The 41055-nt window shown below is 39.7% G+C and carries 40 protein-coding genes and 1 other annotated feature; of the genes, 5 read left to right on the top strand and 35 right to left on the bottom strand.

The window, feature by feature from the left end; all coding sequences use genetic code 11:
- The 5 genes from ADI76_RS03860 to xerS form a co-directional block, all read left to right on the top strand.
- On the top strand, positions 1-1125 hold a 1125-nt coding region (locus ADI76_RS03860; protein ID WP_049514832.1), incomplete at its 5' end, for a hypothetical protein.
- Positions 1118-1831 (top strand): hypothetical protein, encoded by a 714-nt coding sequence (locus tag ADI76_RS03855; protein ID WP_006151858.1) that lies wholly within the window; start codon positions 1118-1120, stop codon positions 1829-1831. The genes ADI76_RS03860 and ADI76_RS03855, both read left to right, overlap by 8 nt.
- A gap of 8 nt (positions 1832-1839) precedes the next feature.
- Positions 1840-2229 (top strand): zinc-ribbon domain-containing protein, encoded by a 390-nt coding sequence (locus ADI76_RS11670; protein ID WP_239683617.1) that lies wholly within the window; start codon positions 1840-1842, stop codon positions 2227-2229.
- Between the two features lie 107 nt (positions 2230-2336).
- Positions 2337-3557, top strand: coding sequence for a zinc-ribbon domain-containing protein (locus ADI76_RS03850; protein ID WP_239683616.1), 1221 nt, complete (start codon positions 2337-2339; stop codon positions 3555-3557).
- A 275-nt stretch (positions 3558-3832) separates the two neighbouring features.
- Positions 3833-4903 (top strand): tyrosine recombinase XerS, encoded by a 1071-nt coding sequence (gene xerS, locus ADI76_RS03845; protein ID WP_049514831.1) that lies wholly within the window; start codon positions 3833-3835, stop codon positions 4901-4903.
- A gap of 84 nt (positions 4904-4987) precedes the next feature.
- On the opposite strand, the gene ADI76_RS03840 is transcribed toward xerS, so the two are convergent.
- The 35 genes from ADI76_RS03840 to ADI76_RS03670 form a co-directional block, all read right to left on the bottom strand.
- A complete protein-coding gene (locus tag ADI76_RS03840; RefSeq protein WP_049514830.1) occupies positions 4988-5629 on the bottom strand; it encodes a hypothetical protein in 642 nt (213 codons plus the stop codon).
- Positions 5630-5842: 213 nt separating this feature from the next.
- Positions 5843-6469 (bottom strand): putative bacteriocin export ABC transporter, encoded by a 627-nt coding sequence (locus ADI76_RS03835; protein WP_049514829.1) that lies wholly within the window; start codon positions 6467-6469, stop codon positions 5843-5845.
- Position 6470: 1 nt separating this feature from the next.
- Positions 6471-8480: a DUF1430 domain-containing protein gene (locus tag ADI76_RS03830; protein ID WP_049514828.1), complete on the bottom strand. Its 2010-nt coding sequence runs from the start codon at positions 8478-8480 to the stop codon at positions 6471-6473.
- A gap of 218 nt (positions 8481-8698) precedes the next feature.
- On the bottom strand, positions 8699-9688 hold the full coding sequence (locus tag ADI76_RS03825) for a lipoate--protein ligase (protein ID WP_049514827.1): 990 nt from the start codon (positions 9686-9688) through the stop codon (positions 8699-8701).
- A gap of 229 nt (positions 9689-9917) precedes the next feature.
- Positions 9918-11624: a dihydrolipoyl dehydrogenase gene (gene lpdA, locus ADI76_RS03820; RefSeq protein WP_049514826.1), complete on the bottom strand. Its 1707-nt coding sequence runs from the start codon at positions 11622-11624 to the stop codon at positions 9918-9920.
- Positions 11625-11665: 41 nt separating this feature from the next.
- Positions 11666-12709: a dihydrolipoamide acetyltransferase gene (locus ADI76_RS03815; protein ID WP_049514825.1), complete on the bottom strand. Its 1044-nt coding sequence runs from the start codon at positions 12707-12709 to the stop codon at positions 11666-11668.
- 333 nt (positions 12710-13042) lie between these two features.
- A complete protein-coding gene (locus ADI76_RS03810) occupies positions 13043-14035 on the bottom strand; it encodes an alpha-ketoacid dehydrogenase subunit beta (RefSeq protein WP_003011072.1) in 993 nt (330 codons plus the stop codon).
- 16 nt (positions 14036-14051) lie between these two features.
- Positions 14052-15020, bottom strand: a complete 969-nt coding sequence (locus ADI76_RS03805; protein ID WP_049514824.1) for a thiamine pyrophosphate-dependent dehydrogenase E1 component subunit alpha — start codon at positions 15018-15020, stop codon at positions 14052-14054.
- Positions 15021-15239: 219 nt separating this feature from the next.
- On the bottom strand, positions 15240-16406 hold the full coding sequence (locus tag ADI76_RS03800) for an ATP-grasp domain-containing protein (RefSeq protein WP_049514823.1): 1167 nt from the start codon (positions 16404-16406) through the stop codon (positions 15240-15242).
- A gap of 21 nt (positions 16407-16427) precedes the next feature.
- Positions 16428-17168, bottom strand: coding sequence for an esterase family protein (locus ADI76_RS03795; RefSeq protein WP_003007387.1), 741 nt, complete (start codon positions 17166-17168; stop codon positions 16428-16430).
- A 39-nt stretch (positions 17169-17207) separates the two neighbouring features.
- Positions 17208-18035: an alpha/beta hydrolase gene (locus ADI76_RS03790; protein WP_049514822.1), complete on the bottom strand. Its 828-nt coding sequence runs from the start codon at positions 18033-18035 to the stop codon at positions 17208-17210.
- Positions 18036-18128: 93 nt separating this feature from the next.
- The gene (trmFO, locus tag ADI76_RS03785; RefSeq protein ID WP_049514821.1) at positions 18129-19463 is read right to left on the bottom strand and encodes a methylenetetrahydrofolate--tRNA-(uracil(54)-C(5))-methyltransferase (FADH(2)-oxidizing) TrmFO; all 1335 of its coding nucleotides are present in this window, start codon (positions 19461-19463) and stop codon (positions 18129-18131) included.
- A 154-nt stretch (positions 19464-19617) separates the two neighbouring features.
- Entirely contained in the window at positions 19618-20571 is a 954-nt protein-coding gene (locus tag ADI76_RS03780) for a hypothetical protein (RefSeq protein ID WP_065428408.1), read from the bottom strand.
- Positions 20572-20713: 142 nt separating this feature from the next.
- Positions 20714-21418 carry a DUF3307 domain-containing protein gene (locus tag ADI76_RS03775; RefSeq protein ID WP_049514820.1) on the bottom strand — a complete coding sequence of 235 codons (705 nt, stop codon included), beginning with the start codon at positions 21416-21418 and terminating at the stop codon, positions 20714-20716.
- Complete coding sequence (locus ADI76_RS03770; protein WP_049514819.1) at positions 21402-22079, bottom strand: SatD family protein; 678 nt, start codon at positions 22077-22079, stop codon at positions 21402-21404. The genes ADI76_RS03775 and ADI76_RS03770 overlap by 17 nt, the downstream gene beginning before the upstream one ends.
- A gap of 106 nt (positions 22080-22185) precedes the next feature.
- Positions 22186-24267: a type I DNA topoisomerase gene (topA, locus tag ADI76_RS03765; protein WP_031573190.1), complete on the bottom strand. Its 2082-nt coding sequence runs from the start codon at positions 24265-24267 to the stop codon at positions 22186-22188.
- A gap of 86 nt (positions 24268-24353) precedes the next feature.
- Complete coding sequence (gene dprA, locus ADI76_RS03760) at positions 24354-25202, bottom strand: DNA-processing protein DprA (RefSeq protein ID WP_049514833.1); 849 nt, start codon at positions 25200-25202, stop codon at positions 24354-24356.
- Between the two features lie 59 nt (positions 25203-25261).
- Positions 25262-26191: an ROK family protein gene (locus tag ADI76_RS03755; protein WP_049514818.1), complete on the bottom strand. Its 930-nt coding sequence runs from the start codon at positions 26189-26191 to the stop codon at positions 25262-25264.
- A gap of 3 nt (positions 26192-26194) precedes the next feature.
- A complete protein-coding gene (locus ADI76_RS03750) occupies positions 26195-26962 on the bottom strand; it encodes a ribonuclease HII (RefSeq protein ID WP_049514817.1) in 768 nt (255 codons plus the stop codon).
- Entirely contained in the window at positions 26949-27800 is an 852-nt protein-coding gene (gene ylqF / locus ADI76_RS03745) for a ribosome biogenesis GTPase YlqF (RefSeq protein ID WP_049514816.1), read from the bottom strand. Before ylqF ends, ADI76_RS03750 begins: the two co-directional genes overlap by 14 nt.
- Positions 27801-27913: 113 nt before the next feature.
- Complete coding sequence (locus tag ADI76_RS03740) at positions 27914-28252, bottom strand: ATP cone domain-containing protein (protein ID WP_049514815.1); 339 nt, start codon at positions 28250-28252, stop codon at positions 27914-27916.
- 146 nt (positions 28253-28398) lie between these two features.
- The gene (locus tag ADI76_RS03735; RefSeq protein WP_049514814.1) at positions 28399-29028 is read right to left on the bottom strand and encodes a hypothetical protein; all 630 of its coding nucleotides are present in this window, start codon (positions 29026-29028) and stop codon (positions 28399-28401) included.
- Positions 29029-29047: 19 nt separating this feature from the next.
- Positions 29048-29983 carry a 4-hydroxy-tetrahydrodipicolinate synthase gene (dapA, locus tag ADI76_RS03730; RefSeq protein WP_037607907.1) on the bottom strand — a complete coding sequence of 312 codons (936 nt, stop codon included), beginning with the start codon at positions 29981-29983 and terminating at the stop codon, positions 29048-29050.
- A gap of 252 nt (positions 29984-30235) precedes the next feature.
- A complete protein-coding gene (locus ADI76_RS03725) occupies positions 30236-31312 on the bottom strand; it encodes an aspartate-semialdehyde dehydrogenase (RefSeq protein ID WP_049514813.1) in 1077 nt (358 codons plus the stop codon).
- A 145-nt stretch (positions 31313-31457) separates the two neighbouring features.
- The gene (locus tag ADI76_RS03720; protein WP_023918183.1) at positions 31458-32009 is read right to left on the bottom strand and encodes a LemA family protein; all 552 of its coding nucleotides are present in this window, start codon (positions 32007-32009) and stop codon (positions 31458-31460) included.
- On the bottom strand, positions 32006-33007 hold the full coding sequence (locus tag ADI76_RS03715; RefSeq protein WP_049514812.1) for a DUF3137 domain-containing protein: 1002 nt from the start codon (positions 33005-33007) through the stop codon (positions 32006-32008). Before ADI76_RS03715 ends, ADI76_RS03720 begins: the two co-directional genes overlap by 4 nt.
- A 329-nt stretch (positions 33008-33336) precedes the next feature.
- Complete coding sequence (locus tag ADI76_RS03710; protein ID WP_049514811.1) at positions 33337-33852, bottom strand: GNAT family N-acetyltransferase; 516 nt, start codon at positions 33850-33852, stop codon at positions 33337-33339.
- Positions 33853-33996: 144 nt separating this feature from the next.
- Positions 33997-35775: an ABC transporter ATP-binding protein gene (locus tag ADI76_RS03705; RefSeq protein WP_049514810.1), complete on the bottom strand. Its 1779-nt coding sequence runs from the start codon at positions 35773-35775 to the stop codon at positions 33997-33999.
- Positions 35776-35788: 13 nt separating this feature from the next.
- A complete protein-coding gene (locus ADI76_RS03700) occupies positions 35789-37525 on the bottom strand; it encodes an ABC transporter ATP-binding protein (protein ID WP_049514809.1) in 1737 nt (578 codons plus the stop codon).
- 177 nt (positions 37526-37702) lie between these two features.
- Positions 37703-38152, bottom strand: coding sequence for a hypothetical protein (locus ADI76_RS03695; protein WP_049514808.1), 450 nt, complete (start codon positions 38150-38152; stop codon positions 37703-37705).
- A gap of 108 nt (positions 38153-38260) precedes the next feature.
- Positions 38261-38713: a hypothetical protein gene (locus tag ADI76_RS03690; protein ID WP_049514807.1), complete on the bottom strand. Its 453-nt coding sequence runs from the start codon at positions 38711-38713 to the stop codon at positions 38261-38263.
- Between the two features lie 147 nt (positions 38714-38860).
- Positions 38861-39304: a hypothetical protein gene (locus ADI76_RS03685; RefSeq protein WP_049514806.1), complete on the bottom strand. Its 444-nt coding sequence runs from the start codon at positions 39302-39304 to the stop codon at positions 38861-38863.
- Positions 39305-39557: 253 nt separating this feature from the next.
- Positions 39558-39926 (bottom strand): 50S ribosomal protein L7/L12, encoded by a 369-nt coding sequence (rplL, locus tag ADI76_RS03680; protein ID WP_003016256.1) that lies wholly within the window; start codon positions 39924-39926, stop codon positions 39558-39560.
- Between the two features lie 75 nt (positions 39927-40001).
- A complete protein-coding gene (gene rplJ, locus ADI76_RS03675) occupies positions 40002-40502 on the bottom strand; it encodes a 50S ribosomal protein L10 (protein WP_003001722.1) in 501 nt (166 codons plus the stop codon).
- Positions 40503-40540: 38 nt separating this feature from the next.
- Positions 40541-40675, bottom strand: a sequence feature (ribosomal protein L10 leader region).
- Between the two features lie 61 nt (positions 40676-40736).
- Positions 40737-41055, bottom strand: a 319-nt coding sequence (locus tag ADI76_RS03670; protein ID WP_049514805.1) for a formate/nitrite transporter family protein, incomplete at its 5' end; no start/stop codon positions are given.

Genomic DNA, 41055 nt, shown 5'->3' with positions numbered 1-41055 from the left:
TCCTATTTTACTTTTAATGACATTTTAAATGATTATTGGTCTCAAACATTATCTAAGAAAGAACGTCTATTTTATTATCCATTGTATCTCTGGTGGCAGATTACAGCAATTTTACCTTTAAGGCCAAGAGAATTTCTTTTAATACAAAGAAACTGTTTAACCGAGAAAGATGGAAAATATTTTCTTACATTAAGGAGAAATATAATCAAAGGAAGGGATCGACTTGTTGCACATAAAATTTCTGAAGATTATACTTTGAATACTTATGAAATTACTAATTCATTAGCTTCTGAAATAAAGACTTACCTCAAACTTACGGAAAATAATAATTCTACTAAATTAGATACATTATTTGTGACTGATCCTCATTATAACCGTTGGGGTCGTCGAACAGGTGTTAATAACCGATTTTTAACTTACACTAATCTCAATACTATTTTGAGGTATTTTTTTAATGAGATTATTTCTCAAAAATACGGTTATCAAGTTAATTATTTTAGTTTTCCAGCTAGATTAGATGAAAACGAGATTAATTTGATTCATATTGGGGATACGAGACACATTGCAATGATCAATTTAATTGCAGAAGGGGCTAGTCCTGTTACAGCTATGCTTTTAGCTGGTCATGAAGATGTGACAACTTCATCTCACTATTTTTCAAATTTAAGCCAATTTATTGAATGTCGTAGTTATCAAATGTATCGTAAACTAACGAGTAAGAATACGAATTACACCATAAGTAAGAGACAGCCATTTTATACAGCACAAGGACAATACATCACTTTAGAAAATAAAGGACGGTGTTACTCACCCCGCTTTGCGAAAGGTGATTATTCAGATTGTCTGAAAGTTATTAGTGAGCATGCAGAACTAGGTGCTTGTACGAGCTGCCCTTTTTACCGTAAAGCAGGTAAAGATTATTTTTCAATGGATAAAACATTTAAAAAGTCAGTTGATGAAAAAGCTATGGTTGTAGATGAAGCGATTAGAAAAGTTAGGCAAGGGAAAGGTCATATTGAAGATATTGGAGAAGCTTTGTTGAAATTAAAAACAGTTAGCAATACCTATCAAGATTACTTAAATGCTAAACAACTATCTTTAGAGGAGAATAAGTCTAATGGCTAGAAAGAAATCAATTTCTGATGATGAATTGATTCATTTGTTTGAACAGTATTTAATTTCCCAGTGTTCCTGTGATTTAAGCTTGGTAAAAATCCCTCGGTTTGGTGACTATGTTAGGAATAATGGCTATCAAAATGTTGCGGATACAACCATTAGACGTAATAAAAGATTCAGGGATTTTTTAAAAGAAAGTGAAATTAAATACCAAGATGAAAATTATGAAGCTGTAATTACTTATAAGACCATAGATCCTGACAATTTTATGGCAAAAAATCGTGCTCCAGGTGCTATGAAAAGAGCATTGGTGGAAATTAGCCAATACTACAAGAAAATAGCAAACATTGCGGCCAGCTATAAACAAGAAGCAGATAAGTTACGTAGTTTAAATTCTGAACTACAGTCAACTAATGAAGATTTAAAACAGAAGCTACAAAGAGAAAATGAGTTAAGTGATGAGAATCAAAAACTATTACAAATAATCAAAACAAGTGTCTATCCAGAAATTGCGAATGAGCTTTTAAAAGAAGAAGGATTGTTAAAATATTCTCAAAAGGTTATCAGTGAGGATTTCCTAGCAGACAATATCATCACCGCTGATTCAGAAATAGATTTTCATTCTGGTGGTCTTATTGAACAAGAAAATCCTCAAAAATCAACTAAAGTGGTTTCTATTAAAAACTTACTAGACAGCAAAACTAATTATAAATGAGGAAAGAAATGAACAAGAAAGTTAAAGATAATCCAGCTATTTACATGTACTGGGATCAAAAACGAAATGTTCTTGACCCCAAAAAATTATCGTCAAATAGTTTAAAATATGCCTATTGGTCTTGCCCTTATTGTCAACACCATTGGGAAGCGAAAATCATTGATGTGCAGCTTGACAGTTATGAATATCTTAGGTGTTGCCCCCATTGTGGATTAGGTGAACGTTCCATTGATGAAAATGAGAGCGTCCTTCAGGTTTATCCCGATTTCAGAAATTATATAAACTACAGCATTGAGCGAGATGAAGAATTAGATGAGAAACTTCTTACCTTGCCGTTCAATAGTAAAAGAAAATTCAATTTTAAATGTCCGACGTGTCAATTAAGAGCGAACATTTAAACAAATTTAAATTTAACGAACTGAAGCTGAGTTACAATATAACAGTACCTATCCATTGGGAATGTGATAAGTGTCATTGCAAATTTGAATTATCTATTGATAGATTATTGAACCGAATTAAAAGAAGTGGTCATTACTGTTTGGAGTGTCATTCTTCATTTGAAGAGTTATTGGATAAAGATTTTGATGTTTCTCCTCTATCTTTTTTAAATTCTTCCATGCTCAAGGAGTGGTCTAAAAGGAACAATAATACACCTAATCAAGTTGATGTATTATCTAATGTTCATGTGTTATGGGAATGTACGAATTGTCACGGAGAGTATTCATGCTCACTATTTGAAAAAACAGATAGGTCTTGTCCATTTTGTTCAAATAGAGAAAAACTTCAGGATTTTAATACACTAAATGAAACACATCCCTATTTGAGGGAATTTTGGGACCTCAGTAATGAAAGGGATTTTTCCGAATATTGGTTTAAGTCAAATAATGTAGTTAGTTGGGTTTGTCCTTGTTGTAAAATCAACTTTCAATGTAGCCCAGCCGAAATGATCAGTCGAACCGATTTAGAAAATCAAAACTTTCAAACATGTCCCAATCAATGTGACTGGAGGACTGAGGTATTTAAAAATAATATTTTCCTTAAAGAACCAAAACTCATCAAAGAATGGAGCGATAAAAATAAAATTCCTATTCATTTATCTCAGACAACAATAGAAACGAAAAAATATTGGTGGGATTGTTCAAAGTGTCATGGGACATATTTATGTTCTATCCCAATTCGAAGAGAAGTTTCTCAGTGTTGTCCTTTCTGTAACAACGATAAGCCTCTGAATGGGTATAATACATTTGATTATTTGTACCCTGAACTAGCAAAATTGTGGGCACCAAATAATAAAGTCTCAATAGATAGTTTTGTTCCATTATTAACTGAAAAAAGGTTTTATTTATGGCGCTGCAAAGAATGTAACTTCGAATTTCATGAGCGCTTCAGCATTATATTAAATAAGTATTTAAATTCCGAGACAAAAGATCTTAAAGAAATGTGTCCATTTTGTGCAGAATTAAAAGAAAGACAAGATAATATCTCATTTGAAGATTTGATGAACGAGTGGGACTATCTTAACAATCTTATTCTAGGGGATCCAGAAAGAATCCCAAATAATACGCAATTAAGATTTTGGTGGATTTGTAAGAATAATCCAGAGCATCGTTATAGAATGGCTATTGTAGATAAGATTGCAAATGTAAAACGATCTATCGAGCCATGCATATTTTGTAAAGGGCGTAGACGAAAAAGAGAACATTTTGTTCCTTATAGGAAAATTTAAAAAACAGGTTCAAATTTGAACTTGTTTTTTATCATAGATTTTTATAAAGTACATTATTTTAAAAGATTGTATTTTTAGTTTTCAAGTAGATAGTGTACAGAATTTTAGTATGCGAAAGATTTAGTTTTCACGGGAATAAAGTACATTATTTCGAGAAAAATTTTTTCCAGTTAACTCAAAGATCCTCTATAACATCTTTCCGAAAAACTATAATTTTCTTGAAAAATATATCTGGCTATGCTATACTACTAGTATAGAAAGATTTGGAGAAAAACATGAAACGCGAGATCTTATTAGAACGCATCGATAAACTCAAACAAGTCATGCCTTGGTACGTCTTAGAATATTACCAATCAAAACTGGCCGTTCCATATAGTTTTACGACCTTATACGAATACTTAAAGGAATACGATCGATTTTTCACCTGGGTCTTAGAATCTGGTATATCAGATGCTGACACCATGGCTAATATCCCTTTAGAGGTTCTGGAGCACATGACCAAAAAAGACATTGAATCCTTTATCCTTTACTTGCGTGAACGTCCTCTGCTCAATGCCAATACGACGAAAAACGGGGTTTCTCAAACAACCATTAACCGTACCCTTTCTGCACTTTCTAGTCTGTATAAGTATTTGACTGAGGAAGTTGAAAACGAGCAAGGGGAACCTTATTTCTACCGTAATGTCATGAAGAAGGTTGCTACCAAGAAAAAGAAAGAAACTTTGGCGGCCCGAGCTGAAAATATCAAACAAAAGCTCTTTTTAGGTGATGAGACAGAAGGTTTCCTGAACTATATCGACCAGGAGTACCCTCAAACACTCTCCAATCGTGCCTTATCCTCCTTTAATAAGAATAAAGAACGAGATTTAGCCATTATCGCACTCCTTCTTGCCTCTGGTGTCCGTCTTTCTGAGGCAGTTAACCTAGATCTTCGAGATCTTAACCTTAAAATGATGGTGATTGATGTTACTCGAAAAGGTGGAAAAAGAGACTCAGTCAATGTGGCTGCCTTTGCTAAACCCTATTTAGAGCAATATCTTGCTATTCGAGACAAACGTTATAAGACAGAAAAGACTGATACAGCTCTCTTTCTAACTATGTATAGAGGTGTTCCAAATCGTATCGATGCTTCTAGTGTTGAAAAAATGGTCGCCAAGTATTCAGAAGACTTTAAAGTCCGCGTAACTCCCCATAAACTGCGCCATACTCTTGCAACCCGTCTCTATGATGCAACCAAATCCCAAGTTTTGGTCAGCCACCAGCTAGGACATGCTAGCACACAAGTTACCGACTTGTATACGCATATCGTTAATGACGAACAGAAAAATGCCTTGGATAGTTTATAAAATACATAACATAAATTATGTAATATTTAGCGTTAATAAAAGAGCGTAGGATTTTTTATGAAATCTTACGCTCTTTTATTCTTTCTATAAAAATTCAATCCAATAATTACGGTGTGGCTCAATAATGACTGGTTTTCCCCAAAATGATTTTAGATAGGCCAAGTTTGCAGGGGTGACCGGTCTTTTTTCATCATTGAATTTCTCTGCACTCTCTTCCGTTAGAAAGCATTTAACAGCTTCATATGGTGTACCATCGCCCGCTATTCGATCAATTCCTAAATAAGCAATTTCATCACCGGCTTTTGGAATATCTGTAAATAGTTTACCAATAAAATAAACCGTCTTATCTTTCATTAATTCATAAGCCTTACTATTTTCCAGTCTGTTATTCGCTGCAGCGTACATAATACAAAAACTATCCACAATATCTTTCAAGGGCATTAATTCTTCTTTGCTGACGATAATTTCGTCGGGAGCAAGTCCACCAATGATTAAGTTTTGATAATGAGGTTGCTGGATGACATTATCTAAAGCCATTCCTAATGGTAGTTTGACAGTTTGATATCCTAATGGTTCGAGCTCTTGCTTTTTCTGGTCAAGGTGTTCTTGTGTAATACTGATATTCAAATCATATGGACTTGAAGGTTGTTGCTTGCTAAAAAAAGCCACTACTATACGATCTAACTGTTCAAATAGACCAAGTTTTTCCACTGGAATTTTCATCATCGAATATGATCCCCTTTTTTGTTCAGATTTCCTCTATATTCTACTCTCATTATTTTTGAATATCAAGAAAAGAGGCCGTTTCATGAACTAACTTTTGATGATAAATCTTAAAAATTTTTGTTTGACATGATCTTTTTTTTCATCAGCCTATACCTCATGAATAGCTACCTATAAAAGATAATGTAGAAAATCAAACCATTCTTCAGCCATGGACTAGTTGAGTTTTACCACTTCGTCAGCTTTTTCCCAAATTACTGGATTATGGGTTGCAATAATGATTATACGATCTTGATTCTTTAACATTAAGAGCAAGTCCATCACCTCTTGTGAGGTTTCTGGATCCAGTGCTGCAGTTAGTTCATCTGCCAAAATTAAAGGTGGATCTTTTAAAATAACTTTAGCTAATGCGACACGTTGCGCCTCTCCCCCCGATAATTCATAAATCTTTTGATCCAGAGCAAGGTAAGCCAATCCTACTTTTTTGAGCACTTCTTCTTCTTGTTGCTTCTTCTCTTTTTTCGTTAATTTTTGCCCAATCAATCCCAAATCTAAATTTGTAGCGATAGTCTCGTTTTCAAGTAGGCCAAAGTTTTGAAAGAGATAGCCTAATTCATGCTTAAAGAAGTGATGCTGTTTGATTTGTTTCAGTTCTTGCCCTTTATAGCTTATACTCCCTTTTTCATAAGGCTCTATCTTCGCCAAGATATTGAGCAAGGTTGTTTTACCACACCCACTATTTCCGATCAGAGCATAGACCTTACCTTCTGTAAATTGCAAGCTCAAATCTTGAAAGACCGTTCGTTGTCCAAATGATTTGGTTAAATGTTCTACGCTAATCATATTAGGCTCCTTTCAGTACAGTGGCTAACAAGTGATCTTCTTTATGAGACCGATACAGGAGAATGAACCAAGCATTAGTAATAAATAGCAAGAGAGTGACAAGAGCAATCCACCATTCCGAAGTGAGAACGAATACCAGGAGGCTTCCTAATAGTAAGAGGCTACTTTCTGAGAGCAAAATCATTTGGTGAATGTTCACAAATCCCAGACCTGCAATCTTCTTCAAGAAGATTTGTTTTCTAAACTCTTCAAAATATAGGAAATTCATAGTGTTAAAAAGAAGAACAGAGGTTGCTATACCAAAGACTCCTCCTGCAATCGCCATGAGATTTTCTATTTGTATGGATTGGGCTATTTGCTGGTAAACGTCCACTGCATAGTCGTACTGACTAACACTTTTTTCAAGATTATACTCAGCGACTAGTTTTTTACTATTCTGAAGTCCATTAAAATAAAGGTAGGGATTTAGATCGGTGAAATATGGATTCACATAGCCTCCAAAACTTTCAGGTTGAATAACCACTAAAACAGGATCTGTAAAGAATTGCTTGTAGCTGATTGGTGTGTTGTTGTAGATAAAGCGTTTTTGATGATTCGGAATATACGTTACCTGCGCCTTCATTGATAAGGTGATATTTCCTTGATCATCTCGAGGAGATAGATAATCTTCATATCGTTTGATCATCCCCTCTTCTTGACCTTTTAATTTTTCTGGAAGTAAGAGACCAAATTCTCCTGCTTGTAAGTGATTTAAGTGATCTTTTACTTCATGAGAAACTGGTACACCTTGGATTTCGAGGTAATTTGGAGTTACATAGAGAGTTCGTGCAAGTGGATCGTAATCTGTGATTGAAAACTCTTTACCTGTACTAGGATCCGTCATAACTCCTTTTGAACTAAAAAATACGAGATGATGATAAGCTAAAAGACCACCATTTTCAATACCAGACTCGATGAGCTTAGACCATTTTGCTCTGTTCTCAATTTGCGTCTCTTTGTTTGTTTTCTGTGAAAAATCCTCCCGATTTTCACCAATTTGGACCCAATTCGACTGTTTTGACCAAGCCTCACTTCCCTCTTGGTAAGTTTGCCAGACCGATCCATAAATACTGATTCGATGAACCGCAAGGCCAATTAGTGCAACAGCGAGAAATTGACAAATAAAGAGGAAAACCAAAATGCGCTTTAATGGAACCTTTCCTTTTAAAAGGGGGACTAAATGAATCGTTTGAATACTATATGCAAAAATGAAGGATAAGATAGCAGATAAAATAAGTAACATCCCATTGTAAATGATACTACTTGAAATGATGACGGAATAGGTAAAAGGTGTTAATTGGAAAGAATAAATCAAAACCGCACCCATTATACTTGCGACAATACATCCAAAAAGCAACTCTATACTATCATCTTTTAAGGAATGTCCAAAAAGTTGCAAGCGTCTCATTCCTGAGATATATCGAATCCCAGCGCTTCTCATTTCAAGTGTTTTTTGTATAATCGTCAAAGCGCTAAAACTAATGATAAAAATAACCAAGGCAAGTGATTGTGAACCTGAGCCAAAAAAGGCAATAAAGGTCTGCAGAGGATTTGGTTTCTCTATAAAAGTTTGTGAGAAACCAAGAGTATGAAGCGTTTGATCCAGCTTTTCAGTTTCTAAATCACCTGTTAATACATAATAATTCACTACCAGGCTTTTATTGGCAGCCAGTTCTTTCTTCTCTCTTTTAATTCCAAGAGGAAGTTTTCCCTCTCCGTAGATATCATAGGTGAAAACAACCTGCCCTTTAGAATCTGTTCTTTGTATCTGACGGGCAATTATACTATGATTTTCCCTTGCCAAACGGTCTAAACTGGAAGATAACTCTTCATATGTGACGCTCTTTTCTCGTCTCAGCACACCTACTACCGGACGACTGCTGTGGACAACCGTATTTGGAGAAATAAAGGCAATCCAAATCAAAAAGCTAGAGATGAAAAGGTTTGATAAAATAATAAAGACACGTTTCATATCATCACACTTTCTAAAGCAGAAAAGGAAAGTAATACCTAGCTAGTCAATTAATTTCGTTGTTTAATAATTACTGAGTTTTATAAATTATAGTTACATTCTTTGTAAACGAATACACTTTTCCACCTTTACTATACTACAAAATCCTTAGTAAAACAATAATTTCTATGTGAAACTAGTTTCAAAAAAAGATCCGCTTCTGCGAATCTCTTATGACTTTATTCCACCACAGCCTCAGCAATTTCTTTTGCAGTGATTCCTGCGAAGTAACGACCTAAGTTAATGGTTTGTAGGGCTTTAAGAACGTCTTCGCGTTCGTATTTGACACCACGAAGGACATCTTCTACTGCTGCAACATCTTCGATACCAAAGAAGTCTCCATAAATCTTGATGTCTTGGATTTTGGATTCAATAACATTCGCGAAGATTTCCACCTTACCGCTAGGGAATTTAGTGCCACGACGGACATTGTATTCAGGGGACTTCCCATAGTTCCAATCCCAGGTACCGAACTTGGTTTCCTTAATACGGTTAATCTCCGCCAATTCTTCATCTGAGAAGACATATTCTGTCATCTCAGGATATTCTTTCTTCATGTAGTCCAAAAGTAGGTCACGGAACTCTTCAACAGTGATCTTTTCTGGCAACTCATCGATAATATTAGTTACTCGAGCACGGACTGATTTAACCCCTTTTGATTCAAACTTATCTTTAGACACTTTAAGTGCGTTAGATAGGACTGACAAATCCACGTCAAAGAGAAGACAACCATGGTGCATGATCCGTCCATTGATATAGGCTTGGGCATTGCCACAGAATTTCTTACCGTCGATTTCCAAGTCGTTACGGCCTGTAAATTCAGCTTTAACACCAAGTTCAGCTAAAGTATTGATAACTGGAGTAGAGAAGCTCTTGAAGTCAAAGGCCTTGTTTTCATCTTCTTTTGAAATGATGGTATAGTTAAGGTTGTTCAAATCATGGTAAACAGCTCCACCACCACTGATCCGACGGACCACTTCAATTCCATGCTCCCGAACGTAGTCACGGTTGATCTCTTCAATGGTATTTTGGTGACGACCTACAATGATAGATGGTTTGTTAATCCAGAGAAGGAAGATTTGATCCTCATCCAATAGATGCTTAAAGGCATACTCTTCTAAAGCAATATTAAAAGCAGTATCATTTGAATAATTAATAATGTATTTCATAGTAATTCCAAAAAATTCGTTTTATAAATCCTACTCATAGCAGGATGAGCATTAGACAGAAATAGTTGAATTTCACTTAATTTTCTGAAGTAGTAAAAAGAAATGTAACGATAACTCGTTACATTTCTCGGAAAAATTGAGACTAGAGGCTCAATTTTTAGGCATGGAACTCTAAGAGAGGTCGTTGCCGTCCGTACTACTTTAAGAAAATCTAATTGAAATAATAATATTATTTCTTCTTAGGTGAGTGAACTGCCAAGCCAAGTACATCCGCAAAGGCTTCGTACATCACTTCTGAGAAGGTTGGGTGCCCATGGATGGTCTTGAGCATTTCTTCTACAGTGATTTCCATCTCAATGATGGTAGAAGCTTCGTTGATCAATTCAGCAGCTGCTGGACCAATGATGTGAACCCCAAGAACTTCACCATATTTCTTGTCTGCAATGACTTTTACAAATCCTTGAGCCGCATCTGATGCAATGGCACGTCCGTTAGCTGCAAAGTTGAATTTACCGATTTGGACATCATATTTCTCACGAGCTTGTTCCTCTGTCAAACCAACAGCCGCAACTTCAGGAAGTGTGTAAATAGCTGCAGGAGTCAAGTTCAATTTAGCAACATGGTGATTTCCTTTAAGAGCATTTTCAGCCGCTACTTCACCCATACGGAAGGCAGCGTGGGCTAACATCTTCGTACCGTTGATATCACCTGGCGCATAGATACCTGGAACAGATGTTTCCATGTATTCATTGACCTTGATACGACCACGATCCAATTCAAACTCCACTTCACCGATTCCTTCAAGATCTGGAACACGACCGATTGAAAGAAGAGCTTTATTTGCAATGATATCGTCTTTTCCTTCAACCTTGATACGGAGTTTGCCATCTTCTTCAATGATTTCTTGCAGTTTCGTATCAGTCAATATGGTCATTCCCTTACGTTCAAGGATCAAGCGAAGGTTCTTAGATACTTCCGCATCCATTGCTGGGACAATGCGATCCATCATTTCGATGACCGTAACCTTAGAACCAAAGGTCATGAAGGCTTGACCAAGTTCGATACCGACAACCCCACCACCAATGATCACAAGGCTTTCTGGGACTTCATTCATATCCAAGATGTCATCACTCGTCATTACAAGGGATGATTCCATGCCAGGAACGTTGATTTTGCTTACTTTTGAACCACCAGCAAGGATAATCTTCTTAGTTTCAAGTAACTCAGAATCATTGACCAAAACATTCTTATCTTTCGTAATGGTACCGATACCCTTATGAACATCAACTCCGTAGCTACGAAGAAGTCCTGCAACACCACCAACCAAAGTATTTACGACCTTGTTCTTAGTTTCAAGAACCTTGTCCATATCCACTGTGAAGCTAGGATTGTCAATGATGATCCCACGATTTGCCGCATGGCCGATATTCTCAATAATTTCAGCGTTGTGGAGGTAAGTCTTAGTTGGGATACATCCGCGGTTCAAGCAAGTTCCACCAAGTTCAGATTTCTCAACAAGAGCAACTTTACCACCCAATTGAGCTGCCTTGATAGCAGATACGTAACCAGCAGGACCACCACCGATCACTACGATATCATAAGCATCATCGCTCTTATTGTCATCATTTGAAGCACTTGCTGCAGCTGGCGCTGGACTTGCTTCTGGTGTTGCTGCTCCAGCTGTTGGGATGTTTTCTCCTTCCTCACCAAGATAACCAATCACTTCTGTTACAGGAACAGTCTCGCCGTCCCCTTTTAAGATAGCAATCAAGTAGCCATCTTCTTCAGCTTCCAATTCCATGCTGACTTTATCTGTCATGATTTCAAGGAGAATTTCTCCTTCTTTTACAAATTCGCCGACTTTTTTATTCCACTGAACGATTTGTCCTTCGGTCATATCTACGCCGGCTTTTGGCATAATTACTTCTAAGGCCATTTTATTTCCCTCTTTTTCTTGTTTCTATTCTCTCTCGTTGATTAGACCAACATTGAAATCGGGTCTTCAATCAAGGCTTTCAAGTCTTTCATGAATTTGGCACCAGCCATACCATCGACAACGCGGTGGTCAATGGTCAAGCCCAAGCTCATGATTGGACGAATGACGATTTCACCATTAACTACAACTGGTTTTTCAACAGTTGCGCTAACCCCAAGAATGGCAGAGTTTGGTTGGTTGATAATCGGTCCAAAAGATTGAACGCCAAACATCCCCAAGTTACTGATAGTAAAGGTTGAATTTTGCAATTCGCTTGGTGCTAATTTACCGTCCAAGGTACGTCCGATAACGTCCTTGAAGGCTACCACCAACTCTGATAAAGTCATCTTTTCTGCGTTATAGACAACCGGTGTCATCAGCCCATTGTCCATCCCAACCGCCATAGCCAAGTTGACATAGTTGTGAGTGATGATGGTTTTGCCATCTTCTGTTAATGACGCATTGATGTATGGATGTTTCATCAAGGTCTTAACAACCGCAAGAGAAAGCAAATCTGTTACAGTGACTTTCTTGCCAGTCGCTTCCATGATTGGATCCAATACTTTCTTACGAAGGGCTAACATTTGAGACATATCAACGTCATAGTTCAAAGTAAAGGTTGGTGCTGTCAAATAAGATTCCACCATCCGTTGAGCAATCACCTTACGCATTGGTGTCATCGGAATTCGCTCGATTTCACCATAAAGTGTTACATTATCAGGAGCCTCTTCTACCTTCTCAATTTGAGCAGGTGACTTAATGGTATCCTTCTCAATATTTTCAGGAAGAAAAGCAAGGACGTCCTTCTTCATGATCTTACCACGATGACCAGTTCCTTGGATTTCTTGCCAAGCAATGTTGTGTTCTAAAGCAATTCGTTTTGCAAGTGGTGAAATGCGAACCACATTTGTGTCTTTATATGTTTCCACGTCTTCTTTGTGGACACGACCGTTTGCGCCTGAACCAGAAACATCATAGAGGTTGATCCCAAGATCATCCGCTAATTTTCTAGCCGCAGGAGTCGCTCTTAGCTTATCATCAGCCATGACCTCTCCTATTCTATTATAAGATACTAAGGGCGTCAAAAGTCAAAGTGAAAATAGGAAACTTGACGAAGAAACTTTAGTTTCTAGGAAAGTTTATCTTTTTCACACAGACTTTAGCCCGAGTTCAATTTTATGATGCAAAGGGCGTTTAAAAGCGACCGAAAAATAGGAAATCGACACAGACTTCGATGAAGTCAAGGAGATTTATCTTTTTTCCGAGCTTTTAGCCCGTGCTCTAATCTAAGATAACAAGGACGCAGAGAACTTTGTACCTAAAAAGATACAAAGTTTCCTCGTCTAATTTAAATGATATTACATAATTTATGTTATGTATTATTCTTTGTTATACGTTTTACGAATGGCATCTTTGATGCTTTCAACTGTTGGAATCATTGCATTTTCAAGGTTTTGTGCGTAAGGCATTGGCACATCTTCCCCCGCACAACGGCGGATCGGTGCATCCAAGTAATCAAATGCTTCTGATTCAGAAATGATAGCTGAAATTTCACCGATATAGCCACTTGTTTTGTGGGCATCATTGACAAGGACTACTTTTCCTGTCTTCTTGACAGAATTAATGATGATCTCTTTATCGAGTGGGACCAAGGTCCGTGGGTCTACTACTTCTACTGAGATGCCTTCTTCTGCCAATTCTTCAGCTGCTTGCATCACGCGACGAAGCATTTTCCCGTAGGTTACGACAGTGACGTCAGTTCCTTCGCGTTTGATTTCTCCGACACCAAGTGGAATCGTGTAGTCTGGATCAACTGGCACTTCCCCTTTTTGGTTGAATTCTGATTTATATTCGAGAATGATAACGGGGTTGTTGTCGCGAATAGAAGACTTAAGCAGTCCCTTCATATCCGCTGGCGTACCAGGAGCAACAACTTTCAAACCAGGAATATGGGTGAACCATGATTCCAAAGATTGGGAGTGTTGAGCTGCAGATCCAACTCCGTTACCGGCAGCACAGCGAATGGTCATCGGTACTTGCCCTTTTCCACCAAACATGTAGCGCGTCTTCGCAGCTTGGTTGACGATAGCATCCATGGCAATCACTGAGAAATCCATGAAGGTCATATCAACGATTGGGCGAAGTCCGGTCATAGCTGCACCTGCCGCTGCACCTGAAATCGCAGCCTCAGAAATCGGACAGTCACGGACACGTTCTGGACCGAATTCCTCAAGCATTCCTACTGAAGTTCCGAAGTCTCCACCGAAAACTCCGACATCTTCTCCCATCAACAATACATTTTCGTCGCGACGCATTTCCTCAGACATAGCAAGGATAATGGTATCGCGGAAAGACATTAATTTAGTTTCCATAATTCTCTACTCCCCCTTAGTCTGCGTAAATATCTTCGAAAGCTGATTCGAGTGGAGGGAATGGGCTTTCTTCCGCAAATTTCACTGAAGCTTCAACGGCTTCTTTCACTTCTTCTTGAATCTGATCCAATTCTTCTGCGCTCGCAATTTCATTTTCAAGGAGATACTTGCGAAGGTTTTCAATTGGATCTTTCTTCTTCCACTCTTCGACTTCTTCACGGGTGCGGTATTTACCAGGGTCAGATGAAGAGTGACCAAGCCAACGATAGGTAACACTTTCAATCAAGACAGGACCTTTACCAGAGCGGACGTGTTCAACAGCTTTTTGGAATCCTTCATAGACATCGATAACATTGTTTCCATCAGGAATAAACATTCCAGGAATGCCGTAAGCAGCACTACGTTCGTGGATATGCTTGACATTAGTCATTTTCTTGATGTCAGCAGAGATTCCATAACCATTATTAATACAGTAGAAAATTACTGGTAGGTTCCAGATGGAAGCCATATTGACCGCTTCGTGAAAGACACCTTCATTGGTTGCACCATCTCCAAAGAAGCAGACAACAATCTTACCAGTCTTATGCATTTGTTGAGTAAGGGCAGCCCCTACAGCAATCCCCATACCACCACCAACGATCCCGTTGGCACCAAGGTTACCAGCATCCAGGTCAGCGATATGCATAGAGCCTCCCTTCCCTTTACAAGTACCAGTATACTTGCCTAGGATTTCAGCCATCATGCCATTCAGGTCGATACCTTTAGCGATCGCTTGACCGTGACCACGGTGGTTAGATGTCAGCAAATCGTCATCATTTAAAGCCAGCATCGCTCCAACGTTAGCCGCTTCTTCCCCAACAGAAAAGTGCGTCATTCCTGGCACTTTCCCTTTTTTTACTAACTGTGCAATTTTTAAGTCCATGCGACGGATTTCTTCCATTTTACGGAACATTTCCAATAAGAGACTTTTATCTAATGTTGCCATCATTTCGCCTTTCTTAGCATTTATTCATTCTCTTTCATTCTAGCCAAAAATGAAAGCACTGTCAAAAATAATGCTCAAATGATTTCACAAACTATATACCTTGGAGGAAGGTTTTATAAGCATTTTCAACTTAAAATAAACTATTTCACAAACTTTTCTTTCATGAGATTGCATTAAAATATAAAAAACCGATAGGATCCTATCCTACCGGTCGTTATCTTATGATTGGCGTTGACCAAAGTCATGAATCATTTGTTCTAATACTTCACGACTAGGCGTTGTTAACATGTAAAGGTAATCACCTTGAAGTTCCGCAAAGGCTGCAGGCATATCTTTCTTGACACGGAATTGATCATGGTATTTAGCCAAAACTTCTTCTTCTGACAGAGCATAGGCTGCATTGGCACGACGAGAAGTTGCCAAGCAATAAAGGGGTTCAAACTCAGAAGCCGGGAAGGGTTCCCCTGCTACGATGGCAGCATAGCCACGGTACAAATCAATCGAGTGAGCGTAGTTGTAGACGTCGATGGTAAAGCCACCTGCAGGGCGATTATTGTACTCGATCGCAATATAGTCATCCCCATCGCGGAAGAACTCAATGTGGAAGAAACGTTCCTTCATACCAAAGGCTTTGACAATCGCTTCCCCGTATTGACGCAATTTTGGATCCATCTCTTTAAGAACATAATAAGAGTTGTCCATCTTGTAGAGCATCAAATCGAGTGGCGTATAAGCATAGTCAAATGTAGTTGAAAAAACAATGTTGCCGTCACGATCCACTAGACCATCAAAGGTACAAATCTCACTAGAAGTGACGAATTTCTCAAAGAAATACTCAGTATTGCCATCCCATTCTGCCTTGAAATGGTCCACATCTTCTGGCGTTTCGATCTTGAAGGTTGCTGCTGCTCCTACCCCATTGTCAGGCTTAGCAATCAATGGTAACCCAATCTTCTTCACGGCCTTATCAATGTCTTTTTCTGTTTTAACCACAGCACCCGGAACGACTGGGACTCCAGCCTTCTTGAAGAGTTTCTTCATTTCGGATTTGAACTTGGTTTTCTTCAAATCTTTTGGCTTAGCCCCGAAGACATTGAATTGCTCCCGAAGCGCTGCATCCAATTCCAACCAATACTCATTGTGGGATTCGATACGATCGATTGGACCATGTTTGTAAAAGAGAAAGGCTACCGCACGCTTCACTTCGTCCAGATTTTCCAAATTTTCAACTCGGAAATACTCTGTCAAACTATTGCGCAAAGGCTCATCTAACTGTTCGTACGGCTCTTGACCAATTCCCAAGACTGTGATTCCCTTGTTAGCTAGTTCAATGGTAAATTGTTGGAAATTTTGTGGATAATAAGGTGAAATAACAAGATAATTCATAGAGGTCTCCTCCCTTTTGACTTATAGATACATTTGTCCTAGGAAATAGGGCATTTGTTTGCGCCACCATTCCCAATCGTGGGCGACATCATGTCCCCATTCAGCGAACCAAGCGGGAATGTTTTTGTGATCAAAGGCTTCTTTTAGTTTGTAGAAAGATGGAAGCCCGCCTTGTTCCCAAGCTCCTAAACCAGTACAAACAACGATTTCGGCCTGACGGTAACGATCGATAAACCAGCCATCATTTTGGTTCCAGATATAATCAGATGGAGAGTTTTGGTAAATGGCTTCATCGCCTCCAAAATCACCAACAAAGAAACGAGCGTCATAGACACCACTCAAGGAAATCACTTTGTTGAAGACGTCTGGATGTTGCAAGAAGAAATTGAGGGCATGGTAGGCACCCATAGAGCAACCAGTTGTCATCATCGGGTCAAACCAGCCTGTTTTGTGTTTGATAAAAGGAATCGCTTCTTCAATCACATAGCGCTCGTAAGCACGGTGCATTTCAGCTCGATCATGAGGGTTTTTCCAATCACAAAGCCAGCTCTCACTATCCACACTCGAAAGGGTGAAGAATTGAACCCGACCTTCTTCGATAAACTGAGCACAAGCATCAATCATACCAAAGTCATAGTACTCGTTATGGCTTCCACCTGATGAAGCGAAGACCACAACAGGAATACCTGCGTGTCCATAGCGGTTCAAATACATTTCACGGTTAAGTTGGCCACTCCAGTGGCTTAGATGTTCAATATTCATAGGTTCCCTCTTTCTCTCTATTGATTTGTTCTGAGTCCATTAATCCCAATTTTCTGCCAAAAAACGAAGGCATTCTGGTAAATGTTCAGCCCAAGCTTCTTCGTGGTGAATAGCTCCAGATTGAATCCGAATGGCAATATGATTGAGATCCACCCCTTGTTGGATGACGTCATGATAATAACGAAGAGATGAATCAATATAGGCTTGCTTGATGTTCCCTGCCATCAGCGTTTTATCCGTTTCATCAGCTTCTTCAGTTCCCACATAAATGTAGATCCGTTGGTCTGCATATAATTTTTTGCGTTCAATATAGTGATTGAAGGCATCTTGGTGTAGCCAGTTAGCGGATGAAAAGACCCCTAAACAACCGATTTGATCTTGGTACTCTAAGCCCAAGAATTGGGTAATATTCCCACCCAAGGAAGAACCAATCATGGCTGTATGTTCTCTGTCAGCAAGCGTTCGGTATTCTTGGTCAATGAAAGGTTTGACCACTTCCATAACGAACTCTCCGTACTCAACGCCCTTGCCACCAAATTGCATTCCAGGAATATTAGATTCCTTGTATTTCCAGGCAGAGTATTCATTCATGCGTTGGAAACCATCATTATCGATCGCAACGACAATCATGCGGCTAATATCAGGATTCCGCTTAATGGCTGGAATCACCTTCCAGGAATGACCTGCAAAAGCTTCCTTGCTATAGAGAACATTCTGGCCATCATGAAAATAGACAACAGGATAGCGTCGATCAGTATCTGTTTCATAATTCTTAGGTAATAAGACTCTCACACGACGGAGTTTTCCGGTATAAGGCACTTTCAATTCGTGTGTCTTCATATCTAAATAAAAATAGGATTTGTTCATTGTCAGAAAACTCTCTATATTCTAAATTTTATTCATTATACCATTTTTAGAAGAAAAAGTCTGGATTTTCTCCAAACTTTTTCCTTTCTTGGGTTATTTTTCCATAAACTGAGCCAAATCTTGCAAGGAACGTTCGGCAATTTTCTCATAACGTTCCTTTTTATCCCGAATGCGTGGACCTTCTAGATCCTTGATAATCCCAAAGTTAACATTCATAGGTTGGAAATGTTTGCTGTCGGCATGAGTGATATAGTGGGCCAAGCTTCCGATAGCAGTTGTTTCAGGGAAAATAGCTGCTTCTTCTCCTTTAAAGAGGCGAGCTGCATTGATCCCAGCAACTAAGCCAGAAGCTGCAGATTCAACATAGCCCTCCACTCCTGTCATTTGACCTGCAAAGAAGAGGTTTGGTTGTTTCTTCGAACGATAAGTTTGTTCAAGAAGGTTTGGAGAGTCCATGTAAGAATTGCGGTGCATGACGCCGTAACGAACAAACTCCGCATTTTCTAAACCGGGGATCATTTGGAAGACCCGCTTTTGCTCACCCCATTTAAGGTGAGTTTGGAAGCCAACGATATTGTAGAGGCTAGCCGCCGCATTGTCTTGGCGAAGCTGAACGACTGCGTATGGCGTCTTAAATTCCCCATCACGAGGTCCTTTGTAATCATCCGGATACTCGAGTCCAACTGGCTTCATAGGACCATAGAGCATGGTTTTAATGCCTCGTTTAGCCATGACTTCAATTGGCATACAACCTTCGAAATACTTTTCTTTTTCAAAAGAGTTAAGCGGGGCTTCTTCCGCGTTAACCAAGGCCTCATGGAAATCCATAAACTCTTGTTTGGTCATTGGGCAGTTGAGATAGGCTGCCTCGCCTTTGTCATAGCGAGACTTGAGATAAACCTTGTTCATATCGACTGTATTAACATCGATGATTGGTGCCGCTGCATCATAGAAATAGAAGCCATCTCCACCATTGAGCGCGTGGATCTTTTCTGCCAAGGCATCGCTGGTTAGAGGTCCCGTTGCAACCAGTGTGATAGCATCTGTCGGCAATTCCGTAATTTCATCACGAATAACTTCAATGAGCGGGTGTTGGGACACCTTCTCGGTCACTCGGCTAGCAAAGCCTTCGCGGTCCACAGCCAGTGCTCCTCCAGCCGGCACACGAGTCGCTTCCGCTGCTTCAAGGATGACAGAACCCAAACGGCGCATTTCTTCTTTGAGGAGCCCGACAGCATTGGTCAACGAATCCCCACGAAGAGAGTTGGAACAGACTAACTCAGCAAAATTGTCTGTTTTGTGTTGCGGAGTGGATTTGACCCCACGCATTTCATAAAGCTTCACCGGGATACCTTGTTGGGCAATTTGGAAAGCCGCTTCCGAGCCAGCAAGGCCCGCACCGATAACATTGATATAAGATTGAGACATGACACTAATACCTCTTTGGATGTAACATAAGTCCATATCAAAAATCACTAGACTGTTTGACACCCACAAATCTTTCTAAATTCATACTTGGTCCATTATACCAAAAAGCTAAGTAAAAAGACAGACAGGAGGATTCCTGAATGTCTTTCCAAAATTATTTCTTCTTGAAAATGTATATCTCGTCACCCAGTTTTCTTTCATCTTTTACACTCAAACTTACTTCAGTATTCTTAGGTAATTTTTCAATTTCAACTATTTGAGCAAGTAAATATTTAAAATCAGAGTTTGTCCAATTGTCAATATCTTCATTAGTTACTTGGAGGTTTTGTTTTCGTACCTCTTTTATATTAATGTATATCTCAATACTAAAAGGCGAACGATTATCAACAACTCTTTTTAAGAGTATATCTCGATTACGGACGAGTGTCTCTTCATCGAGATTGTTGACTCTACTTGAGTCTAAATCCTCGATTAAGGGAGTGAGTTCTTCTACATCCGTCTTCAAAATTGCTTCTCTTTTTTCTCTCTCTTCAAGACGGATTTTAGGGTTGTCACTATATTCTTCTTTCGGTTCCAAAGAATAATTGAACATAAAGTGATAGTGATCCAATTCAACTGAATTTTTAATGTAAAGTTTCCTAAGCGCATCATCGCTTAAATATGTTGAAGTCAAGCTAGCACTTTGAAGTATCGTATTGTATGCTTTTTTAAATCGGTCATAGTCGTCACCACCAGAATCATACTCCATTTCTAAACGATAGACTGTCTTCATAGGAAAAACAAAGAAAATTTTCTTTTCAACTTCTTTAAGCTCCGGATTATATTTAAGGACTGGAGTTTTCTCAACATAGTCTTTTTCAAAATCCACATAGACATCAACTAATCGTCTAGCTCCTTTAATGTAATTCGGATATCTCTTATAATCAAAGGCAGCCGTCGAGTATTCTTCTGCTTCTAGTCCTGCAGCTTCTACTACGGAACGAATGTTTGAAATAGCTGTTTTAGCTAAATCACGATCGACTCTGTAGTTGTTACGTGCCGATAAAATAAATAACGTGAGAATAGGCAACAGTACGCCAATTACTTTCTTAATCACTTTGCTTTTCATTTCCCCTCCTAGCATGCAATTTTAAAAAAATCTTTACGATGATTATTTTCGTTCCAGTAAGAATCTTAAAGGGATCAATTTCCTGTTGATTGGTGATCTTTAAAAATTTTATAATTTTTTCTGACCTAGTGTCCTTCCAGATTTATTGACACAACCAGGCAGCTGATAATGCAGAGAGTATACTGAATAAGGATCCAATCAAATAATACTCCGCAAAGGCTGGATTTTCCGAAATTTTATTGTAGCGAGCGATGGACTTGGCTGTAAAGACCAGGCCGATCGAAGCAAATTGCCCATAGACGAGACAGGCACCGATCACCAAACGCTCTAAAAAACCAATCATAGAACCAGCCCCAGTGATCGTATCCATTTTCTTCTTGCTGGTGGGTTGATATTTAGTAAACAGAATTTTAAAAGCAATATTGCTTGGTTTCCCAACTAGGAGGACATAAAAGATTAGATTTAAAATGTCCAAGGGTAGATAGGTCGTGCCATTCTTCGCCCCCATAAGGACTAGACACGTAATGATACCAATATGCAAGACTTGATCCAGCGCAAAGGTCCATACAGTTGGTAATTTCAATTGTTTCTGAACTATTGGTTTTAAGAAATCTATTGCAGCATGGGTCAGTAAAATAACCAAGCAAATCCACCACAAATCTAGATGACAGAAGGAAACGACGATCAGAGGCAAAGCTACATATAGAATGTGAAGCCCTAGCACCTTTTTATCCTGATCCTTGCGATCCGCCATCTTTTGGCTTTGAAAATAATAATCTGATAGTAAATGACAAATCAACAAGAGAATCAAGTATGGATTCACTACGATACTAGACAATCCGCTCATCTTCCTCTCCTTTCACTGTGCTTTGTATACTAGCCAGGGCAGCTGCTCTCCCCCGTAAATAAACACGGATACTGCTACTCTTTAACCGTTTAGAGAGGGCACTTGGGTTGATAGATAGTGATTGTGCCAAATCCTGCTGACTAAAGGACTCGCTATATACGGATCTCTTTAGAAGATTGAGCAAGATCTCTTCCTGACTATCCCGCCAACTCGAACGAATGGCTTCTCCAGAAGCGATGAGGGCGTTCACAAAAAAGTCTTGGTTTTCCTTCCCGCTTGAAAAATAAATCTGTGTATTGCCATAGTCATTTTTCTGATGAACAAAATTGATGGCTGCGCGTGCATTCCAATAAGCTGGACCATCTGCTCCAACACTTTGCAAGGGATCAATAGCTGTTACAATCTCCCCAAGGCCAATTCCAAAACGAAGCTGAGTAGGGGTTAGTTCTGAACGTAAGGTATCGATGATTTGAAAAACTGGAGCATCCACTTTTAAAAGCGCTTGAAACTCATCCCCCAAGGTTAAGGTAAAACAGGATGCCAAATAGTCCGCAAAAAGTCCATTTATCTTTTGAAGCGTTATTTCTAACTGTTTTTGCAGGTCAAAACGTTCTTGTACCATTTTGGAATCGATGACATCTGCAATCAAAGCAAGATACATAAGCCCACCTCCTTGTGTCTATTATAACGAAAAAAAACAAAAATGTCTATTATAACAGACATTTATAAAAATTGCCGTTATAATAGACATTGAATCATGTAAAAGATTATTTCACTTTTTCTTCTTCGTAGTCCCCATTGCTACAAACGACTTGTTTGCCACCGCCACGGACTTTCTTCTCAACTAAGTAATGACCACATTTAGGACAATCCCGGCCGATTGGCTTGTCCCAAGAAGTGAATTCACAGTCTGGGTAGCGATTACAGCCATAGAAGATACGATTTCGTTTGGTTTTACGCTCAATGATTTGTCCCTGATGACAGTTTGGACATTCCACCCCAATTTCTTTGACAATCGCTTGGGTATGGCGACAATCTGGGAAATTACTACAAGCATAGAACTTACCAAATCGTCCTAATTTAATCACCATCGGGCTGCCACAGACTTCACAATCAAAACCAGCTGGTTCGTCTTTGATTTGGATTTTTTCCATCTCTTCTTCAGCCTTGGCGACTTCTTTAGAGAATGGTTTGTAGAAGGCATCAATGACTTTTTGCCACTCTTCTTTTCCAAGTTCGACATCATCGAGTTTCCCTTCCATCTCCGCTGTGAAGGTCACATTGACAATATCTGGGAAAAACTCAACAATCAGTTTATTAACGATCTCCCCTAATTCCGTTGGTTCAAAGCGTTTAGCTACCAGCTTCACATAATAGCGTTTTTGAATAGTCTCAATCGTCGGAGCATAGGTTGAAGGGCGACCTACTCCATTTTCCTCCAACGTCTTAATCAAAGTCGCTTCAGAATAACGGGCCGGTGGTTGGGTAAAGTGTTGCTCAGGCTTGCTATTGACCTGCTTGACGATATCGCCTTCTACCATGTCCGGCAACATCTTGTTTTTGTCTGAATCATTATAAATCGCCAAATAACCGTCAAACTTTACCTGACTCCCATTCGCTGTATATTGAACCCCATTTTGACCTAAACGGACATTCATCGTATCAAAGACAGCTGCCGTCATCTGGCTAGCGACAAAACGATTCCAAATCAAGGTGTAGAGTTTCAATTGGTCTTTGTCCAAGTATTTAGCAATGCTCTCAGGAGTATTGAAGACGCTAGACGGACGAATCGCTTCGTGGGCATCTTGGGCACCAGAAGCATTCTTCACACGGCTTCCATGCTTAGAATATTTCTCACCGAAGCGATCCACGATAAAGTTAGCTGCCTCATTTTGCGCAACCGGACTGATCCGAGTGGAGTCGGTACGCATATAGGTAATCAAACCTTGAACACCAGAGCCAATATTGATTCCTTCGTACAATTGCTGAGCGACCATCATGGTCTTGCGTGTACGGAAGTTGATCTTATTGGCTGCATCCATCTGCATAGAAGAGGTGGTGTAAGGAAGTGGTGCATTCCGACGACGTTCTTTCTTTTCAACTTTTTCAACGGTAAAATCTTTGCCATCTAAGCGTTCAAGAACTGCTTTCACCTCTTCATTGGTGTTGAGCTTCATCTTCTTGCCATCAATCCCATAGAAGCTAGCTTGGAATTGTTTGGTCCCTTTTTTGAAGACACCATCAATGGTCCAGTATTCTTCCGGCTTGAAATCATTGATTTCATTTTCTCGATCAATGATTAATTTGAGGGCAACAGATTGCACGCGCCCTGCAGAAAGTCCTTTTTTTACCTTTTTCCAAAGAATAGGCGAAATTGAATACCCTACAATCCGGTCCAAAACCCGACGTGCTTGTTGGGCATCGACCAAGTCCATATCGATTTGGCGCGGTTCTTTAAAGGCGTTTTTAACTGCATCCTTGGTGATTTCGTTAAAGACCACACGGTTCTTTTCTTTGGCATCCAAGTTCAAAATATGAGCCAAATGCCAAGAAATAGCTTCTCCTTCTCGGTCCGGGTCACTTGCGAGAAAGACTTGTTTGGCTTTTTTAGCTTCTTTTTTCAAATCATTGATCAAGGGACCTTTTCCACGAATATTGATATATTCCGGTTCATAGTTATTGTCGAAGTCAATCGACATGGTTGATTTTTTCAAATCCCGAATATGACCAACACTGGCCATGACTTTATAGTTACGACCAAGGTATTTCTCGATTGTTTTCGCCTTAGCAGGAGACTCCACAATCACCAAATTTTTCTTGGTTGTACTGCTTTTCTTTTTTGTTACCACGTTTTATCCCTCTGTATTGTATAAATCTCATTGAGTTTAATACATTTTAAGAAAGATGTCAACTAGGAACTTCTCCTATAGGAAAATCACAATTCGTATTTCAATTCATCAAGAATGTCCTGGCCTGATGTGACAAGCTTTGCACCTTCTTGAATCAAGTGATGGCAACCTGCAGATTTTCCATCTAAAATGTTTCCTGGGATTGCAAAAACATCTCGTCCTTCCTCCATAGCCCTTTCACAAGTAATTAAACTTCCTGAACGAAGTCGTGCCTCTGCCACAATCACGGCCTGACAGAGTCCCGCAATGATGCGATTTCGCTCTGGAAAATGAAACTTAAGAGGGGCCTGTCCTGGGCCATACTCGCTCAAGACAAGATGGTGTTCTCCCATGTAGGTCTGTAATTTCTGATTGCTTTTCGGATAAAAAACATCCAGCCCCGTTCCTATGACTCCGATGGTCTTTCCACCATTGCGAATGCTGGCATAATGCGCTGTCGCATCAATCCCCTTTGCTAGTCCACTGACGATGACCAGTTCATTCCCAAGTTCCTTAATAATTTTCTCTACAGATCGCACCCCCTCTCGCGTTGTCTCTCGAGCTCCTACGACTGCAATCTTCGGTTTGGTTAACAGCTCCAAATCTCCTTGGTAAAAAAGGAGTGCAGGAGGATTGTAGATCTGTAGCAATTCCTCAGGGTATTCAGGATCAAAAATGGATAAAGATGGGAATCGTTCAAAGTCTTTATGTAATTGGTCGTCATCTAGTTGCCGGTATTTGTCTACAAAATGAATGATACTGCGACAGCCAGCTATCCTTGCTATCTCTTCTAAGCTTGGCAAGATTTGATCTTTCTTACAGTAATCTAAGACTCTCAAGACTTGCTCATTTGATAAACCGGCTGATTTTAATTTAAAGATTTCAAATTTCTCCATGGTCACCTTCTACTTCCTCTCACTTATTTATTCGAAAAAGAAAAGAAAAAGCTCTATTACTAGAACTTTTTTTGATTTGGTGATGAATAAAAGTAGGATGCAGCGCCAATTAGGTTGCTCTCATTATGAAAGCGAGCCGCTTGGATGGGCAAGGCCTCAAATTGTTCCTGCCCTCTTTGAGAGAGAAGGTCATGGTATTGGCGATTGATTTCATCGATCAGTAGCGGTTGGCTACTAATGCCCCCTCCAATGGTCACCTTCTCAAGTCGCAACAAAGATTGAAGATTAAAAATCAGAATAGCAATATCATAGCAATAGGCCTGAAACAAGCTTGTCAGCTCCTCGTTACCCCCTTGATCAAGAGCCCTGAAAACAGCTATACCATCTGCCTTTTCTAGGTTCAAGATGTGACTAGCTTTCTCAACAAATTGAACAGCTGAACCGGTGTTTTCCAAAAGATTGGAAATGCCTTGCAAAAAGAGTTCACGATGAAAGCGACGATTTTCGGGCGTTCTTTCTGTCTTATCAATGGACCGAATGTATTCTGTCAGTTGCCATCCTCTCAATAAATCACCATTAGAAAGAAGAGCAAGTCCAACTCCTGTCCCTAAGACCAAGGTCGCCCCGCACGGACAATCTTTTAGATTGCCAAGCCTTGCTTCTGCTAGACCTGCAGCATCACCATCATTTATAACTGTTACTGGTAAATCAAAGGTTTGCTTCAGCTTACTAGCCAAGGGAATGTTGCTCAAATAAGGGATGAGACCGCCTCGAAAGACAAAGCCAAGTGTCTTTTGGATCTCACCAGGACATGAAATGGCGATCCCGTCGATTTGTTCCCGAACAGGATCAACAATTCCTTCTAATCCTTGCCAAAACTCCTCAATCGTAGGTGGCGTCGGGATCTTGTCTGTATGAACCAAGTGATAGTTCAGATCCATCAGACCGTACTTAATAAAGGTTCCCCCAATATCGATGGTAAATAGCATAGCCTAGTCCTCACACATTGATTTGACAGGTTCAAATGAACGCCGGTGGATAGGAGTCACTCCTAGCTGGTAGAGGCCAGCCAGATGGTTAGCAGTCCCATAGCCAGCGTTCTGAGCAAAATCATACCCCGGATATTCTCGATCAAACTCCTCCATCATCTGATCCCGAGTCACCTTAGCTACGATAGAGGCAGCAGCAATGGATAAGGAATTAGCATCTCCTTTGATGATACTAGTTTGAGGAATAGAAAGATCCAACTTCATGGCATCAATCAAAAGATGCTGGGGTTGAGGATCTAGCTGACCAATAGCCTCCATCATGGCTAGTTTCGTAGCTTCATAGATATTGACCTGGTCAATCACCTGATTGTCCTTGACGCCGATGCCGATCGCAATAGCTTCTTGGAGCACAGCCTCATAGATTTCCTTGTGTTTGGATTTTGGAATCTTTTTACTATCGTTGAGGCCTGGAATCTTAGAACCTTTGGGTAAGATCACAGCAGCTGCAACAACCGGACCCGCTAATGGGCCACGTCCCACTTCATCCACTCCTGCAATGAGCTCCATCCCACGCGCATAGCATTCCTTTTCATAGGCCAGCATTCCTTCCAAGCGCTCATCTTCATCTAAACATTTTTGGATTTCCCTTTTTCGCTTTGCGATTGCTTGGATAACACCAGATCTACTATCCTGTTCCAATTCAGCCAATAAAGGATCGTCTAACTGCTGGATGTCTGCTAATTGTTCTTTAATTTCCTTAATGGTTGCCATCAATTTCCCCTACGCGATCCAGCGTATACCGTCCTAATTTCCCATCGCGCACATCTTTAACAAAGAGTTGGTAAAAACGGTCATAATCCTCGCGAAATCCCAATTTTTGAGTCATCTCCATAATAATTTCAGGAGCTTCTTGCTCCAGGTCCATTTGTTTAAAACGCTCTTGTAAAACTGCTGGATAGTGCTCTTTAAAATAGTTAAGGCCAAAGATGGTCACTTCATCCATTGGAAGCAACTGATCCTTGATAGCGCCTGTTAAAGCGAGCTTTAAGGCCACTTCTTCATCTTCAAATTTGGGCCAAAGAATCCCAGGAGTGTCCAAGATTTCGAGATCCTTATTGGTTTTCAACCATTGTTGCCCCTTGGTCACCCCTGGTTTATTACCAACAACAGCAATCTTTTTCCCTGCTAAGCGGTTCATAAGAGTGGACTTCCCAGCATTGGGAATCCCGATGATCATGGTCCGAAGGGTTTCAATTTGAATCCCACGTTCCTTTTGACGAGCAATTTTATCGGCCATCAAGCTCTTAGCAGCTTCTGTGACCTTCTTAACCGTCGACTGCTCTTTGGAGTTGATCGCCAAGGTTTTGATGCCTTGCGATTCAAAATAGTCCTGCCATTCTTTTGTTGCCACAGGATCTGCCAGGTCTACCTTGTTCAAAATCATCAATTTAGGCTTTTCGCCAACAATTTTTGTTAACATGGGATTTTGACTTGATAGGGGCAAACGAGCATCTACCAAAACCGTCACAAAATCCACGAATTTTAAATTTTCTTGTACTTGTCTTCTAGCTTTGGACATGTGTCCAGGAAACCATTGAATAGTTGCCATAATCTCATTTCCTTTCCAGTTCAATCTCCTCTATTATACCATGTTTTCTTGAATTCTCAGTGATTAATAAAAACACTAAAAAGAAGCTACCGAAGTAACTTCTATTTTATATTCTAGCGAATTTGCTCAAAATGCAAATGCACGGCAATATGGTCACCATAGCCACTCCGTTCCAAATCGCGTTGCAAGCGATAAGAAATATAATGCTCCGCGATAGTAATATAGCCTGCACCAAGCAAACGATGCTCTACCATGGATTGGATCATACTGATCGTTGCGCGTTCTACTTGAGCTTCATCCAAATCCATGGCAACTTTCTTCGTTACTTGAGCTAGATTTTGTCGCAAATCATCTGTCAAAACATAGACCACTTGCGCTGCTTTCAAAATAGCTTGGTAAATTTTATCCGGGTTGAATTCAACCACTTCTCCACTACGTTTAATGACTTCCATCGGAGTCTCCTTTATCCATTATTTTTTCATGAATACTCCATTTCCGTAAGACAAGGAATGAAGACCTACTACTTTATTATATAATTTTTTTGCCAAGAATCAAAGCTCTTTTCAGGAATCTCTTTCGCTATCTAGATGAGAAATTTCTAACGATCACTTTTCTCCATGACCACTTCTTCTTTTTTATAGCTGTAAGTCAATCTCCAAAGATGGTCAGAGACATGGTCCAAACGGAAGGTCTTCAAAATTTTCTTCAGAGATAACTTCTCCATCTCTACTTTTCTAAGGAGTTCCACGAGTAGTTCACCACCAGCATTGACAGCAATCAGCTGATCTTCGTCACTATCATATTGGAGAAGGACTGTTTTAGTCGGTTTATAGAAAACATTGTAGAGATTATAGGCTCTATCGATTTCAAAATGTTTCTCCTTATTGGCTTCTCGTGAGTAACGGTGAATCGTAAGGGGACCGATTTGAAAAGCTCCTGCTAAACTAAAAATAAATCCTAAAGCCGCGATCGATTCCCAAAGAAGATTGAGTAGCTTGGAATCGAAATCAAATATGAAATGAACTAGGAACAAAATAATTCCTGTACCAAATCCAATTAAAAGTAAGAGTGCACCGATGCATCCAGCTTTTTCTCCTGTTTTAATGGTCGGTTTATCGTAGATCATCACACCCTCTAATTTTTCAAGGCTATGACGTTCTTTAAATTTTTCTAGTTCAGTTTTTTCTGAATCCTTTTTTTCTAGCTCTGTTTTTTCTAACTCTGACATACATTCCTCATAACATTTTTTAATAATCCGGTCTTAAAACACCTGTTATGATCTCTTTGGTTGCATGGTAATCCCCATCTACTACAACCTTGATAATGCGTTTTGCTTCTTCTGCCGGTGCTGGCACCAATGGCAAACGAGTTGGCCCTGCTTCAAAGCCCATATAGTTCAAGACAGCTTTGACAGGAGCTGGACTCGGATAAGAGAAGAGAGCATTGACTTTAGGGATAAATTGACGTTGGATGGCCGCAGCCTTTTTAATATCATTGTGCTCAATGGCTTGGAACATCTCATACATCTCATCCCCATTTGTATGAGAGGCTACTGAGATCACCCCATCTGCACCAAGGTTCATAGCGTGGAAAGCATCTCCATCTTCCCCTGTATAGACGAGAAATTCTTCTGGCTTGTGTTCAATCAAGTAAGCCATATTAGCAAGAGTTGTACACTCTTTAACCCCGATAATGTTTGGATGTTCTGCCAAACGAAGCATGGTTTCAGGGGTCATTTCCACTACCACGCGTCCAGGAATATTGTAGATAATAATCGGAAGATTGGATGCATCCGCAATGGCTTTAAAGTGTTGATACATACCTTCTTGGGATGGTTTGTTATAGTAAGGAACGATAGCCAATCCTGCTGCGAATCCACCAAAAGCATCCACTTCTTTAACGAACTCGATTGAATCGCGAGTTTCATTGGTTCCGACACCAGCGATCAAAGGAACTCGACCATTGACAATCTTTTGTACAGCTGCAAAGAGCTCCAATTCCTCATCGTGGGTCAGGGTTGGACTTTCCGCAGTCGTACCAGCTAAGAGAATCCCGTCTGTATGATGAGCCAAGAGGTGCTCGATCAAGGCAGGAAGAGCGTCAAAATTAATGGTCCCATCTTCATGGAAGGGGGTGATAAATGCAGTGATGATTTTACAATCTTTTAAATCACTATAAGACATAGAAAAACCTTTCTCTATATAAGAAAGAGGCTGGGGCATCCTTGCCTTTGCCTCATGATCTGTTCATAAAACAAGTTGATTTGCTAGGTAGCTGATGAAGAAATCAAACTCTTCGAGTTACTGATTTCTGAAGCGTGACGCAGTGGTTGATTGGAACTACTCATGTTTGCAACATTCGTACTTCCTAATCAACTGTGCGGGGGCAAAACTACGAAATCAAACTCTTCGAGTTACTGATTTCTGTTTTGCTCTCTATTTCAATTCAAACTTCAATTCAGCTGTTGGACCTACGAGTCCACGTTCATGAAGGGTTTCTGCGATTTGAACGGAGTTCCAAGCGGCACCTTTGAGGAGGTTGTCTGAAACCACCCACATGTGGATCCCTTTTTCAGCATCCAAGTCTTTACGGATACGTCCAACGAAGGTATCACGTGAACCGACAGCATTAACTGCTTGAGGATAGATTTGGTGAGCAACGTCGTCTTCAAGGACGGCACCTGGGAAGGCAGCAATCGCAGCTTTCACTTCGTCAATTGGTGCCACTTCTTTAGTTTCAATGTAGACTGACTCAGAGTGAGCTGACAAGACTGGAATCCGCACACATGTTGCTGAAACAGCAATGCTATCATCTTCCATGATTTTCTTGGTTTCATTCGTCATCTTCATTTCTTCGTATGTATAGTCGTTTTCTGTGAAGACATCAATTTGAGGAAGAGCGTTGAAGGCGATTGGATAGTGTTTCTTATCTCCACCTGAAGGCAAGATTTCAGCTTTTACATCACGTGGATTAACGCCATCATTTAATACTTCCTTCAACTCACGTTGGGTTTCAAGAATAGCTCCCATACCAGCACCTGAAACAGCTTGGTAAGTAGACACGATAATACGTTCCAAGCCCCATTTTTGACGGACTGGCTCAAGAGCGACCATCATTTGGATCGTTGAACAGTTTGGACAAGAGATAATGCCGTTATGAGCATCAAGCGCATGTGCGTTCACTTCAGGAACAACCAATGGGACGTCTGGATTTTGACGGAAATAAGAAGTGTTATCCACTACTACTGCGCCTGCTTTCACAGCGTATGGTGCATATTTAGCAGATGTTGAACCGCCAGCTGAGAAAAGGGCAATATCAACCCCTTCGAAAGCATCTTCAGTCGTTTCTTCAATAGTCACATCTTGACCCTTGAATTGCAAGACCTTCCCTGCAGAACGTGCAGAGGCAAGGTAGCGAATTTTATCGATTGGAAGTGTTGATTCTTCCAACATTTTGATCATTTGAGCACCAACGGCACCTGTAGCACCGACAACAGCAACTGTGTATCCCATAGTAAATCCTCTTTCAAAATTTTCTAAAAATTGAGTATTTGTACTATTATACAATTTTTTGGCATAAATGAAAAGTACCAACAGTAGGAAAAAATCCTGATAACAAGACCAGGATTTTTGATGGTTATTAATAATAAATAGCTTTTTAGTTAAGGTCATAGTTCAAATCACTTAAATCTTTCTTACCTTGTGTTTCTTCAGTAAGAAATGGAACTTGATGGATCCCCTTTACACCTGCTACGATAGACGCCGGAAATGAAACAATTTCTTGATTGATGTGGCTAATATTACTGTTGACAATTCGCTTCGCTGCAGCAAGATCTTCGTTTTCATCAGCAATTTCCTTTTGCAAGGCCAAGAATTGGTTAGAAGACAAAAGCTCTGGATAGTTTTCACCGACTGCACGAATTTGTGCCAAGACATCGTTTTGATTGGTTATGACTTGGTTGGATTCTTGAATGCTCGCTCCTTGGCGTAAAGCAACTAAATCGGTAAAGAGCCCTTGTTCATGTTTTGCATAAGCTTTCGCTACTTTTAGCATTTCCGAAATGGTATCATAGCGTTTTACGAGGACGATATCGACCGTTCTCTTTGATTCTTCAATGGTCACAAGATAACGATTGAGGCGATTTCCTACACTAATAAACCAAATAGCCAATAGGCCAACAAATATGATTAAGCCGATAATGAGATTCATGATGTTTCTCCTTCAAAAATTGCTGTTATTTCTTTAATTAAATCCAGTTCTTTGCATAATTTATGATATTCAGACACCAAAGATAGTTGATCAATATCTTCCGGTTTTTGGGGAGTCGGAAAGATATAACGATCGGTATACAAAGAAATATAGAGTTTCTTTTCTTTCAAAAATACACACATGGCATTTTGAGAAATTTGTCGATCAAACCATTCTAACATCTTAGGGGTGAGAAATTTACGGGCAGACAGTTCATCTGTACAGTAGATATTGTAATTCTCGTTATTGCGAATATCCTCTGTTTCAATCTGAACTTCATCTCCTCTGGCTCCAGGATAAACCCCATTCACCTCCCTCTTAAATAGAAAGGATTTCTTGGTTGGCACAACCCGAAGATGACCGGAGAAATTGATCGGTAGATATAAAGAGAACACTTGTCCAAGGAAATCTGTAACTTCCACATGTTCCGTCCTCGTATGTCCATTGGAGGTCCGGTAACGAGTCTCCGTATGATGGGCATAGAGATTTGACACCGTCAGCTCTTTGTCATCATGAAATGATAGCTCTTTGAAACATAGAAAATCAGTTGACCGAGGACATAAATGCGAAAGAGCTTCAGAAGGGATGGAACCATCCTCTTTGATCGAAGCCTTAGGAAAAACTTCCTTTAATACAGGCGATAGGATATCATCAAGATAGATCTCATCGTTCGAACGAATTCGATCCCCAAACAAGGCTTTTCGTTTTTTATATTGTGGCCAATAATACAAACCTACAACTAAAAGTATCAAAGGAATAGCTGCAAAACGCAATAAAATGAGAGACAGTATGGCACAAACAATACCAAAGGATCGCAAAACATTCCATTGTAGATTGTTCTTCATTTGTTCTCGGATTAATCCGATTGCATCCTGAAATTGTTTGGAGTTTTCTAGCTCCTCAATTTTATGCGAATAGTCTATAGATGCTGGATCATTAGAATGATAGAAATCTCCCAATCAACTCCACTCCTTTCCGACATTAGTCACTTTACTATATTATAACACCAACGTAACTTTGTAGCAATTGTATTATAATAGTTTTCAGTTCTTTGAAGAAACAAAAAAATCCTGATCCAAAGATCAGGATTCGAGGCACCTATCGGTGAGAGCAGCCGGTTCACACAACTACTCAAGGTCCGCTCCTGCGTTACAATTGAATGTAGACCTCCTCAGCGCAAAAGGCTCCTAAGAGCCAATCGACTCATCGCATGAAACTAGTTTATCATGGAGTTCTTCATCTGTCAAGAAACGGGAGCTTGTTTTCTTACAGGACATACAAAAACTTTTCATTGCTCTTTCAAAGTTGACACAGGACCATTTAAGGTTTTTTGCATCCAGACGATATCATGCCATTTATTAAACTTATAGCCAATCTTTGGAAAATGAGCCACTTGAACATACCCCCGCTTTTTATGCATGGAGATGCTGGCTTCGTTAGGAACTGCAATGCAAGCCAGAAAGCGTAAGTAACCTCGTGCTTCTAACTCTTCTTCTAAGGCAGTATAAAGGGCTGACCCAATCCCTTGTCCACGTGACTCTTTTGCTACATAAATAGACAATTCAGTGGTCCAATCATAGGCAGCGCGTGCATAATAGGTCGAGGCATAGGCATAACCCACAACTTTCCCATCAACTTCTGCGACTAAATAAGGAAATTGAGTCAGTGTTTTTGTGATACGTCTTTCAAATTCCTGGACAGTCGGCACATCGATCTCAAAGGTGATGGCTGTCTCTGTCACATAAGGTTGGTAAATCGCTCGGATAGTCGCTGCATCACTAAGTTGAACAGGTCGAATAATCATGGTGTCCTCCTAAATAAATTACACCTAGTATACCGATAAGGCTTCTTACTGTCAATGAAGGATTGTAATGAACTTATTGTTTCACTTTTTAGCAAAAGAAATTAAATAGAGAAAAGTTGAGAAACCTGTCTCAAGTTTTTTAGATTAATTAGCTTGTTTACTTGAAAATTGGCTATTGTAGAGCTCATAGTAGAAGCCCCTGTCTGCCAATAAGGATTGGTGGTTTCCTTGCTCAATGATTTGTCCATCTTTGAGGACAAGGATTTTATCTGCTTCTTGAATGGTAGACAAGCGGTGAGCAATGACAAAGCTAGTCCGTCCTTTCATCAAATTCTTCATCGCTTTTTGAATCAAGAGCTCTAAACGCGTATCGACAGAAGACGTCGCTTCATCCAAAATCAAAATCTTAGGATCAGCAAGGAGCGCACGCGCAATCGTTAGGAGTTGCTTTTGGCCTAGAGAAATATTGCTAGACTCCTGGTTCATTTCCATATTGTAACCACCAGGAAGTGTCCTGATAAAGTGATCGACATTGGCTGCCTTTGCAGCTTCAACAATTTCTTCATCCGTTGCTTCTAAGTTACCAAAGCGAAGATTTTCTTTGATGGTTCCCTCGTACAACCAAGCATCCTGAAGTACCATCCCAAATTGCTTACGGTAATCTTGGCGAGACAGATGGCGAATATCATGACCATCCACCGTAATCGATCCCGCAGTCACATCGTAAAAGCGCATGAGCAGATTAATCAGGGTTGTTTTCCCTGCTCCGGTAGGTCCGACAATAGCCACCATTTCACCTGGTTTCACTTCTAGGTTAAAATCACGAATCAAGGGTTTATCCGCTACATATTGGAAATCAACATGTTTAAAGCTAACTTGCCCTGTCAAATCTCCAGAGAGTGTTTCTGTCACCTCTGCCACTTCATCTGGTTCATCCATGACTTGGAAAATCCGATCTAGTGACGATTTAGCACTTTGGAGTTGGCCGGCTAATTGGGTCAAGTTTTGAATGGGTTGATTGATCTGCCAGACATACTGAACGAAGGCCTGCATATTCCCGACTGTCAAACGACCCGCTAACACTTGCAAGCCCCCCATCAAAGCGATCAACAGATAGGTCAAATCTGAAATTCCATTTAAAATCGGCATCATTAAGCCGGAAATGAAATTGGCTTTGAATCCTACCTTTTGTAGGTGATGAGTAATATCATGAAACTCTTCCTGGGAAGATTTTTCTCGGACATAGAGCTTAAGGATATTGAAACCTGTTAAATTTTCTTGAACGAATCCGTTCATTGCCCCCAAAACTTCTGCCTGCTCTTTAAAGTAAGGCTGAGATTTTTTCATGATAAATCGAGCACTGAAATAAGTGATCGGAATGGACAAGATCACCACCATCCCCAATTGGATATTTAAGTACAAGACCATGCTGATGACAAATAGCAAGGTAAAGATAGCGTTGACGATTTGTAAGAAGGACTGTTGCAAGGCATTAGAGACAGTTTCGACATCGCTAGTAAAACGTCCGAGCAAATCTCCAAATTGATGCCGGTCAAAATAAGAAACCGGAATGTGATTGATTTTATGAGACAAATCATTTCGCATGTCCTGAACGGTTTTTTGAACAGCATTGGTCATGAAATAGTTGGAATAATAAGATCCCAACTCATAGAGGACCCCACGGAATAGATAGAGCGTCATAATGATAGCGATGTAGGAAGTATTCAGACTAGCTCCTGCAAGGCCTTTTGCCATATCCATGAGATTCTTTGTCAATTCCGTAATGGCAAGTCCCAAAACAAAGGGTTCGACAACACTCATGATGACACTTAGGATTTTTAAGAAAATGGACAAGCAAACTTCCAAGCGATAGGCTCTCAAGTAAGTCCATAGTCTACTAAAACTGTTTTGTTCTTGTTTCATCTGCTTCTCCTTTCTATTCCTCTGTTAATGATGGACTATCGAGCTGCGAATTAGCGATTTCACGATAGATTTCATTACTTTCCATCAATTCATCGTGAGTTCCTCGACCGACGATCTCCCCTTGATCCAAGACAATAATTTGATCCGCATCCATAATGGTTCCCACACGTTGCGCCACGATCAAGACGGTCGCATCTCCTGTAACTTCTTTCAGACGCTTCCGCAAAGTGGCATCCGTCTTGTAGTCCAAGGCAGAGAAAGAGTCATCAAAAATAAAGACATCTGGATCTTTGACAACAGCACGAGCGATGGACAAACGTTGTTTTTGACCACCTGAAAGGTTACTTCCGCCTTCTGCCAAATGCGTGTCAAAACGTTCCTCACGACTGTCAATAAAATCCTTGGCTTGGGAAATATCTGCTGCTTGTTCTAGCTCTTCTACAGATGCGTCTTCTTTCCCATAACGAAGGTTTTCAGCAATGGTTCCTGTAAAGAGTAAGGCCTTTTGCGGAATAAAACCAATCTTTTGGCGAAGGGCTTTCAGATTGTAGTCGCGAACATCCACACCATCGACCAAAATTTTCCCTAGGGTGACATCATAGAATCGAGGAATTAACTGTACCAGTGAAGATTTCCCAGAACCCGTCGAACCGATAAAGGCAATTGTTTCACCAGGTTTGGCCTGAAAGGAAATGTTGTGAAGAACTGGACTCTCCGTCTCACCTGGATAAGCAAAGGTGACATTATCAAATTCCAAATAGCCACGAGATGCTGTCTCTGTGACACCATTCTCATTCGGATCAATCGAAATTGGCATGTCCATGATTTCCTTGAGACGCCGGCTAGAAACCGCAGTCCGAGGATACATAGTAAAGAGATTGGCTAAAAAGAGGAAAGATAAGAGCGCGTGGAAGCTATACTCAATAAAGGCAACCAAATCCCCAATTTTCAAACTACCGTCATGAAGAGGATCCAAGGCAAACCAGACAATCGCTACAATCATCGCAATGATGATCTGCACAAACAGAGGTTCTGTCAAACCAGTTAGTTTGAACAATTTATTCGAGTTTTCCGCATAGACTTCATTTTCAGCTGCAAATTTATCCTCTTGGAATTCTTCGCGGGCAAAGGCACGAATCACTCGAAGACCTGTCAAATTTTCACGCGCAAACTGATTGAGATGGTCAAGGGTCTTTTGTTGCTTCTCAGAAAGTGGACGAGTCTTGACTGCTACATACCAGACAACGACGGCAAGAAAGGGTACAGATACTGCTACAATCCATGCTAGAGAAGGACTGGTTGTCAGAATCAAGAGAACGCTGGAAACCATCATCAAGGGTGTGATGACGCCCATCTTCAACATAGAATCCGCAAACTGCATCAAAACAAATGCGTCCGAAGTCAAGCGAGTGACCAATGACGATACCCCAATTTGCTCATACTCACGATGCGAGTACTCCTGTAACTTGGCATAGAGGTCATTGCGCATATCGCGCACCATGGTCGTCGTTAGCTGGCCAACCGCGTAAGATAAGATAATTCGACCCACAATCCCTAGCAAAATAATCGCAAACATGACCCAGCCCCAGAAATAAAGCCGATCCACATCACGTGGGTTAATCCCCTCATCAATCATGCGAGCCAGAATCGTTGGCAAACCTAAATTGACAATGACAAAAAGGACGGCCGAAAATAGATTCAGGGCTAGCCACTTGGGATACTTTTTCAAGTAAGACCAAATATATTGCATAGATGATTCTCCTTTTCCATAAATAATTTCCTAGATCACACAGAAAAGAGGGAGCGAGACGAAATCATTTTCAAAGAAAATCATTCCTGCCCCAGTCCCATCTGTAGTCTCATTCATTATACCAAACTAGCTATAAAAGTAAAGCAAAAAAGCAGGTTTCCCTGCTCTTCAGTTGCTTTATTTCGTGCGTTTGAATTTAGCATTTTTAAGAATCATAAGATCCCCTTGGTTGCTATTACTTAACTTAGAAAGATCAAATGTCAAATAGTCACCATCGACCTTGTATGTAATCTTTTCTCCACTACCATCTTTTGACGCGATTGTTTTCTCTTTTTGATTGATTTTGACTTCATAAGATCGCTTATTCTTTTGACCAGCCACTTCACCCGCGATGCTGAGTGTTCCTTTTGAATCTTTGATCTTAATGGAAACTTCAAAATTAATAACATCTCCAATAGACTCTAATTGACTACCTGATAAGCCTTGCTCCTCAAGAATTTTTTTGAGTTCAGTTTTTGATGGTTTGTAGACATAAGTCCCGTTATCACTTTTGGCACCACATGCCACCAAGAGGACTGCTGCAAAAACTGCAACGAAAGCTAAAAGAATACGTTTAATATTTTTCATAATTCATCTCCTAATGTACTTTATAATCAGATTTTACCATTATTCTAATTCTGATTCAAGATATTATAAAGAAGAAAAAGAGCAGATACTCTCTGCCCTTCTCTTGTATTATTTTGTGCGCTTGAATTTAGCGTTTTTGAACATTTCCAAAGCTGCTGCGTGATCTGAACTTTCCTCTCCAGATAAATCAAAAGTGAATACATCGCCAGAAACTTTGTATTTAACCTTTTCACCTTCACCTGTTTTTGATTGAAGAGTTTTCTTTTGTTGGTCAACTTTCATATCAAATGATTGGTCTGTTTTTTGTCCCATCATTTCACCTTTAATTTTAAGGCTACCTTTTTTGTCTTTAATGGTTACTGAAACTTCCAATTTAACATTGTCGATCAATGCATCTACGCTTGAACTTGGAGCACCTTGTTCTTCAAGGATCTCCTTCACTTCAGATTTTGTAGGTTTGTAGACATAAGTCCCATTATCACTTTTGGAACCACATCCCACCAAAAGAACTACTGCAAAAACAGCAACAAAAGCTAAAAGAATGCGTTTAAAGTTTTTCATAACTTCTCCTTCTTAGTTAGAATAAGCCTATTATATCAACAATTTCAATGCACTGCAATGAAAGTTTATAAATGTCATATTCTTGTAATATTTCTTTCATAAACAAAGAAAAATAAAAAGGCAGGATGTAAATCCCGCCCTGACGGATTATTTAACTTTTTTGAACTTAGCAATTTTCATGTAGTTATTAAACATGTCTGTGTCACCCATTAAAGAATTCTTCACATCCTTAATCGTTAACACATTTCCTGAAACTTGATAAGTAATTTCCGCTTTCCCATACTCATTTTCTGAGACAAGAGTTTTAGCTTTTTGGTCTACTTCCAACTTAATCACTTGATTAACATTTTGACCACCTGCATTCGTGTCTACTTTCATCTCGCCTTTCTTATCCTTAATTGTAATAGAAATAGTAAATGAGTAATTATCACCTATCAAAGATTGAAATTCACTTGGCATAATTTCTTTGATTTCATCTTTAGTAGGCTCAAACACGTAAGTACCGTTGTCGCTTTTTGCGCCACAAGCTACCAAAAAGACTGCTGCAAAGACAGCTACAAAAGCTAATAAAAGACGTTTAAAATTTTTCATCATCTTCTCCTTTTATGATATAATTTAAAGCCATTATAGCAACAAATCAGAAACATCTCAAGGGCATAAAGTAATTGTAAAATGATTGTAACATCATTAAAACTGCACTATTTAGTAGGGTTTAGAGAAAATTAATCAGAACTACAGATAAGGTCGCGTTATAGAAGAATTCAATTCACATCTATCATCACTATATTTAACAACAAAAAAACCGAGGATTAACCCTCGGTTTTCATATTGATTGGAAACTCTATTATTTAAGAGTAACTGAAGCTCCAGCTTCTTCCAATTTAGCTTTGATTTCTTCAGCTTCAGCTGTAGCAACACCTTCTTTGATAACGCCAGGTGCACCATCAACAAGTTCTTTAGCTTCTTTAAGACCAAGACCAGTGATTTCACGTACAACTTTGATAACGCCGACTTTCTTGTCGCCTGCAGATGTCAATTCGATATCGAATGAATCTTTAGCAGCACCTGCGTCAGCAGCACCAGCTGCAGCAACAGCTACAGGAGCAGCTGCAGTTACACCAAATTCTTCTTCGATAGCTTTTACAAGGTCGTTCAATTCAAGGATTGAAGCTTCTTTAATTTCAGCAATAATGTTTTCAATGTTCAATGCCATTGTTATTTCCTCCAAATAAGTTTTAATTTTATAATTTTATTTTTTTGTAGCTAGGCTACGCTGCGTAGCTTAAGATTAAGCTGCGTCTTCTTTGTTGTCTGCAACCGCTTTGACTGCAAGAGCAACGTTGCGCACTGGCGCTTGAAGTACAGAAAGGAGCATAGAAAGAAGTCCTTCGCGGTTTGGAAGAGTTGCAAGTGCAAGAATCTCTTCTTTAGATGCGACAGCGCCTTCGATTGCACCACCTTTGATTTCAAGTGCTTCAGCGTCTTTTGCAAAATCGTTCAAGATTTTCGCAGGTGCGATAACATCTTCGTTAGAAAATGCTACTGCAGAAGGTCCAACGAATACAGATGCAAGATCTTCAAGACCAGCTTTTTCAGCTGCACGACGCAAGATTGAGTTTTTGATAACTTTAAACTCAACTTCGCTTCCGCGAAGGTTGCGACGAAGAACTGTATCTTGCTCAACTGTCAAACCGCGAGAATCTACAACGACGATTGATGCAGCAGCTTTCATTTTTTCAGCTACTACGTCAACAAGTTCCGCTTTTTTAGCAATAATTGCTTCACTCATTAGTGTGTTCACCTCCGTAATTATTTTGCTTGGGGAATTTTTCCAAAAGAAAAACGCGCCCAAACCTAGACACGAAAGTACAATACGCTTCTTTTAATTGATACGTTTTGTCCTCGGTAGGATTTTTATGAGTCGAGCTCCCCTACTGTCTTAGGCAGTTTTTTCAAACCATGGACTAGTTTATCACATATAAAAAAAGAATGCAAGTACTTTTGCAAACTTTTTTTATATTTTTTAGTCGTTGTAAAGGCTCTTGATATTATTCAACCAAGCATAGGCTAGTCCCATTAGGACTCCTCCTCCTACCCAGTTGGCAAAGAAGGTAACACCATAGTGACGTAAAATATTTAAAAATTCAAAATGTGGCAATTGGCTAGATACTGAATTAAAGCTTAATAATGAAAAAGAAGCAAAATTAGCCGCCAAGTGTTCATTGGTCATAAAGACAAACATATAAATAGCAGATAGGGCTAAGAGCACCTTCGCTGTTTCATCTTTGAAATATAGATAAGAAAGAATAGCAATATTTACAAAGATATTGGCAATGACACCT

It is taken from the genome of Streptococcus parasanguinis (assembly GCF_001074805.1).
Taxonomy (GTDB): Bacteria; Bacillota; Bacilli; order Lactobacillales; family Streptococcaceae; genus Streptococcus; species Streptococcus parasanguinis_A.
The sequence above is the reverse complement of the archived record's forward strand: the minus strand, read 5'-3'. Positions and strand labels throughout refer to the sequence as shown.

Excerpts from the sequence above, each read along its gene's own strand:
- ADI76_RS11670 (WP_239683617.1), top strand. The coding sequence starts at position 1,840 with ATGAACAAGAAAGTTAAAGATAATCCAGCTATTTACATGTACTGGGAT.
- ADI76_RS03805 (WP_049514824.1), bottom strand. The coding sequence starts at position 15,020 with ATGGCAACATTAGATAAAAGTCTCTTATTGGAAATGTTCCGTAAAATG.
- ADI76_RS03735 (WP_049514814.1), bottom strand. The coding sequence starts at position 29,028 with ATGTCAGAGTTAGAAAAAACAGAGCTAGAAAAAAAGGATTCAGAAAAA.
- ADI76_RS03790 (WP_049514822.1), bottom strand. The coding sequence starts at position 18,035 with ATGAACAAATCCTATTTTTATTTAGATATGAAGACACACGAATTGAAA.
- ADI76_RS03705 (WP_049514810.1), bottom strand. The coding sequence starts at position 35,775 with ATGAAACAAGAACAAAACAGTTTTAGTAGACTATGGACTTACTTGAGA.
- ADI76_RS03775 (WP_049514820.1), bottom strand. The coding sequence starts at position 21,418 with ATGAGCGGATTGTCTAGTATCGTAGTGAATCCATACTTGATTCTCTTG.
- lpdA (WP_049514826.1), bottom strand. The coding sequence starts at position 11,624 with ATGGCCTTAGAAGTAATTATGCCAAAAGCCGGCGTAGATATGACCGAA.
- ADI76_RS03690 (WP_049514807.1), bottom strand. The coding sequence starts at position 38,713 with ATGAAAAACTTTAAACGCATTCTTTTAGCTTTTGTTGCTGTTTTTGCA.
- ADI76_RS03835 (WP_049514829.1), bottom strand. The coding sequence starts at position 6,469 with ATGATTAGCGTAGAACATTTAACCAAATCATTTGGACAACGAACGGTC.
- ADI76_RS03725 (WP_049514813.1), bottom strand. The coding sequence starts at position 31,312 with ATGGGATACACAGTTGCTGTTGTCGGTGCTACAGGTGCCGTTGGTGCT.
- ADI76_RS03710 (WP_049514811.1), bottom strand. The coding sequence starts at position 33,852 with ATGATTATTCGACCTGTTCAACTTAGTGATGCAGCGACTATCCGAGCG.
- ADI76_RS03780 (WP_065428408.1), bottom strand. The coding sequence starts at position 20,571 with ATGAAAAGCAAAGTGATTAAGAAAGTAATTGGCGTACTGTTGCCTATT.
- rplL (WP_003016256.1), bottom strand. The coding sequence starts at position 39,926 with ATGGCATTGAACATTGAAAACATTATTGCTGAAATTAAAGAAGCTTCA.
- ADI76_RS03825 (WP_049514827.1), bottom strand. The coding sequence starts at position 9,688 with ATGAAATACATTATTAATTATTCAAATGATACTGCTTTTAATATTGCT.
- ADI76_RS03770 (WP_049514819.1), bottom strand. The coding sequence starts at position 22,079 with ATGTATCTTGCTTTGATTGCAGATGTCATCGATTCCAAAATGGTACAA.
- ADI76_RS03800 (WP_049514823.1), bottom strand. The coding sequence starts at position 16,406 with ATGAATTATCTTGTTATTTCACCTTATTATCCACAAAATTTCCAACAA.
- rplJ (WP_003001722.1), bottom strand. The coding sequence starts at position 40,502 with ATGAGTGAAGCAATTATTGCTAAAAAAGCGGAACTTGTTGACGTAGTA.
- dprA (WP_049514833.1), bottom strand. The coding sequence starts at position 25,202 with ATGGAGAAATTTGAAATCTTTAAATTAAAATCAGCCGGTTTATCAAAT.
- dapA (WP_037607907.1), bottom strand. The coding sequence starts at position 29,983 with ATGTCTTATAGTGATTTAAAAGATTGTAAAATCATCACTGCATTTATC.
- ADI76_RS03755 (WP_049514818.1), bottom strand. The coding sequence starts at position 26,191 with ATGCTATTTACCATCGATATTGGGGGAACCTTTATTAAGTACGGTCTG.
- ylqF (WP_049514816.1), bottom strand. The coding sequence starts at position 27,800 with ATGGCAACTATTCAATGGTTTCCTGGACACATGTCCAAAGCTAGAAGA.
- ADI76_RS03695 (WP_049514808.1), bottom strand. The coding sequence starts at position 38,152 with ATGAAAAATATTAAACGTATTCTTTTAGCTTTCGTTGCAGTTTTTGCA.
- ADI76_RS03830 (WP_049514828.1), bottom strand. The coding sequence starts at position 8,480 with ATGAAACGTGTCTTTATTATTTTATCAAACCTTTTCATCTCTAGCTTT.
- xerS (WP_049514831.1), top strand. The coding sequence starts at position 3,833 with ATGAAACGCGAGATCTTATTAGAACGCATCGATAAACTCAAACAAGTC.
- ADI76_RS03795 (WP_003007387.1), bottom strand. The coding sequence starts at position 17,168 with ATGAATATTGAACATCTAAGCCACTGGAGTGGCCAACTTAACCGTGAA.
- ADI76_RS03685 (WP_049514806.1), bottom strand. The coding sequence starts at position 39,304 with ATGAAAAATTTTAAACGTCTTTTATTAGCTTTTGTAGCTGTCTTTGCA.
- ADI76_RS03840 (WP_049514830.1), bottom strand. The coding sequence starts at position 5,629 with ATGATGAAAATTCCAGTGGAAAAACTTGGTCTATTTGAACAGTTAGAT.
- trmFO (WP_049514821.1), bottom strand. The coding sequence starts at position 19,463 with ATGTCTCAATCTTATATCAATGTTATCGGTGCGGGCCTTGCTGGCTCG.
- ADI76_RS03810 (WP_003011072.1), bottom strand. The coding sequence starts at position 14,035 with ATGGAAACTAAATTAATGTCTTTCCGCGATACCATTATCCTTGCTATG.
- ADI76_RS03750 (WP_049514817.1), bottom strand. The coding sequence starts at position 26,962 with ATGGCAACCATTAAGGAAATTAAAGAACAATTAGCAGACATCCAGCAG.
- ADI76_RS03855 (WP_006151858.1), top strand. The coding sequence starts at position 1,118 with ATGGCTAGAAAGAAATCAATTTCTGATGATGAATTGATTCATTTGTTT.
- ADI76_RS03720 (WP_023918183.1), bottom strand. The coding sequence starts at position 32,009 with ATGAATCTCATTATCGGCTTAATCATATTTGTTGGCCTATTGGCTATT.
- ADI76_RS03700 (WP_049514809.1), bottom strand. The coding sequence starts at position 37,525 with ATGCAATATATTTGGTCTTACTTGAAAAAGTATCCCAAGTGGCTAGCC.
- ADI76_RS03815 (WP_049514825.1), bottom strand. The coding sequence starts at position 12,709 with ATGGCTGATGATAAGCTAAGAGCGACTCCTGCGGCTAGAAAATTAGCG.
- ADI76_RS03740 (WP_049514815.1), bottom strand. The coding sequence starts at position 28,252 with ATGGAAGTCATTAAACGTAGTGGAGAAGTGGTTGAATTCAACCCGGAT.